Raw genomic sequence first — 54785 nt, 5'->3', positions numbered from 1 at the left:
GGGTGCTGTTGGCGATGGGCGCCGGCGCGGCGCTGGCCCTGTGTGGCGCGGCTTTGCAAGGCGTCTTTTGCAACCCGCTGGTCGATCCGCATATTATCGGCGTGTCTTCCGGCGCGGCGTTTGGCGGCACGCTGGCTATCCTGCTCAGCCTGCCGCTGGCGGCGCTGCTGCTGTCGGCTTTTGTTTTCGGCATGGCGGCGCTGCTGTTGATTTTCACCCTCACCAGCGCCATTGCACGGCGCAATATTCTCTCGTTGGTACTGGCGGGGGTGATCCTCAGCGGTTTTTTCTCCGCCTGCGTTAGCCTGATGCAATATCTGGCGGATACCGAAGAGAAGCTGCCGAGCATCGTGTTTTGGCTGCTCGGCAGCTTTGCCACCGCCGATCGGCAAAAGCTGCTGATGCTGTTTTTGCCTTTACTGTTGGCCGGCGGTCTGCTGCTGGCGCTGCGCTGGCGCATCAATCTGCTGTCGTTAGGCGATGAAGATGCCGGTGCGCTCGGCATCAACGTTGAGCGTACCCGCTGGCTGATACTGACGCTGTGTGCCGCCATCGTGGCCGCTCAGGTGGCGGTCAGCGGCAGCATCGGGTGGGTCGGTCTGGTGATACCGCACGTCGCAAGACGCCTGGTGGGGCCGGATCACCGGCGCCTGTTGCCGGCTTCGCTTTGCCTGGGCGCCCTGTACATGCTGTTGATCGACGATTTGGCACGCACGTTGAGCAGCAGCGAAATCCCGCTGGGTATCCTGACCGCGCTGATTGGCGCGCCGCTGTTCGCGCTGCTGTTGCGCCGCGCGCAAGTAAGAGGCTGGCATGACTGACGCGTTATTGGCTGCCAGGGGCGTGAATTTTGCCTGGCCTGGCGGGCCCCCGCTGTTCCAACACCTGGATATTCAGCTGCGGCGCGGTGAAGTGCTGGCGGTATTGGGCCCGAATGGGCGCGGTAAAAGCACGCTGCTGCAGCTGTTGTTAGGCAGCCTGATGCCGCAATCCGGCGAGATTGAGCGCAGCGGTGAGATAGGCTTTGTCCCGCAGCACTTTTCGCCGCCGTTTGCCTATCGGGTGCTGGATATCGTGTTGATGGGGCGAGCACGCCATGTCGGCCTGTTCCGTTCCCCGTCAGCCAAGGATCATCGGCTGGCCAGAGAAGCGTTGCAGTCGTTGGATTTACAGCACCTGGCAGAGCGTGAGTTTGGCAGCCTATCCGGCGGCCAACGCCAGTTGGTGATGATCGCCCGCGCATTGGCGATGCGCTGCGAGGTGTTGATTCTGGATGAACCGACTTCGGCGCTGGATCTGCATTACCAGGATCGGGTATTGAGCCTGATGGCGCGCCTGGCGCGGGAACAGCAGTTGGCGGTGGTGTTCTCCACGCATCAGCCCAACCATGCTCACGCGGTCGCCGATCGGGCTTTGCTGCTGGGCAAGGAAGGGCGTAGCCGGCTAGGGGCCTGCCGCGAGGTGTTAACGGCGCAATCCCTGTCACCTCTGTTCGAGCTGGCGATCGAACGGGTGCCGCTGACGGTGGCGGGCCGCCGCTACGCGACGCTGGTGCCGCTGTATCGCAGCCAAATGGAGCGACATGATGAGTGATATCCTGCTGTTTGCCGCCGGCAGCCTGCGGCTGGCGTTTGCGCCGCTGCTGTCGGCGTTTCAGCGACACGCCGGGCAAAAAGTCACGGCGGAATTCGGCCCGGCGGGGTTGTTGCGCCAACGGATAGAGAACGGCGAGCGGCCGCAGCTGTTCGCCTCGGCCAACGTGGCGCACCCGCAAAGGTTGGCGGATCTCGGGATGGCGGGGGCGGTGCAGGTTTTTGCGCGCAATCGGCTCTGCGTGACGGTTCGCAACGTGCCGGCATTAACCGAGCGTCCGCTTCCTGAGGTCTTGTGCGATCCGCGCTGGCGGCTGGCCACTTCGACACCGGGAGCGGATCCTTCCGGCGATTATGCACAGCGGCTCTTCGAACGCTGCGAGCAATACTGGCCGGGGCAAGGGGAAGCGCTACGCCGGCGGGCGTTACCGTTAGTCGGCGGGATAGATTCTGCACCGGTGCCGGCAGGCCGACTGGCGGCGGAGTATCTGATAACCCGCGGGCAGGCGGATATTTTTCTCGGTTATGCCAGCTATGCTCCGGCTTTAGCGGCCTACCCGGCGTTGGCGGTGCGGCCGCTGGCGCCGCCGTTGGATATCGAGGCGGATTATGGTTTATGCCTGTTGGATGATGGCGCGCAGCGGCTGGCCGCATTTATCTTGAGCGAACAAGGGCAGGATATACTGAGCCGATACGGATTTATGCGGCGCACGGGGTGACTCGCCGGGCCTGGCGGCCCGGAGAATCTTACCAGAATAGCGGCGTGGTGTTTTCAGCTAAAAACGCCAGCAGCGTTTCATTGACCGCAGCCGGATTTTCCTTGTTGCTGATATGCCCCGCGTTGGGGATCAGCACGTGCCGACAGCCGAGAAGATCGGCCATACGCTGGCCTTCCGCCGGCGGGCGCGGTTTATCCTGCGCACCGGTGATGACGATGCTGGCGGCGGTGATGTTTTCCAGCAGTGGCAGCTTGTCGGGCCGACCGAAGATCATCCGGCCCAGCGGTACGATGCTCTCGCGAAGACGATCGGCGGGCAGGCTTTGCAGATGGGCCAGCAACGGCTGCGACAACGCATCGGGCACCTCGTCGGAATAAAACTGCGCGGCGATATATTCCAGCAGCGGCGACGTGATGGCGCCGGCCTGTTCAACGGCCGCCAGCATGCCCATATAACGCTGCCGCGCTTCTGGGGTTTCGTCGCCCAGGTAGCTGTCCAGCAGCGCCAGCACTTTCACCCGCTCCGGCGCCAACGCCGCCAGTTCGGCGCCCCACATGCCGCCGACGGACAGGCCGACGATGCCGAACTCTTCAATATCCAAATGATCCATCAGCGCCAAATGATCGGCGGCGATATCCGACAGGCTGTTTCGCCCGGGCGGCAGCGCCGGTGAATCGCCGTGGCCCCAGAGATCCGGCACGATCAGGCGGTAGCGTTTAGCCAGCGCTTCGAACTGCGGCGCCCACATGTTCAGATCGAACAAATAGCTGTGGCCCAGCAGCAATGGAAAGCCTGAACCTACGTCGAGATAATGCAGGGATTTGCCCATCGTTGGCATCTTATCGGTTCCTTATAAAAAAGAGTCCCGGCTGCTTATACCACACTCATATTCAACCCACGGTATTAATTTACCTTAAATTACTCAGGTGGAAGCTTATTTTTAATTATCCATTGCTAACAAGACGTCAATGAAAGGTGACATTAAGGATAATATTCTGGTCGACGCCAGAGCCTTGGTTTATGCTGGCGCCCCTTTCGAGATGGAATAGATAAACAGGGTGTTGCGATGAAAAGACTTTTCAGACTATTAATTATTTTGCTTGTCATTTTGCTGCTGGCGGCGGTGCTGTGGTGGTTCTTCGGGCGTGGTAATCCGAATGCGCTGTGGCAAATCGTCAGCCAACAGTGCGTGCCCAATCAGCAGCAGAACAACGATCCGGCGCCCTGCTTAAAGGTAGATTTAACCGAAGGTTATGTGTTGTTTAAGGACAGCAAAGGCCCCTATCACGACCTGGTGATGCCAACCGAAAAGGTCAGCGGCATCGAGAGCCCGGCATTGCAGACGGAGCACGCGCCGCCTTATTTCGCCCAGGCGTGGAATAACCGGGAACATATATCCAGCGAGTTGGGTAAACCGCTAAAAGATGCGTGGCTTTCTCTGGTGGTCAATTCGGAATATGGTCGCTCTCAGAATCAGCTGCATATTCACGTTGCCTGCCTGCGTCAGGATGTCTATAACGCGCTGGGGCAGCAGGCGGAGCAATTAGATCAACAGTGGCGCCCGCTGGCGGTGAAATTGGTCGGCCACCAATATCTGGCCAGAAAATTGGCGGGCACCGATTTAACTCAGGAAGATCCTTTCCGTTTACTGCACAACTATGTGGTCGAGCAGGGCGACAGCATCGGCAATTATGGCCTGGCGCTGGCGGTCAGCCCACAAGGCGAGATGCTGCTGTTGGCGAACCGCTTGAAGTTGACCGATCTGAACCTGGGCTCGGCCGGCGAAATTCAGGACTATCAATGCGCAGTGGCGGGGAACTGAAGGTGATGATAACCCGCCGGCTGTGTTAGCCGGCGGCTGTCGGGCGGTCAGAGCTTCTTCAGCAGTTCCAGCCGCTGCGCTTCGCTTTTTTCCGCCAATCCGTCGATGGCCAGCTTGATGATGTCGGAACGAGTGATGCGCACGATGCCGCTGCGCGCCGCCTGGACGATCACCTCATCGATGGCTTCAATGTGGTTGTCCGTCAGGCTGACGGAAATCGCCTTATAGGTGCGCTTGCGGCCGGCCGGTTTGGCTTCCGGCGCGGGCGCCGCGACCGGCAGCGTGTGCGAGGTGGCGCTGTTGATGAATTCGTCTTCCGACATGCGGTGGGTGGGGGTGCGTTTTTTCACAGGATCACCTCTTTCACCAGGCATTCAATTTCGCTCTGCGCCTTTTCGTTGTTCGCCTCATGCACGGTGATGGCTTCGCCCCAGGCGTCGCGGTAAATCTTGCGGTCGCACAGACGGTTGCTCACCAGGGTGAACTCCGGGTATTCGCTCAGCACCTGCGCCGCTTCGTTGGCTTCATTAATGAAGATATTGGTCGGGCACATGTTCAGCACAATGTAGCCTTTGACCTTCTCGTTGTATTCCTGCGCGGTGGAGAACATCTCCGACAGATAGTCGATGGTGTCGAGATCCATCTGCGAAGGGCGCAGCGGCGAGAGGAACAGGTCGGCGGCCAGCAGCCCGGAGCGCAATTCGGCGCTGTCGCGGCCGGCGGTGTCGACGATCACGTAGTCGTAATGGCGATCCAGCTCCAGCAGCGTTTCCTTGATTTTGCCCGATGCGGCCACCACCGGAATGTGCGGCAACCCTTCGACGTTCTGACGGTCGTTGTACCAGGTCATGATCGATTTCTGGTCGTCGGCATCGACGATGATCGCCGTCTTGCCTTGCTTAAGAATCAAATACCCGGCGATATTCACCGCTTTCGTCGACTTGCCGACGCCGCCTTTTTGCGAGCCAATCAGAACAATCATGCTGCCATCTCTCAAGTTATTAAGCAGGTAACTTATTAAGTTAATGCGCTTATTAGGTTGATAATCAAACAGGTTAACAAGAACAACTCGCGAACAATATGCACCAACTGAGGCGGCTTGCCAAGCCAGTATGTTGTTAACTGCGCAGCTTATTTTGCGGTGAATTGCCCGGGTGGGTAAGTAGGAATTCTCTGGGAAGTGGCGATGCGGAGGTGAGTTCTATTAATTTAATAGCTTAATAAGTTAGTGACCTATTAAGCTGTTGCCGACATTATTTCTTCATCATCGCCTTCAGGTTGGCGAACGGGTTGTGGGTGGCGACGCCGATATCTTTTTGCGCATCTTCACCGGCCACCACCGTCGAACCGTATTGATCGGCCTCGGTGTATTTCGAGTGTTCGTGGTCGTGGCAATACAGACACAGCATTTCCCAGTTGCTGCCGTCTTCCGGGTTGTTGCTGTGATCGTGATCGATATGGTGCACCGTCAGCTCGCGCAGGTTGGAATAAACGAATTCGCGCGAGCAGCGCCCGCACACCCAGGGGAACAGTTTCAGCGCTTTTTCGCGGTAGCCGGTTTCCAGCTTCGCATAGTTTTTGGGGATATAGGCCATGGTGGTTGTCCGTCGTGAATCACTATGCGGTAAATAATACCACACTGCGTGCGGCTCATCCTGCCGCTAGCGAAACGTCTCCACCGCCCAGTCGATAAACGCCCGCAGCTTGCCGCTGAGGTGGCGATTGGACGGGTAGACCACGTACATCTGTTCCGGCGGCGGCTGCCAGTCGTGCAGCAGGCTGACCAGCTCACCGCTGTCGAGGTGCGGCTGCGCCATAAAGCGATAGGTCTGGATGATGCCCAATCCGGCCAGGCTCGCCGCCAGCAGCGCGTTGCCTTCATTGATGCTGACCGGGTAGCGCTGTTGAATGGCGATCTCTTGGCCGTGTTCGGCATAGCGCTGCGGATGGATGCGGTCGTTAAGCGGGTGGCGATAGTGCACCATCGGAAAACCCTGCTCCAGATCGCACGGGTGGCGCGGCGTACCGTGAAGCGCCAGGTAGGCCGGGGTGGCGCAGCTGACCCAGTCCAAATCGAACAGGCGCCGGGCGATCAGGCTGGAGTCGGCCAGCGGGCCGCTGCGGATCACGCAGTCGGCACTGTCGCTGATCAGATCGATCACGCGGTCGCCGACGCTCAGATCGATCTGTATCTGCGGGTAGCGCGCCAGAAAGTCGGGCAGTGCAGGCAGCAGCAGGCGGCGTGCGGTGCCGCCGCCGGTGTCGATGCGCAGCACGCCCTGCGGAGAGCTTTGCGACTCGGTCAGGCAGCCTTCCATCTGTTGCAAATCCGCCAGCCACTTCACCGTATTCTGGTAATAACATTCGCCTTCGCGGGTGACCGACACGCTGCGGGTGGTGCGCTGAAACAGCTTGGTCTGCAGGTGATCCTCCAGATTCTGGATCAGCTTGGTCACCGTGGCTTTCGGCATGCCCAGCGACTCGGCGGCGCGGGTAAAGCCGCCGGTTTCCACCACGCGGTTAAATACCCGGATGGCGAGCAAATGATGGTCCATAGGTTCTCAACGCCATACCCCGGCGACGGCCGGGGCATGTTTCTGCAGATAGATAATGATTAACACTGTTTAGCGCCAATCGCGCCGGAGCGCAAGCTGAGGCCGAACACCAGCGTGGCGGACAGGATCAGCGCGCCGCCGAACAGCATGGCGCTGCTGACGCCCTGCCAGTCCACCACCTCGCCGCCCAGCAGTGCGCCGGAAGCCAGCGCGATCTGAATGACGCACACCAACAGCGCCTGGCCGGCTTCCGGCGCCTGCGGTACGGCGGCGAACATCCAGTTGGTGGCGCATACCGGCACGGCGCCAAAGGCCAGCCCCCATATCAACACCATCAGCGTGGCGCCGCCGAGGCCGCTGAGCAGCGGCGAAACGATTAAAATGCCCGCCAGCATGGCGGCGATCAGAATAAAGGTGGCGCGCAGGCTGTATTCTCCCAGACGCTCGCCGAGGAAGGTGCCCAGCAGGCCGATGGCGCCGTAGGCCAACAGCTGCAGCGAGATAGCCGATGGGCTGAGGACGAACACCTGTTGCAGCAGCGGCCGCAGATAGGTGTAGGCGGCGAAGTGGCCGATGAACAGCAGCACGATGGCGATCAGGCCGATGCGCGCCATCGGCAAGCGCAGCGGCAGCACCAGATCGCGCGGCGTGACTGGCCGGGAAGGCGGTACCGACGTGAGCAAACGCAGCTGCGCCAACAGCACGCCGACCGCCAATGCCGCACCGCCGAAGAAGGCGGCGCGCCAGCCGAACAGATCGCCGATCAGCGCCCCGGCCGGTACGCCGCACACCGCGCCGACCGAGATACCGCTGAGGATCAGCGCGGTGGCGCGCCCCTGGCTGGCTTCCGGCACCAGATGGCGGCCGTAGTTGGCGGCGAACGACCAGAAGCCGCCGACGCAGATGCCCAGCAGCACGCGGCCCAGCAGCATCATCGGGAAGTTGATGGCCAATGCCGCCACCAAATTGGAGACGATCAGCAGCAGCGATAGCCCCAACATCAGTAAACGCCGATCCAGACGGCCGGACATCAGACTCAATGCGGGGGCGGCCACCGCCGCCACGATACCGGGCATGGTGACCATCAGTCCGGCGGTGCCGGTGCTGACGCCGAGCGAGGGGGCGATGTTGGTCAACAGGCCGATCGGCAAAAACTCGGTGGTGACCATGACAAAACAGGCGACCGTCAGCGAGAAGATCGCCGGCCACGGGGATGATGCAGGGTTATCTTTATTATTCAGCATAATGCCGCTCGTCTCAGGTGAATGCGCAGGCCGCGCTCGGGGCACGGTGTGACCGAAGTCACAATCTACGGCAGGTGCAAGTCGCGGATAAATCCATCTGCGGTGGTTACACTGTTTCTGAGGGGGAACAATCGCGGCGGCGAGTGAAAACGCGGCTTGCGCCGCGCCTAAGGGAAAGGAATAAAACGGCATAAGGTTATGACCGAATGCCGCGTGGCGCTTATAGCCCGGGCGCTTTCCACAGCGAGGTGGTCAGGCCGTTGTCCACCAGCGTCAGCTGATCGGCGTAGACCCGTCGCCAGGTTTCTTTCTGTTCCTGATACAGCGCGTGATGGGTCATGTCCGGCTGATGCTCGCGCTCCCAGCGCACCAGGCGCTCACCGGTCTCGGCCAGCGACGCGTACAGCCCGGCGCCGACGCCGGCGGCGATCGCGCAGCCCAGCGCGGTGGCCTCTTTCACCACCGGCACCCGTACCGTCAGCCCGGTGACGTCGCTGAGGATCTGGCTCCACAGTTTACCCTTCGCACCGCCGCCGGCGAACACCAGCGAGCGCGCCTGCACGCCGGAGAAGGCGGCGATCTGTTCCAGGTTGCAGGCGGAGACGATGGCGGCGTTCTCCTCCAGCGCGCGGAACAGCGTCTGTTTGTTGCAGCGCTCCGGGTCGATCGACATATTGATGAACGACGGCGCCGCGTGATACCAGGTTTTGAAATGCATGGCGTCGGAAAAGATCGGCATCACGCCGTAGGCGCCCGGCGGCACTCTGGCCGCCATCTCTTCCAGCAGGCTATAGGCATCGACGCCCAGCCGCTCCGCCAGCAGTTTCTCTTCGGCGCAGAACGCGTCGCGGAACCAGCGCATGGTCAGGCCGGTAAAGAAGCTGATGGATTCCGCCTGCGCCATGCCGGGAATGACGTGAGGGTTGATGCGGATGTTCATCTCCGGATCGATAGCCGGCTCCGGCAGGTTGACGATCTGCTGCCAGAAGGTGCCGCCGAGCACCGCTGTCTGCCCGGCGCGCACGATGCCAAGCCCCAGGCTGCCGAGCTGCACGTCGCCACCGCCCATCACCACCGGGGTGCCGCGCAGCAGCCCGCTCTCCTGCGCCGCCTGTTCGGTGACGCGCCCCAGCACGCTGCCGGTCTCTTTCACCGGCGACAGAATATCGGCGCGCAGCCCGGCCATATCAAGCAGCGCCGGCCGCCAGTCGCGGCTGGTCAGGTCCAGCATGCCGGTGGTGCCGGCGTTGGAGGGATCGACCGCCAGCTCGCCGCTCAGCATGTTGGCCAGCCAGTCGCTGATCATGGTCAGCGTCGCCGCCTGGCGATAGATGTCCGGCCGGTGGTGCGCCAGCCACAGCAGGCGCGGCATGGCGCTCAGCGCCAGCGTTTGGCCGGAGTACTGATACACCTCACGTTCGAAGCCGTGATGATGCAGTTCCTTCAGTTCGCTGACCTCATGGCTGGCGCGCGCATCGACGTTGGCGCAGGCCCAGATCGGCACGCCGTTGCGATCGTACAGAACGATGCCTTCGCGCATCGAGCAGCAGGCCACCGCGCGGATCGCCTGAGCGCTCAATCCAGCGCGTTGCATCGCCTGGCGGATGCACTGGCAGGCCAACTGCCAGTTGCGGTTGAGGTCAAACTCCATCGAGCCTGGCACGCCCGGCACGGCCAGGTGTTGCCACTCCGCCTGGCCGTGTGCGATCTGGTTGCCCGCCAAATCGAAGATCACCGCGCGAATGCTGCCTGTTCCTGCATCCAGCGCCATCAAGTAGTTATCCATAGCCTATGCTCTCAGGGGGAGGAGTGTTAACTATAGATGCCGCCGTCTTCCCTCGCCGGGGGTGAGGCGGGCATCGCCGATGCGATTTGTGAGCCAGGCGGCAAAATTGCCGTTGCGGCAGGGCAATCGACGGGAATAAACCTATGGTTGGAAAGCGCCATACTACGGCGCGCCGTTCAAACAAGGAGCTGTCATGCACGTCACATTGGTAGAGATCAACGTTAAACAGGACAAAATCGACGAATTTATCGACGTTTTCCGCGCCAATCATCTGGGGGCGATCGAAGAGCCGGGCAACCTGCGTTTCGACGTGCTGCAGGATGAGCATATTCCGACGCGGTTTTATATCTACGAAGCCTATCGCGACGAGCAGGCGGTGGCGGCGCATAAGCAGACCCCACACTATCTGCAGTGCGTGGAGAAGCTGGAAGCGCTGATGACCGGCCCGCGCAAGAAGACCACCTTTATCGGCCTGATGCCGGAATAAGCGCCGGCGTTTGCCGGTGTCCATGTCCCCGGTTTGGTTGTAATCTGCAAGGTAAAGCGAATTTTCAATGGGATAAGCGGGGCGAGGATGACATTGCGCGATCGGCTGTTGGCGCTGTTAGTGGTGGTGATTTGGGGCGTGAATTTTGTCGTAATCAAGTTTGGCCTGCAGGGCATGCCGCCGTTTCTGTTGGCCGGGATGCGCTTTTTGCTGGTGGCGTTGCCGGCGATCTTTTTTATCCCGCGCCCGACGATCCCATGGAAATGGCTGTTGCTGTACGGCATGACCATGAGCTTCGCGCAATTTGCCTTTCTGTTCGTCGCCATTAAGCTGGGCATGCCGGCGGGGCTGGCCTCGCTGGTGCTGCAGGCGCAGGTGTTCTTCACCCTGCTGTTGGGGGTCGTGCTGATGGGGGAAAAGCTGCGCGTCAACCATTTCGTCGGCATCGCTATCGCCAGCGGCGGCATGCTGGTGCTGGCGCAGGCCAGCCTGCATAAGCCGGGCAGCGGCGCGGTCCCTCTGGCAGGCCTGCTGCTGACCCTGGCGGCGGCGTTTTCCTGGGCGCTGGGTAACCTGACCAACAAGAAGATCCTGGCCGGTTTCCCACAGCGCAACATTTTGTCGCTGGTGGTGTGGAGTGCGCCGATCCCGGTCGTGCCGTTCCTGGTCTGCAGCTGGCTGTTCGATGGTCCGCAGGCGGTGCTGAGCAGCCTGAGCCATGTGCAGGTCGGCACCTGGCTGGCGATTGCCTATCTGGCGTTCGCCGCTACGCTGTTCGGCTATTCGGTGTGGGGCAGCCTGCTGGGGCGCTACGAAACCTGGCGCGTTGCGCCGCTGACGCTGCTGGTGCCGCTGGTCGGGCTGTTCGCCGCCTGGCTGTTGCTGGACGAAGCGCTGTCGCCGGCGCAGTTCGGCGGCGCATTGCTGGTGCTGGCCGGTATGGCGGTCAACACCTTTGGGCTGCCGCGTCGTCGGGCCGTCGCCGTGCGCTAAACTGAACAGGGTAATTCTGTTCAATACGTTGTTGGCGCGGCTAGGCACTCTGGCACCTGTGAATATTTTCTCAGGTGCCTATCATGAATATCTACCTTTCCATGGCCGCATTTGCGCTGGCGGCCTCCATCACCCCTGGCCCGGTCAACATCGTCGCATTGAGCGCCGGGGCGCAATTCGGCTTTGGCGTGACCCAGCGTCACGTGTTCGGCGCCACGCTGGGGTTTACCCTGTTGCTGTTACTGCTGGGATTGGGCATGCACCAGTTGCTGATCCTGTGGCCGGCGTTGACGCGCTTGATTCAGTGGGCCGGCGTGGCCTTCCTGCTGTTTATGGCCTATCGGCTGGCATTTGACGACGGCAGATTGGGCAACGGCGCGGCGCAGGCGCCTTCCTGTTGGTACGGCGCACTGATGCAATGGCTGAATCCCAAGGCATGGCTGGCGTCGGTGGCCAGTCTCGGCGCCTTTGTCGGCGACGGCGACATCCGGCTGCTGTGGCAGTTCGCCGGGCTCTACTTCGTGATTTGCTATGTCTCGGTGGCCTGCTGGGCCTATGTCGGCGCGATGCTGCGCGGCCTCCTCAGGCAGGCGCGCAACGTGCGGCGTTTCAACCGCGCGATGGCGCTGCTGTTGGCGGTCAGCGCCTGCTATCTGCTGGCGGAAGGTTTTTGATACTGGCCGGGCGTGGCGGCCAGCAGCTGTTTGAAGGTGCGCTGAAAGTGCGCCTGATCGGCAAAGCCGCTTTCGCTGGCGGCCGCGGCGATCGGCAGGCCGCTTTTCAATAGCCGATGGCCGTGCTGCACGCGGCGATTGACCAGATAAGCGTGCGGCGTCATGCCGTAACGCTGGCGGAAGGCGCGGATCAGGTAAGAGGGCGAGAGCGCGGCGGCGCGGCAAATATCGTCCAGCGTCAGCGGCTGGGTGCAGTGCGCGTCGATAAACGCCGCCGCCGCTTCCAGCCGGGTATGCGGCGGTGTCTCCGGCTGGCCGCCGCCGCCCAGCCCGATCTGCAGGGCGCTGAAATACTCCACCATGGCGATCTGTTTTTCCAGCGCGCTGCACAGCGGATCCGTCAGCAGCGCATAAAGCCGGTTCAGGCCTTGGAACAGCGCCGGATCGCGGCTGAGCGGCTGGCTGAACGGAACAAAACGGTCACCGTCGCTGCCGAGCAGCTCCTGCTGCAGCGCGCCGAGCCAGGCGAGATCGAGATAGAACATGATGTACGACCAACGGCGATCGGCGATGGGGTTGCAGGCGTGCGCCTGCTGCGGGTTGATGACAACCAGATCGCCGGCGCTGACCTGCATGCGCCGCTCGCCGTTGACATAGGTGCTGACGCCGCCGGTGATGGCGCCGATGGAAAAGAATTCGTGGCTGTGCAGGCTGTAGCACACCTGGCGGCCATCCGCGATGGCGCGGGCTTCGACGAACGGCAACTGCGGATCGCGCCAGAACTGCGGCGTTTTTTCACTCATACGCTTTCCTTTTCACTGCGGCGGCATCACAGTGTTATAGCCTGAAAGCGACGAGAGGGGGAATGGCGGATGATGATTTTTAACGTGTTCGGCCGTCTGCTGGGCGTGAAGCGCATCGGGGACGAATGGCGGCTGTTCCGCGTGACGCTGCCGGAGCGCAAATATGCCCCCAGCTACGATATCGTGCTGCCGGCCGATCTGCGCGAAGAGGAGATCGCCGGCTATCTGGGGGATATCTATCACGAGGCGGCGACGCCGCAGCGACCGGACGCGTTTCGCGTCGAATAGCGCGGCGCGTTACTCTTCCGCGTTGCGCGCCATGATGCGGCGCTGGTGTTCCTCGCTGGCGGCCTGGATCTCTTCCAGCACCGAGCCGACGTCGGCGCGCTTCTGGATTTCGCTGAACCGGCCGCTGAGGGCGCTGTCCGGCGTCAGATTGCCTTCCTGATACAGCGCCCAAATCTCTTTGGCGTATTGGCTGTCGCGCAGTTCTGGCGCGAATTGGCCATAATATTCCGCCAGATTGCCGATATCGCGCTCGAACATGCTTTTGGCGTGGTTGTTGGCGGCGGCGTCCACCACCTGCGGCAGATCGATGATCACCGGCCCGTCTTTATCCATCAGCACATTGAATTCCGACAGATCGCCGTGCACCAGCCCGGCGCACAGCATGCGCACCGCGTAGTTCCATCATCAGGGCGTGATCGGCCCGCGCCTGTTCCGGCGTCAGGATGACATCGCTCAGGCGCGGCGCCACCAGGCCTTCTTCGTCGGTGATCAGCTCCATCAGCAGCACGCCGTCCAGGCAGATATCCGGCTGCGGCACCCGCACACCGGCCTTGGCCAGCAGATACAGCGCGTCCACTTCGGTGTTTTGCCAGGCTTCTTCCTGCTGCTGGCGGCCGAATTTGGAGCCTTTGCTCATGGCGCGCGCGTCGCGGCTGTTGCGCACCTTGCGCCCTTCCTGATAGTGAACGGCCTGCTTGAAGTTGCGCTTCTCGGCCTCTTTGTACACTTTGGCGCAGCGGATCTCATCGCCGCAGCGCACGATAAACACGTCGGCTTCTTTGCCGCTTTTCAACCGGCGGATGACGTCGTCGATTAACCCGTCATCAACCAGCGGCTGGAGTCGTTTTGGAATTTTCATGCAGCCTTGTACCCTATTTAGGCTCCGGTGTGAATGGCTTGCGCAGTTGATAGCGTAAGTTAGACCCGAAAGGCAAACATTAGTTTTGCCGCCGCGTCATCATTGCGCGGCGGCGGGGCCTCACAGGCTGGCGGCCGGCACCCAGACGCTGACGCTGCCGGCGTTGACCGGGAAATGGGCGCTGCCCTGGTCGTCGGTGGTGATTTCCTCCTGACGGTTGCCGAGGAAATCGCGCCAGGCGGTGTGCGCCAAATCGGCGCCCAGTGCGACGGTCTTGCCGCTCTCGCCGCCGTTGGTCAGCACCACCACGCAGCCGGGGGCCTCGGCGGTGCCGGCGCGGCTGAAGGCCACGCAGTGGCTGTCATCGAAGTAGTCGGTTTGCGGGCCGTTGGCGAAACGCTGACGGGCGGCGATCAGCTTCTCCAGCTCCGGGATCGCCGGCATGTCAATCTGGTACTCGCCGCCGTCGCGCCCCTTGTCGCGGTAGCTGGCGCCATACAGGTCGGGGTAAAACACGCAGGGCACGCCCTGTTCGCGCAGCAGGATCAGCGCGTAGGCCAGCGGTTTGAACCAGGGTTCCACCGGCGCCTCCAGCGATTGCAGCGGCTGGGTATCGTGGTTGGCGACCAGCGTCACCGCGTGGGCCGGATCGGCGGCGGTCAGGGTATCGGTGAAGATCTGCGCCATGTCGAAGCCGTCGCCCTGTTTCGACGCCTGATGAAACTTCAGGTGCAGCGCTACGTCGAACAGCATCACCTTGCCGTCCACCAACTCGATGTATTGTTGCAGCGCGCCGAGATCGTGCGACCAGTATTCGGCAACGATAAACAGGTCGCGCTGCGCGCTGTCGCGCACGTGATCCGCCCACTCTTTGAAGAACCAGGCGGGAATGTGTTTGGCGGCGTCCAGACGGAAGCCGTCGCACGGCAGGCTTTCCAACAGCCAGCGCGCCCAGTATTTGAGCTCCTCCGTCACGGCGGCATTGCGGAACTCCACGTCGGCGCCCATCAGATAGTCGTAGTTGCCTTTTTCGTCGTCGACCTGATCGTTCCAGCCGTCGTCGCCATAGTCGTTGGCGATTTTGAACACCCCTTTGTCGTCCGGCTGCTCAACGTAGTCGACGCCGCTGAAGCATGTGTAATCCCAGATAAACTCGGAATGCACGCCCTGGCGGCCGGGAAAGGTGAAGCGGGTGTAGGCCAGCGCGTCGAAGCCCTGGTCGTCGATGTCGTTGCGGTTGTTGGCGTCCACCTTGAACACGTGTACCTGTTCTTTTTCGTCCGCGCCGAGCTTGTGGTTGAACACCACGTCGTAGAGTACCCCCACGCCGTGTTCGCGTAGTGTCGTGGCGGCGTGTTCGAGCGCCGCTTTGTCGCCGTATTTGGTGGCCACGCTGCCTTTCTGGTCAAATTCGCCCAGATCGAACAGATCGTAAGTGTCGTAGCCGACGGAGTAACCGCCGGAAGCGCCCTTGCAGGCAGGGGGCAGCCACAGGTCGGTGATGCCCAGTTCGGCCAGGTGCGGGGCGCGCTCGGCGGCCTCCTGCCACAGTTTGCCGCCGTCGGGGTAGTACCAGTGGAAGAATTGCAGCAGGGTGGTTTTTTTCGTCATGAGCCAGCGTCCCGGTTAGCCAGAAGGAGAGGAGCAGTTAAAGCATGGGCTACTTTTGGCAAAAGGGACAATGGCGCAGGGAGGCGCGCGAAGGCAGGCGTAAATATGTAACCGATATTGACGGGATAGCGATTAAGTTGCTGCTATCAAGTTTTCACGTTTTAGTTTTTATTAACTATTTTTCAAATAGATATTTGCTTTATTTTTTGTTCTGTCAAATTTTGATGTTTTTACTCCCATTTTCATTGGTTTTTTATTTTAATTTTAAATGTTAATTTGGATTTAAGTTTTTAAAATAATAAATTAAATGGTTTTAAATTCTGGTTAATGAAATGTTTTGACATATTCAGATGCCCCGTTGGTTATTCATTCGCAATTGTTTATGCGTTATCGTTATGTTCTAAATTAGGTAACACTATCAACCAATAATCCATCCAACGCAGCGTGAAGGTGGAAGTACAGGGGAGCATAACGCCGTGAACATCAGGGATTTCAGAGCATTGGCGCGCAGTTTGGTCAGAGAATTCGGCATGTTGAACAAGCAGAGCAACGGCTCTCGCTTTTCGCCGCTGCAGATCCATCTGATGATCGAAGTCAGCGAGCAGCCGCTGGGCGTCACCGAGCTGGCGGCCCGGCTTTGCATCGACAAGGCCAGCGCCAGCCGGGCGCTGCGCAGCCTGGTGGCCGCCGGCGTGATAGAAACGGTGGATCATCCGGATGACAAGCGGCACAACCTGCATCGGCTGAGTAAAAAGGGCGGTAAGGCGCTGGCCGGCATCGAGAGCGACGCCGACGGTTTTATGCAGGCGGCGCTGGCGCAGTTGGACGACGATGAGCTGGCGAGTACCACTGCGGCGATGAAAAAGATGACCGCGGCGCTGCGCAGCGCGCGCAAACAGCGCGACGCCAACCTGCGGGTGCGGCCGATTGCCGCGCGCGACGATGCGGCGATGGCGGCGATCATTCGCGACGTGTTTCGCGAGTATGGCATGGACAAGATGGAAGGGGTCAGCCTGCACGATCCGGATCTCGATCGGCTGACCGGCCTGTATCGGGACAACGGTGGCCGCTACTGGGTGTTGGAGCGGGACGGGCAGGTGGTGGGGGGCGTCGGCATGGCGCCGCTGGCCGGCGAAGAGCCCGGCTATTGCGAACTGCAAAAACTGTTCTTCAAACCCGGTGTGCGTGGGTTGGGCATGGCGCGCTATATGGTGGTGCAGGCGCTGAAGGCGGCGCGGGCGGCAGGGTATCGCTACTGCTATCTGGAAACCACCGAACAGTTGAAAGAGGCGATTGGGCTGTATTACGCGCTGGGTTTCACGCTGCTGACGGAACGGCGCGGCAATACCGGCCACCACGGCTGTAATGTGTGCATGCTGAAAAATTTGCAGAACGACGATATGTGAGCGGTTTCAAGGTTAGCGCCCGCGCCTTGTGTCACCCTGTTAACCGTTTGATAACAATCACAACGTTTTATCAGGGAGGAAAACTATGTTGGCGGATCCGATGGCGCTGTCTGCGCTGGTCACGCTGGTGGTCATTGCGCTATGGGCCAGCGCCCGCTTACCAGAGTATTTGGTCGCGCTGCTGTTCTTTGCGGCGGTGATGGTGTTGCAGCTGGCGCCCGCTGCGGTGACCTTTTCCGGTTTCGCGTCTTCCGCATTCTGGCTGGTGCTCAGCGGCTTCGTGCTGGGCACCGCCATCCGCAGCACCGGCTTGGCGGATCGCCTGGCCAACCGGCTCTTGCCGCACCTGGCCGGTTCCTGGCCCCGTCTGGTGGGCGGCGTGGTGGCGATAAGCTACGCGCTGGCGTTTGTCATGCCCTCCAACATGGGGCGCATTACGCTGCTGATGCCGATCGTCATGGCATTGGCCGATCGCGCCGGTCTGGCGGAAGGCACGCGCGGCCGCATCGGTTTGGCGCTGGCGGTGGGGTTCGGCACCTTCCAGCTCTCCGCCAGCATTTTGCCGGCCAACGTGCCCAACCTGGTGATGAGCGGCGCGGCGGAAAGCGCCTACGGCAGCCACTTCGCTTATCTCTCTTATCTGCTGTTGCATGCCCCGGTGCTCGGGTTGGCCAAAGGCGCGTTGTTGACGCTATGCATCTGCGGCCTGTTCCGTGCGCGGCCGCAACCGGTGGTGGCCGAGGCGGGGCAAACGCCGCTCAGCGCCGCCGAGTGGCGGCTGATTGCGCTGTTGGGCATTACGGTGTTGCTGTGGATGTCCGACAGCTGGCACGGCATTGCTCCCGCCTGGATCGGGTTGGCGGCGGCCTGCGTCTGCCTGCTGCCGCGCATCGGTTTTCTCAACGGTGAGCAGTTCGCCGCCGGGGTTAACGTGCGCACCTGCATTTACGTGGCGGGGATCCTGGGGCTGACCGCGCTGGTCAGCCACTCCGGTCTTGGCGATCGGCTGGGCGGTGCGCTGCTGGCGATGATGCCGGATCTGCACGGCAAGCCGTTCACCGCATTCGGTTCGCTGGTGGGGATCACCGCGTTGCTGAATTTCGTGGTGACCGCCAACGGCGTGCCGGCGCTGTTTACCCCGCTGGCACAGGCGCTGTCCGCAGGCAGCGGCCTGCCGTTGCTGACGGTGTTGATGACCCAGGTGATCGGTTATGCCACGCCGTTGCTGCCGTATCAGGCCTCGCCGATCGTGGTGGCAATGGGGATGGGCAAAGTACCGGCGCGAGAAGGGCTGAAGCTGTGCCTGCTGTTGGCCGCGCTCAGCTTCGCACTGCTGGTGCCGTTGGATTATCTGTGGTTCAGGCTGCTGGGGTGGATCCCGTAAACAGCCCCGCGCCGCCGGCAAAACAATCTTCGTCCAGCGTCAGGGTGGCGATTTTATGCACCGGTCCGCGCATGCTGACCTGAAAATCGCCGCTGAAGGCGATCTGCAGTTCGCCGCCCGGCATCCGTACGCTAACCCGATCGCCGACTCGTCCCAACTTGCGCATCACGCTGGCGGCGGCGCAGCTGCTGCTGCCGGAGGCGAGGGTAAAGCCGGCGCCGCGCTCCCAGATGCCGATACGCAGCGTCTGGCGATCGACCACTTCCACCAGTTGTACATTGGTGCGTTTCGGGAACAGCGGATGGCGCTCAATCTGCGGTCCGAGCCGATGCACCTGCGCCAGATCCAGTTTTTCCACCGGCACTACGCAGTGCGGGTTGCCCATCGACACCAGCGAAACGCATAACGTCTCTTCCATCAGGGGCAGCGGATAGTTCAGCGCCTCCGGCAGATCGATCAAGGCCGGCAGCGCCGCCGGGCTGAAATTGGCGCGCCCCATCTCCACGGTTATCTGATGCGCGTCTTCCGCCACTTGGCAACGCACGTCGCCGCCGGCGGTGTGCACCAGAAACGGCTGATGCCCCACGCGCTCGCTGTCGAACAGATACCGCGCGTAGATACGCAGGCCGTTGCCGCTTTTCTCCGCTTCGGAGCCGTCCGGGTTGATGATGCGCAGGGTGGGATTGACGGCGTCGCCGCTGTCGATCAGCAGGCCGTCGGAACCGATGCCGTAATGCGGGTGGCACAGCAGGCGGATCTGTTCCTGGCTCAGACGATCGGCGACCGAACGCTGGCATATCAGGTAGTCGTTGCCCAGGCCGTGATATTTATGAAACAGCAGGGGAGTCATGGCGTTGCTCGGCTCAGCAAGAAAAGGTGGCTACAGCTTACAACAGAATGTTGGCGTCAAAACAAATAAAAGGCGGCCTGAGCCGCCCTTTTGCACGATTGCCTATCTGGCCATTAATTGTAGATGATCGCGGTACCGTGCAGTTTATTGTCACCGGTGGTGGCGATGATCTGGAAGGATTTTGCGCCCGCCGCGTCGGCTTTGGCTGCCAGTTTGTTTTCCAGGCTGCTCAGGTCAGACGCACCGCTGACGGTAACGACGCCGGCCTTTTGCAGGTCGGCGGGTTGTGCGTTCACCAGTTCGGCGGCGAAGCTGCCGAAGGAGACGGAAGCCAGTGCGATGGCAGCGATGGTCATTTTCAGGTTTTTCATGGTCTTATTTCCTATCTGTGTTCTTTACAATGTCTGTTTGGTAAGGTCGTTAAATTAATTAACGATCGATAATTTAATGTTAGAGGCCGGTTTGACAGATTGCAAGTATTTTTTAATGCTCGTTAATTAATTTTTTTTACGCCCTGGCGTTGTGAGCAAAAGGACAGGCAATCAGTTGGCCTAATACGTTGTTATTGATAGATTTCTGCAGTGCCGTGCAGCTGGTTGTTACCGCCGGCGCTGGTGATGCGGAAGGATTTGGCACCGGCCTGATCGGCTTTGGCAGCCAGGCTGCTTTCCAGTGAGGTCAAGTCGGATGCGCCGCTGACGGTAATGACGCCGACTTTCTGCTGGTCTGCCGGTTGATGCTGGACTAAATCAGCGGCGAAGCTGCCGAAGGAAACGCTGGCCAGAGTGAGGGATGCTAAGGTTAATTTTAAGCTTTTCATAATGTTAATTCCTTTCCGATAACGGTGAATAGAGGGTTTTAATCCGGTTCGCTAATTTATCTTAACGATCGATAACTAAATGCTAATCGGTTCTCGACGAGCGCGCAATATTTTTTTATAATGATCGTTAAGTTATTTGTGCTAAGCCTGCCGTGGAGCGGGATAGGAGAGGAACGATGAGCATCAATGAAGCGGTCTGCGGCAAGAAAAGCCGTGGCAGACCAAAACAATTTGATCGCGACCGGGCGCTGGAAAGCGCGCTCGATCTGTTCTGGCGGCACGGTTATGAAGCCACCTCGTTGGCCGATCTGGTGGAAGTGACCGGCGCCAAGGCACCGACGCTGTATGCGGAGTTCGGCAACAAGGAAGGGATGTTCCGCGCGGCGGTGGAGCGTTATCTGCAGAAATACACCACCTGCACCAACCAGCTGTTGGAACAGGATGTGCCGGTGGCCGAGATCGTCGAGGCCTACGTGCGTTCTTCCGTTCAGGTCTTCACCGATCCCGATACCCCCTCCGGCTGCTTTATGGTGTGCGCCTCCGCGGCACTGTCGTCTGCTTCCGACGACGTCGCCCAGATGCTGCGCAAAAAACATCATGCCCAGGAAGCGGCGCTGAAAGTCTGCTTCGACCGCAAGGTGCAGCAGGGCGAATTGCTGGCGAAAACCGACACCGCGTTGCTGGCGAAATACGTGATTTGCACCATTGAAGGCATGTCGGTACAGGCGCGAGAAGGGGCAAGCCGGGACGATTTGTTGCGGTTGCTGGAGGCGCTGATGCTGGTGTGGCCGCGGCTCAGCCAGATTGGCAATAAGGTGTAACAACAGGCCCGGTTTTTACCGGGCCGTGTAACCCATTACTGGTTGACCGGGATCACCGCGCCCTGGTATTTCTCGCGGATAAAGTCCTGAATCGGCTTGGAGTGCAGCACCTTCACCAGCGCCACGATCTCCGGCTTGTTCACGTCGGCTTTGTGCACGGTGATGATGTTGGCGTACGGGTTGTTTTCGCCGCTTTCGACCGCGATCGGATCTTTGGTCGGATTCAGCCCGGCGTCGATGGCGTAGTTGGCGTTGATCACCACCGCGTCGCCTTCGTCGTTGTTGTACATCTGCGGCAGCAGCGCGCCTTCAACGTTGGCCTGGAACTTCAGGTGTTTCGGGTTTTCCACCACGTCGGCGATGCGCGCGTCCACCTTGCTCACCCCTGGTTTCAGCTTGATCACGCCTTGCTGTTCAAAAATTGACAGGATACGGCCTTCTTCCGCCACCGCGTCGCGCATGATGATTTTGCCGTTTTCCGGCAGGTCTTTCAGGCTCTTGTACTTTTTCGAATAAATGCCAATAGGCTCAATATGGATCGCGCCGGCGCTGACGAAGTCGTAGCTCTTGTCGTCGGCGTGGTCTTTCAGCACCGAGTTCAGGTAAGGCACGTGCTGGAAGTAGTTGGCGTCGATGTCGTGGCTGGCCAAGGCGGTGTTCGGCAGGATGTAATCCTGGAAGCGCTTGATCTGCAGATCGATGCCTTCCTTTGCCAGTATCGGCTTGGCCTGTTCGAGGATCTCGGCGTGCGGCACGTTGGAGGCGCCGACCACCAGCTTGGTCGCCGCGGCGGCACCGTAGGAGGCGAGGGTAGCGACGGAGGCGAAAGCCAACATCAGTAAGTGCTTTTTCATCATCGTTTTCCTTGGTTAATTAACGTTTATCGAGCGTTCTTGTCAGGGTGTCGCCAATGAACTGAATGACGAAAACGATCAGCAGAATCGTCAGCGTCGCCACCAGCGTCACGTCACTGTGGTTGCGTTGGAACCCTTCCAGATAGGCCAGGTTGCCCAGGCCACCGGCGCCGATCACCCCGGCCATCGCGGTGTAGCTCACCAGCGCGATCAGGGTGACGGTGATGCCGGAAACCAGCGCCGGCGAGCTCTCCGGCAGCAATACGCGGAAAATCAGGGTGCGGTTTTTGGCGCCCATCGAGCGCGCCGCCTCGATCACCCCTTTGTCGACCCGCGCAGCGCGATCTCTACCAGCCGGGCGTAGAACGGCGCCGCGCCGACGATCAACGCCGGCAGGGCGGCATCCGCGCCGAGAATGGTGCCGATCAGCGACTTGGTGAACGGGATCAGCAGCACGATCAGAATGATGAACGGGATAGAGCGGAAGACGTTGACCAGTACCGAGATCAGCGAGTAGACCGCCCGGTTCTGCAGCAGCTGGCCCTTCGAGGTTAAAAACAGCAGCACGCCGAGCACGATGCCCAGCACCAGCGTGGCCAAACCGGCGATGCCGGTCATGTACAGCGTTTCCCAGGTGGCGTCCCACAGTTGGTCCAGACGCAGGTGGGGGAACAGGGATTCAATCATGTTGGATAACCTCGACGGCGATATCTCTTTCGTGCAGCAGGCTGAGCATGTCGGCGACTTGTTGTTCGTTGCCTTCGGCGTGAATGTACAGTTCGCCGAACGAACCGTTGAGGGTGTGGCTGATCTTGCCGTGCAGAATGTTGACGGTCAGGGCGTAGCGCCGGATCACTTCGGAGATCACCGCCTGATGGGTTTGCACGCCCACGAAGGTCAGCTTGAAAATCGCCCCCGGCAGATGAGCGGTGAGCAGCGGATTGAAGCTCTCTTCCGTGTCCGCATACTGCGACACCTGCTTGACGAACTGCCGGGTGATCGGCTGCTGTGGCCGGGTGAACACGTCGAGCACCGGGCCTTCTTCGACGATGCGGCCGTTTTCCATTACCGCCACGCGGTGGCAGATTTTGCGCACCACGTGCATCTCGTGGGTGATCAGCACGATGGTCAATTTCAGCTGACGATTGATGTCCAGCAGCAGGTCGAGAATGGCGTCGGTGGTTTGCGGATCGAGCGCCGAGGTGGCCTCGTCGCACAGCAGCACGCTCGGGTTATTGGCCAGCGCGCGGGCGATGCCGACGCGCTGTTTCTGGCCGCCGCTGAGTTGCGACGGATAGGCGTTTTCGCGCCCCTGCAGGCCGACCAGCGCGATCAGTTCCGCCACGCGCGGCGCAATCTGTGCCTTGGGCACGCCGGCAATCTGCATGGAAAAAGCGATGTTTTGGCTGACGGTGCGCGACCACAGCAGGTTGAAGTGCTGAAACACCATGCTGATTTTCAGGCGCGCCTGGCGCAGATGGCTGCCTTTGGCGCGGGCGATATCGAAGCCGCCTACGTCAATGCGGCCGCTGGTGGGCGTTTCCAGGCCGTTAAGCAGGCGGATGAGCGTGCTTTTGCCGGCGCCGCTGTAGCCGATGATGCCGTAAATTTGCCCGGCGTCCACCGCCAGACTGACGTTGTCTACCGCCACGACGCGGCCCTGTGTGCTGTCAAAAGTTTTGCAAACGTTCGAAAGAACGATCATAGCGAAGCGGATCCTTATCGATACATCACAGCATTCCGTCCAGAGCGCGGTGCGCCGGACAGGGATCGTTCGGCTTTTCTGCGGGGCACAACCCGGCGGGGAGTGGCGGACGGAACCTCTGTTGCGGGTGAATACCGGGCAATCCTACCGAGGGTTTATAGTGACAGGAAGAATGTAAAATCTATTACTTATTCTGATTTGATATATAAAGCGGCGGGTGAAACAGGGGGAGAAAAACCGGCCGCAGGGCGGCCGGCGGGAGGGCTAGCGTTTGTCCAGCTTCATGTGCAGCAGCGGGAACGGGTTGCCCTGGCCGTCGAGCGGCGAACGGCCGGTGATGACAAATCCGTAGTGGCGATAGAAACCGCTGGCCTGCGGGTTTTGCTCGTTCACGTCCAGCTGCAGTTCATCGTGCAGCGTTTCCGCGTGGGTCAGCAGCGCTTTGCCCACCCCTTTGCCGCGCTGATCGGCGTCGATAAACAGCATCTCTACCTTGTTGCCGTTCAGGCCGATAAAGCCGCAGGGATGCCCCGGACGCTCTTCGGCTACCCAGACATTAACCGCCGGCAGGTAATCGTTCAGCACCAGCGGGAACAGCTGTGCGATGTTGTCTTCGGTTAAAAAATGGTGAGTGGCGCGCACCGAACGCAGCCAGATATCTGCCAATTGCGCGTTGTCTTCCGCCGCGCGTGCTCTGATGATAATCATCGAACTCTCTGCTATCTAAGTTGAAGGAAAAAAACTAGATAGAGGTTTTGTGGGGTTAGTGCCGAATTAACGTGGGTTAACGCCCTGCAAAGCGCCTCTGCAGTGGATCGAATAGGCCCGCTTTGTTGCAAGCGGTATAACAACTGTAATTCAGTAAGTTAATGCTTTCAACCGCCGCAGGGCGTATTGAGGTGCCCGCCGCGTGATACACTGGCCGCTGAATGAGCGAGAGGGCAGCAGGATGGAAGCGGTACGCGCAGCGATAGAAAAACAGGTGCTCAGTTTGACCGGGCTGGCGCTCGGCGGCGTCGATTTTGAGAATCCGCCCGGCGATCCGGGGCTGTTCGGCCCGCAGTCTGTCATCTGGCAGGTACACCGCGATTTCACCCCGATGCTGTGCGGCGGCGTCAGCGCCTTGCTGCTGCAAATGCTGCACCCGCTGGCGCTGGCCGGCGTATGGGATCACTCCAACTTCCGCGAAGATATGATTGGCCGCCTGCGCCGCACCAGCCAGTTCGTGTCGGTCACCACCTTCGGCCCGACCGCCGAGGCGGAGCGGCTGATTGCCAAAGTCAAAGCCATCCATCTGCGGGTGACCGGCATCGGCAGCGACGGCACGCCCTATGCTGCCAGCGATCCGGCGCTGCTGACCTGGGTGCACGTGGCGGAGAGCAGCCGTTTTCTGGCCAGCCACCTGCGCTACCGCAACCCGCATCTTTCCCGCGAGTTACAGGATCAATACTACCGCGAAGCGGCGCGCGTGGCCGCCGCGCTGGGGGCGACCGCCATTCCTCAGTCCTGCGCGGAGGTAGACGACTATCTGCAGGCGATGCGGCCGCAGTTGGTCTGTGATGAACGCACGCAAGAGGTGGCGCGCATTCTGCTGAAGGCGCCGGCGCCGAGCGCATTGGCGCGCCCGCTCGGCGGGGTGGTGATGCAGGCGGGCATCGATCTGTTGCCCGATTGGGCGCAGCGGCAGTTCGGCTTTCATCCGGGCGCGCTGCGGCGGCGGCTGGTGCGAACGGGAGCCGCAGGCATCGGCAAAGTGCTGGGCGCGTCGATGCGCAACGGTTCCTATCAGCGCGCGGTGCGGCGCATCACTCAGCCGTCATGAGCCGCAGCCGCTATAATTAGTCTTTGTTTATCTTCGTTTACGGCCGTTTTTGAGACTTTTACGGGTGATCCGGCCAGTAATGCGTTTTACACTTGAGGGCAAAGCCACATTCCATTTTTTGCGCGCAGCCGATTCTGCCGCGCCCTGACCCTATTGAGGTGATATGAACGAGTCATACGTACTTGCTGAAGTCAGCAATGAGAACCAGACGCTGGTCGCGGTGGTTCAGCAAGATCACCGGGCAGCCTATTTTTACATCTATCCCGCCGAAGCCTACAGCGATCGCTATCAGGTGCGCGCCTGCTGGCTGCGTAACCTGGCCGCCGCGCCGCTGCAGGAAGATCGCGCCGCGCTGGAACAAGGGCAACCGCCGATGCTGGCGGCGGAATTTTGCCGCAACCTGGAAGGGGAAGCGCCGCTGAACCCGGAAGGGTTGATGGTGGTGTGGAGCGAAAGCGACGACGGCGCGGCCCTGTGGTATTACGGCCAACTGCTGGCGGTGATCCCCGGCTGGAGCCTGTATATCGACCATTCGGTGTGCTATTCGGCCAGCTGCATCAAGGAGAGCCCACTGGCTTATCCGCTCGGCTCGGCCTCGACCAACACCCAGTATGCGCAGGCGGAGAGCACCCGCCAATTCTGGCGCAGCTGGCAGCGTGAAGAGGGCAATCCGTGGCCGAAGATGCAGCGCGATTTTCAGGCGCGCTATGAGCCGCATTTCGGCCCGTCGGTGAAGTACTACGCCATCGATCAGGGCAAGTGGCCGCCGATGGCCATCACCCAGCACGAGCGTGACGGCATCTATTACTTCCTCACCATGGGCGTCAGCATTCGGCCGATGCCGTGGGTGGAGATCCTGTTCAACGACGAGGCTTCGCGCTATCGCCGCATGGAGATGGCGATCGCCATCGACAGCCAATACATGACCGAAGACAACGCGGTGCAGATGGCCAGCGCGCTGGCCGGTTTCGCGCATGCGCCGTGGGCGCGGCTGACCTGGATCGGCGAAGGGCATACGCTGGAGTCGGACGTGGCGCCGCTGGGCTACGAGGGCTATATTTTATCGTCGTCCTTCTACCCGCATAGCGCGCACCTGACTCTGCCGCAGCAGTACGGCGATCCGGTGAACCTGTTTTGGGCCAGCCCGGTGTTTACCGCCGAACGGCAGCTGGCGCACGCCACGCCGAACGGCGGGCACGATCTGGTGAACCGGCTGCGTGAGCAGGGCGTCGATCATATTTTCCGCCCGCGCCAGCCGGTGTGCTGACGCGGCTTAATCTTCGGGAGCCGCCATGACCACCGCGTTGTTGATTATCGATGTGCAGGAAGGATTGTTTACGCCGCCGCCGGCGGATGCCACGGGCACCGTTACGCGCATTAATCAGCTGAGCGAGCGCGCCCGCCGGGCGGGCGTGCCGGTGGTCGTCATTCAGCATCATACGCCGGACGACGAGCTGCGGCACGGTAGCGCCGCCTGGCAAGTGCTCGCGGCGCTGAAGGTGGCGCCGGGCGACCATCGGGTGGATAAAACCACGCCGGACTCGTTCCTGCGCACTTCGCTTGGCGCGTTGCTGATCGCCAACGGCGTATCGCAGTTGGTGGTTTGCGGTTACTCCACGCCGTTTTGCATCGATACCACGGTGCGCAGCGCGGCGGCGCACGGCTATCCGGTGACGCTGGCGGCGGATGCCCACACCTGCCACGACAAATCCTATGCCGACGGTCTGCTGATCCGTACCCACCATAACGAGACGCTGTCGAATATCGAAAGCTTCGGCGTGCCGATCCGCGCCGTGCCCGCGGCGGATATTGTGTTCTGAGAAAGGGAAAACGGGGCCTAAGCCCCCGTTCGTTATTTCAGGCCCGCCCGCCGCGCCGCCACCTTGGCCAGCGCGGCCCAGTCCAGATCCGCATCCCCTTGCGCCATCGCGTCGAGGAAGTTGTCCTTCAGCACCCCGGCGAACGGCATCGGCGTATGGCTGTCGGCGCCGGCGGTCAGCGCCAGCCCGACGTCCTTCAGCCCCAGCGCCAGCCGAAATCCGGCGGGTGAATACTTCTCGGCGGCGATCAGCGCACCATAGCCCTGGTAAGCCGGGGCGGCGAAGACGGTGCTGCTCAGCATCTGCAGGTAGTCGGCGCCGGAAACGCCGTAGTTGCGTACCAGTGCGCTGCCTTCCGCCATCGCTTCAATGGCGCTGGCCAGGGTAAAGTTGGTGGCGATTTTGACCACGTTGGCCTGCGCCGGGTCGGCGCCGAAGTGCCAGGTTTTCTGGCCGAGGGCATCGAACAGCGGCTGCGCTTGCTTCAGCCGTTCGCTATCGCCGGCCGCCAGAATATTCAGCTTGCCGGCGGCGGCCACGTCGACCCGCCCCAGCACCGGCGCGGCGAGATAGCCGATGCCGTGTTCCGCATGCAGCGTCGTCAAACGCTTGGCGAGTTCGACCGAGATGGTCGCCATATTGATATGCAGCGCGCCCGGTTTCATCCGCTGCAGCAACCCGCTGTCCACCACCACCTGTTGCGTGGCGGCATCGTCGGCCAGCATGGTGATCAGCACGTCGGCATCGGCCAACTGCTCCGGCCGTTCGGCCTGCCGCGCGCCGGCGTTTACCAGCGGCTGCGCCGCCTGCGGCGAGCGGTTCCATACCGTTAAGGTGAAGCCCGCCTGCAACAGGTTGGCCGCCATGGCGCTGCCCATCCCACCCAGTCCGGCAAATCCGATCTTCATCATGCGCTCCTTTTTCAGGTTGAAGGTTTTACCCTAGTGCGCCGTGCCAGGAACGCAAATGCCGGAGTGTAACGCCGTCTTACGCGCCGGCGGCGGGCTATTGACGCGCTGCCGCTGCGGGTATACCTTGATGGCATGAATATATCGATGCACTCCACCCACAATCAGTCATGGTGGCGCCTCTTCTGAGGCGGCACGAGTATTCACATCTCTTTTTAATGCCGCCGGTTTGGCGGCATTATTTTTTGTGGCGTTGATCCGGCGGTCTACAGACCTTCAGGAGCACTGTCATGAGCTACACCATTCTTACCGGCGATCGCGCCACCGGCCCACTGCATTTAGGTCACTTCGTCGGCTCGCTGCGCCAACGCGTCGAACTGCAGCACCAGCATAACCAAACGGTGATGGTGGCGGATCTGCAGGGCCTGACCGACAACGGTAACAACCCGCAAAAAATCAGCGCCAACGTGCTCAACGTCGTGGCCGACTATCTGGCGGTCGGCATCGATCCGCACAAGACTACGATCTGCCTGCAGTCGGCGCTGCCGGCGTTGGCCGAGTTGACGATGTACTACCTCAATCTGGTCAGCGTGGCGCGGCTGGAACGCAACCCGACGGTGAAAAACGAAATCGCCGAGAAGGATTTCGCCCGCAGCCTGCCGGCCGGTTTTCTGATCTATCCGGTCAGCCAGGCGGCGGACATCACCGCCTTCGGCGCCACCCACGTGCCGGTCGGCGAGGATCAGCTGCCGATGCTGGAGCAAACCAACGAGATCGTGCGGCGCTTCAACCACATCGTTGGCCAACCGATATTAACGGAGTGTCAGCCGCTGTTGAGCAACGTCGGGCGTCTGCCGGGGCTGGACGGGCAGGGCAAGATGTCGAAATCGCGCGGCAACGCCATCCAGCTTGGCGCCGGCGCCGACGAGGTTCACAAGGCGGTGATGAGCATGTTCACCGATCCCGGCCATCTCAACGTCAGCGATCCCGGCCGGGTGGAGGGCAACATGGTGTTCACCTATCTGGACGCCTTCTGCGAAGACGCCGCGCTGGTGGCGGACCTGAAGGCGCACTATCGGCGCGGCGGGTTGGGGGACGTGAAAATCAAACGGCTGCTGGAGGATTGCCTGCAGAGCCTGCTCGAGCCGATCCGCACCCGCCGCGCCGAATTCATCGCCGATAAAGGCGAGCTGACGCGCATCCTGCAGCACGGCACCCGCCGCGCGCATCAGGTCAGCCAACAGACGCTGCGGCAGGTCAAGACGGCGCTGGGGCTGGACTTCTTTAGCCTGGAATGATGCGCACGCCGGGGCGGCACGCGTCACGCCCCGGCCATAAAACGATCATCCCACTGTCATAAACTTATCCGTTAATAGGTGCCCATAATGATTAGCCACTGAAACCAGAGAAATCATATGGCTCAGGCACTGTTAAAATTGGCACAGCACGACTTACCAGGGCAGCACGCCGCCGCATCCCGCAAAGTATTATCGGTAAAGGGACTCGGCAAGGCCTACAAAGCGCAGCAGCGCGTGCTGGATGACATCAATTTCGACCTGCACGCCGGCGAATTCGTGGCGGTGATCGGCCGCTCCGGCGCGGGCAAGTCGACGCTGCTGCACACCCTCAACGGCACCATTCCTTCCAGCTGCGGCGAGATGCTGCACTTCGAAGACGATGGCGTGGCGCAGGATATCGCCCAGCTTGCCGGCCGCCAGATGCGCCAGTGGCGCGCACGCTGCGGCATGATCTTCCAGGACTTCTGCCTGGTGCCGCGCTTGGACGTGATGACCAACGTGCTGCTGGGCCGCCTGAGCCACACCTCCACCCTGAAATCCTTCTTCAAACTGTTCGATGACGCCGACCGCGCTCGCGCTATCGAACTGTTGCAGTGGCTTAACATGCTGCCGCACGCGCTGCAGCGCGCCGAGCACCTCTCCGGCGGCCAAATGCAGCGCGTCGCCATCTGCCGCGCGCTGATGCAAAACCCGCAAATCCTGCTGGCCGATGAGCCGGTCGCGTCGCTCGATCCGAAGAACACCCGCCGCATCATGGACGCGCTGCAGAAAATCAGCGAAGACGGCATCGCGGTGATGGTGAACCTGCACTCGGTCGAACTGGTGAAAGAGTATTGCTCGCGGGTGATCGGCATCGCCCACGGGAAGATCGTGTTTGACGGGCATCCTTCGCAACTGAACGAACGGATCCTGCACCAGCTGTATGGCGAAGAAGCCAATCAGATCCATTGAAGCACTTTTGACCTTTACCCTTTACACACAAGGCACACCTAATGAAAAAAGTATTGAGTCTGACCACCCTGATGGCCGGCGCGATGATGGTATTTAATGCTGCCGCAGCGGATGCGCCGAAAGAGCTGAACCTGGGCATTCTCGGTGGCCAGAACGCCACCCAGCAGATCGGCGATAACCAGTGCGTGAAGCAGTTCCTGGACAAGGAGCTGAACGTCGATACCAAGCTGCGCAACTCGTCCGACTATTCCGGTGTGATCCAGGGCCTGCTGGGCGGCAAGATTGACCTGGTGCTGAGCATGTCGCCGTCGTCGTTCGCTTCGGTCTACATCAAGGATCCGAAAGCGGTGGACATCGTCGGCATCGCGGTCGACGACGTCGACCAGTCGCGCGGCTACCACTCGGTGGTGGTGGTGAAGGCCGGCAGTCCGTACCAGAAACTGGAAGATCTGAAGGGCAAGGCCATCGGCTTCGCCGATCCGGATTCCACCTCCGGCTTCCTGATCCCGAACCAGGCGTTTAAAAAGCTGTTCGGCGGCACGGTCGACAACAAATACAACAACACCTTCTCCAGCGTCACCTTCTCCGGCGGCCACGAGCAGGACATCCTCGGCGTGCTGAACGGCCAGTTTGAAGGCGCGGTGACCTGGGCGTCGATGATCGGCGACTACAATACCGGTTACACCAGCGGCGCGTTCACCCGCATGATCCGCATGGATCACCCGGACCTGATGAAGCAGATCCGCATCATCTGGCAGTCGCCGCTGATCCCGAACGGCCCGATCCTGGTGAGCAACTCGCTGCCGGCCGACTTTAAGGCCAAAGTGGTCACCGCCATCAAGAAGCTGGATAAAGACGATCACCAGTGCTTTATCAAAGCAATGGGCGGCAAACAGCACATCGGCGACACCACCCTGGCGGAATACCAGAACATCATCGATATGAAGCGCGAGCTGACCAAAGGCGACCGTTAATTCCCGGCTGCCTAGGCCGTCCGAATGAAGGGGTTCAGCGTGCTGAACCCCTTGTTCCATAAAGATGGAAGACCTCTTTTGAATACCGATTTCGCACACTATTACCAACGGATCCGCAGCAAGCAAAAGCGCGAAGCACTGTTGTGGTCGCTCGGGCTGGTGGTGCTGTACCTGGGCGCCGGCAACCTCGCCGAGTTCAACCTGCACACCGTCTGGGTGTCTATTCCGCATTTCTTCGACTACCTGGCCGAAACCATTCCGACGCTGCATTGGCCTCTGTTGTTCGCCGACGGGCGCACCGAAGGCTCACTGGCCTACTGGGGTTACCGCCTGAATATCCAGCTGCCGCTGATCTGGGAGACCCTGCAGCTGGCGCTGGCGGCGACCATTTTCTCGGTGCTGGTGGCGACCGTGCTGGCGTTTCTGGCGGCCGGCAACACCTATACCCCGGCCTCGGTGCGGCTGGCGATCCGCACGCTGGTGGCGTTTTTGCGCACCATGCCTGAGCTGGCGTGGGCGGTGATGTTCGTGATGGCGTTCGGCATCGGCGCCATTCCCGGCTTCCTGGCGCTGGCGCTGCACACCATCGGCAGCCTGACCAAGCTGTTCTACGAGTCGATCGAAACCGCCTCCAACAAACCGGTGCGCGGGCTGGCGGCCTGCGGCGCCACGCCGCTGCAGCGCATGCGCTTCGGCCTGTGGCCGCAGGTGAAGCCGGTGTTTCTCTCCTACAGCTTCATGCGGCTGGAGATCAACTTCCGTCAGTCGACCATTTTGGGGCTGGTGGGGGCGGGCGGCATCGGCCAGGAGCTGATGACCAACATTAAACTCGACCGCTACGATCAGGTCAGCATGACGCTGCTACTGATCATCGTGGTGGTTTCCGTGCTCGACTATGTGTCGGGCGAGCTGCGCAAGCGCGTGGTGGAGGGGGCAAAATGATAGCGGGCACTCCGGCATCGGCGGAAACGCTGCACCAGTTGAAACAGCAGCATCCGGCGATCTTCGCGCAGCAGGGGCGCTACCTGCGCACCGTCGGCCTGATCGCACTGGCGATCGTGCTGTATTACGTGTTCTTCTTCCTGGTCTTCGGCATTAGCTGGCCGCAGTTTATCAACGGCTGCCAGCAGCTGGGGCGCTATTTCCTGCGCATGTTCGTCTGGCACGACTTCGCCAACTGGCCGTTCATGTACTACTTCCAGCAGATCGGCATTACTATCGCCATCGTGTTCGCCGGCACCATCACCGCGTCGCTGATCGCGCTGCCGCTGTCGTTTTTCGCCGCGCGCAACGTGATGTCGACGCCGCTGCTGCGGCCGATCTCCGTGCTGGTGCGCCGCTTGCTGGACGTGCTGCGCGGTATCGATATGGCGATCTGGGGGCTAATCTTCGTGCGCGCCGTCGGCATGGGGCCGCTGGCCGGGGTGTTGGCTATCGTGATGCAGGACGTCGGGCTGCTGGGCAAACTGTACGCCGAAGGGCACGAGGCGGTGGACAAGTCCCCCAGCCGCGGCCTGACGGCGGTGGGCGCCAACGGGTTGCAGAAGCACCGCTACGGCATCTTCACCCAATCGTTCCCCACCTTCCTGGCGCTCAGCCTGTACCAGATCGAGTCCAACACTCGCTCTGCGGCGGTGCTGGGCTTCGTCGGCGCCGGCGGCATCGGCCTGGTGTACGCGGAGAATATGCGGCTGTGGAACTGGGACGTGGTGATGTTCATCACCCTGATCCTGGTGGTGGTGGTGATGATCATGGACAAGGTCTCGTCGATGCTGCGCAACAAGTACATCATCGGCGAAGACATCCCGCTGTATCAGCAAAAAAGCCAAATCGATTGAGAAACCCCTTGCCGATCCCTATACTGCCGCACATTCAAGGTGTGCGGCCATACCCGTCATACTTGGAGCTGCCTCTTTGTTGGCTGCATTTGCGCGCCCCGGTCACATAGTTAACTATGCTCCGGGGGCTTACAAATTTGCCGTCGCGATGCAACTCCAACTATTTTGGGTATGGGGCATTTTTTTACAATGCGCACGTCCCCGTTAGACAAGTAAAGGCAATGCAATCCCATGATGAACAACGACGTGCTGCGCAGCGTGCGCTATATGCTGAGCATTAACAACGCCAAAATGGTCGAGATTATCAAACTGGACGATTTCGAGGTGGCGGTGTCGGCGATGGACGCTTACGTGATCAAAGAAGGCGAGCCGGGCTACGAGAAGTGCCCGGACGAAGTGATGGCGCACTTCCTCAACGGCCTGGTGTTCTTCAAGCGCGGCAAGGACGACAAGTTCCCGGCGCCGGCGGTTGAGCTGCCGATCACCAATAACCTGGTGCTGAAAAAGCTGCGCGTGGCGTTCGAGCTGAAAGACACCGACATGCACCAGATCTTCACCGCGGTGGACTTCCGCATCTCCAAGCCGGAGCTGAGCGCGCTGTTCCGCAAAGAAGGCACCAAGAACTACCGCCTATGCGGCGATCAGATGCTGCGCTACTTCCTCAAAGGGCTGGCGCAGCGCGTTCGCGGCGAGTAACGCGCTGCGTTCACCGAGCCTCAGGCGCAATCGCAAGGTTGCGCCTTTTTTATTGCCACTCTCCCGCCCGCCGTTGTTGTACTGGCCCTCAGCCATCCGCCATCGATGGAGGGCGGGCCGCCCCTCCGGTTACTTTCTCATGGTCAATTCAATCACCCAAACCATGAGGAAAGCAGGATGCCAACCATCACGAAAACCCAATCACTTTACACGTTGACCCGGCCGGTCTGGCTGGATGCGGCAGGCATGAGCAAAGGTATCGATCACGATCGCCAGCACCTGGGCATCATTCTCGCCGCCGGGCAGGTGCTGCGAGTGCGGCAGACCAACGCGGCGTTTACCGGCAAGCTCATGCTGCGCTTGCTGAATGACGACAGCAAAACGGAGGCTGAATTCAGCGTCGGCGCGAGCTGGGTCGAGGCCCAGGTCAATGCCGTCTCGGTGCCGTTTATCGATACGCCGTACGGGCAGGGCGAACCGGCGCTGGAGTTCGAGTATCCGGACACGGCGAAAGCGCTGCCGGTTTATCGCCGTGGCGAAAACGAAGCCACATTCTTCGCCCGCTGGGACGATCGGGACGCCGAGTTTGCCCTGATCGATGCGGAATACGCCGTGTTGCTGGTGCCGAAAATCAGTAAACCGGCGCTGAAGTCGCTGGGCGAAGCGAAAAACATCGACGGGCTGATCGCCTACTACGACCGCATTTTCACCTTCTACAATGCGCTGACCGGCGTCTCGTTCGAGGCTGAACATGAGTCCGATCGCAATATTCGCAACCGCTACTTTATGAAGGCCGATAAACACGGCGCCGGCGCCGCGTATTATGGCGGCCGCTGGACGGCGGAAACCAGCAGCTCGGTCAGCAGCTTCTGGCTGACGCCGAAAGACAGCAACTGGGGCAGCCTGCATGAGATCGCGCACGGCTATCAGGGGCACTTTATGGGCGACAAATATTTCTCCACCGGTGAGATGTGGAACAATATTTACGCCGCTTGCTATCAGGACGTGATGCTGGGAGAGCGCAAATACCAGGAAGGGTGGCTGTATAACTACGGCAACGCGGCCGGCGTCGAGAAGAAAATCGTCGATCTGATCGCTCAGGGCACGCCGCTCAACCAGTGGGATCTGCGCTCCAAGCTGTTCTTCGCGATGCTGATGGTCGACAAGGCAGGCAAGAACGCCTTCACGCACTTTAATCAGCAGTATCGTCAAAGCTGCAACACGGCGGGCTTCGTGCCGTCCGAACATGCCTTGCTGGATCTGCTGTCGGCAAGCTTCGCCGCGGCCGGCGAGCAAATCGACGTGACGCCGTTCGTCGAGCTGACCGGCGGCGTGATCACCCAAACGCAGCGCGACCTCAACGCGTTCAGCCACGCCAAGGCGGTGTACCCGCTGTATCAACTGGTGGATGCGCAGAGTTTGCCGGCGGTGCAGGCACAGCTGAAGCTGGATTCCTCCCTGCGCCTGGTCGATTCCTGTCAGCTCAAGGCGAGCGGCCTGAAAGGCGATGTCACCCTGAGTCTGGATATCGATGACTTTGCGCAGATCTACGGTGAGGATTTGATCCTGATGGAAGGGGCGCGCTATGCCCACAAGATCCGTATCGACGCGCCGACCCTGGCCCTGACTGCGCTGCCGATCGGCGTCTACACCCTGCGGTTGCCGACCGGCAAAGATCGCAAATATCGGCCGACGGCGGGTTACCTGACGGTGAAACAGGGGAAAAACGCGGTGACGCTTCGCTTCGTGCGTAAAGTTGCTTCGCCGATCGTTTCACAGGAGATCAATCTGTTGGGCCTGAGCGATGCGGTCTTCGCCACCGTGGTCGTCGATCGTGCCAAAGGGGCGGTGGTGGTTGACGTGACCAGCACCACGCCGCACGCCTACTTCCCGGGTGAAACCTATGCCCGGGTGACGCTGCGCGATCGGCAGGGCGCGGTGCGCTTCGCTAAGGAGATTCAGGGCACTCAGGCTACGTTGAGTCATGACGAACTGCCGTTTGCCGAAGGCGACGACATCGAGATTTATCATGTGGAGCCGAGCCGGGTGCGTTTGAATCCGGCGGCGGCCGGCGTCATCGATAACAAAAACAAAACCAACGTGCTGCGTATCGAAACCAGCGGGCTGAAAAACCCGGCGCTGTCCGGCGATCCCGAGCAAGCGCTGCTGACGCGCCTAGAGCAGGCGGCGCAGCGATTACGCCGTCTGCTGCCGGCTTACTATGCGCCGTCGTCGTCGTTCAAGGATGATATCTATCTGGCGATCGGCGCCTTCGCTGAGCCGCAACGTGAGCCACTGTTGGCGACCTATCGGGATTGCCTGCCGGCTGACAATACGCCGCCGGGCGCTAACGTCGGCAATGCGTTTACCGTGGCGTGCAAAGGGATCGGCGATCGCCAGTTTCTGACCTGCGCCGTCGATCTGGTGAAGAAAACCGTGACCGTGACGCTGGCGGCGGGGATTGCTCACCACTACTTTACCGACAGCTACGCCTTCCTCAGCGTGACGGATGCGGACGGCAACACCTTGCTCAGCTACGACGTCATCGGCAGCCAAAATCAATCGGCTAAAACCTGGGTGCTGCCGCTGTCAGGCTACGGCGGTGAGGTGATTCATCTGCGGCATGAAGAGCCGGACAACCGCCTGGCGATCGTCAACGAAATGCAGCATGTGCGGCTGGCGGAGAAGGGCAAGCAGCAGACCTACTGCATTACGCCGGTCGGTTTGAAACGCATCAACGACTGATCCCCATCGGCCTCCGGGGCGGCGAGTGTCGTCGCCCCGATTTTCCTCTGCATCATCCCCTTATTGCACTCTTTTTGTTCTTCCGCTGCGCGCCGCTGGTGCAGCCCGTTCGTCGTCGCTGTCATAAGTTTTAATTATAATTTATTGAAATCATGAGATTAAAAATTGGCACGCCGGTTGCTCTGTTGAATCCCATCTTGTGTACCAGATGGAATTCAGCCGATGAGCGAACCTGTTGTAGCGTGCGGTTTTACCCTCAGTGAATGGCAGCACCATTATCAAACCCGTCCGGCGGGCGAGCGCCTCGCCTGCGTCAGCGCGACGATCGAAACCCTGGCCGCCGGGCTGAACCCGAACGATAATGCCTGGCTGTATCTCGCCACGCCAGCGCAGCGCGAGCAGCAGTATCGGCAGCTGGCGCAGTTGCTGGCGGCGGTTGACGGCGATCTCAGCCGCCTGCCGCTGTTCGGCGTGCCCTTTGCCATCAAAGACAATATCGACGTCGGCGGTTGGCCGACCAGCGCCGCCTGCCCGGCGTTCACCTATCAGGCCGCGGCGGACGCCACCGTGGTCGCCCACCTGCGCGCCGCCGGGGCGATCGCCCTCGGTAAAACCAACCTCGACCAGTTCGCTACCGGGTTGGTTGGCACCCGCTCACCTTATGGCGCGGTGGTCAACAGCTTCGACAGCCGCTACGTCAGCGGCGGTTCCAGCTCCGGCTCCGCCTCGGTGGTGGCGCGCGGCCTGGTGCCGTTCGCGCTGGGCACCGACACCGCCGGTTCGGGGCGCGTGCCCGCCGGGTTCAACAACATCGTCGGGCTGAAGCCGACCAAAGGGCGGTTGTCCAACCGCGGCGTGGTGCCGGCCTGCCGGTTGAACGATACGGTGTCGGTCTTCGCGCTGACCGTGGCCGATGCGGCGCAGGTGGCGGAACTGGCGAGCGGCTTTGACGAAGCAGATCCGTATTCCCGCCCCGATCCGCATACCGCGCCGGCGGATATCTCCGCCGCGCCGCGTTTCGCCATCCCCGCCCAGCTGGAGTTTTTCGGCGACGTTCAGGCCGAACGGGCGTTTCACCGCGCGCTGGCGCAGCTGCAGGCGGGCGGCGCCACGCTGGAGCCCCTCGATTTCGCGCCGTTTCGCACCCTGGCGGAGCAGCTGTATTACGGCCCTTGGGTGGCGGAGCGCACCGTGGCGATTGAGCAGGTGCTGGACGCGAGCCCGCAGGCTATCGACCCGGTGGTGCGCGGCATCGTCGGCAACGGCCTCGGCTACAGCGCCTGCGACGCCTACAAGGCGGAATACCTGCGCGCCGAGCTGGCGCGGCAGATCGCCCAGCGGCTGGCGCCGTTCGACGCGCTGGTGGTGCCGACCGCGCCCACTATCCGCACCCTGGCGGAGATGGCGCAGGAGCCGGTGCTGTTCAATTCGCAATTCGGCACTTACACCAATTTCACCAACCTGGCCGATCTGAGCGCGCTGGCGCTGCCGGGGCCGCTGCGCGGAGACGGGCTGCCGGCGGGTATCACCCTGATTGCGCCTGCCTGGCATGACCGGGCGCTGGCGGCGTTTGGCCTGCGCTGGCAACGGCAAAACGCCTTGCCGCTCGGGGCCATCGGGCGGGCACTGCCGCCGCAGCCCACGCCGGCGCCGTCGGCGGGGCACGTGCGTCTGGCGGTAGTGGGCGCTCACCTCAGCGGTATGCCGCTCAACGTCCAGCTGACGCAGCGCGACGCGATGCGGGTGGAGCAAACCGTCACCGCCCCCTGTTACCGCCTCTACGCGCTGGCCGATACCGAACCGCCGAAGCCGGGGCTGGCGCGCGCGGCGCAGGGGGCGGCGATCCGCCTTGAGCTGTGGGACATCCCGCTGGCCCGTTTCGGCGAGTTTGTGGCGGAAATCCCGGCGCCATTGGGCATCGGCACGCTGCTGCTGGCGGACGGCAGGCGGGTGAAGGGGTTTATCTGCGAAGCCTGGGCGCTGGAAGGCGCCACGGATATCACTGAGTTTGGCGGCTGGCGCGACTATCTCGCCAGCCTTAAGGGGCATGAACATGTTTAATACCGTACTGATCGCTAACCGCGGCGAAATCGCCTGCCGCGCCATTCGCACCCTGAAACGCCTGGGCGTCACCAGCGTGGCGGTTTATTCCGACGCCGACCGCAATGCGCCGCACGTCACCGAAGCCGATAAGGCGGTGGCGCTCGGCGGCGACAAGGCCGCCGACAGCTACCTGCGCATCGACAAGATCCTCGCGGCGGCAGCGGCCACCGGCGCACAGGCGATCTACCCCGGCTACGGCTTTTTGTCCGAGAGCGCCGAGTTTGCCGACGCCTGCGAGGCGGCGGGCATCGCCTTTATCGGCCCGACGGCGGCGCAGATCCGCGAGTTCGGCCTCAAGCACCGGGCGCGCGAGCTGGCGACGTTGGCCGGGGTGCCGATGACGCCGGGCACCGGCTTGCTGGAGAGCGTTGAGCAGGCGGTGACCGCCGCCGCGCGCATCGGCTACCCGGTGATGCTGAAAAGCACCGCCGGCGGTGGCGGCATCGGCCTGACGCGCTGTGACGACGAGGCGGCGCTGCGCGACGCGTACGACAGCGTCAAACGGCTGGGAGAGCAGTTCTTCCGCGACGCCGGCGCCTTTATCGAACGCTTCGTCGATCGGGCGCGCCACGTCGAGGTGCAGATTTTCGGCGACGGCCAAGGGCGGGTGGCGGCGCTCGGTGAGCGCGACTGCTCGCTGCAGCGCCGCAACCAAAAGGTGGTGGAAGAAACCCCGGCGCCGCACCTGCCGGCGGCGACCCGCCAGGCGCTGCATCGGGCGGCGGTGGCGCTGGGCGAGTCGGTGAATTACCGCAGCGCCGGCACCGTGGAATTCATTTACGACGCCGCGCGCGACGAGTTTTACTTCCTGGAAGTGAACACCCGCTTACAGGTCGAGCACCCGATCACCGAGATGGTCACCGGCCTGGATCTGATCGCATGCATGCTGCAGGTGGCGGCGGGCGACGCGCTGGATTGGGCGGCGTTGCAGCGCGCGCCGCAGGGCGCGGCGATCGAAGTGCGCCTCTACGCCGAAGATCCGCTGAAAAACTTCCAGCCCAGCCCCGGCGTGCTGACCGAGGTGCATTTCCCTGACGACGTGCGCCTCGACGGGTGGGTGGCGACCGGCAGCGAAGTGTCGGTGTTTTACGACCCGATGATCGCCAAGCTGATTGTGCACGGCGCGGATCGGGCGCAGGCGCTGGAAAAACTGCGCGTGGCGTTGGCGGCGACCCGTTTGCACGGCATTGCCACTAACCTCGACTATCTGCGGCAGGTGATCGCCACGCCGCAATTTCAGCGCGGCGACGTCTGGACGCGCCTGCTGGACGATGTACGTTTCCAGCCGCACTGCCTTGAAGTGCTGCAACCCGGCACCTACAGCAGCGTGCAGGATTATCCCGGCCGCCTCGGCTATTGGGACATCGGCGTGCCGCCGTCCGGCCCGATGGACGACTTCGCGTTTCGGCTGGCCAACCGCATCGTCGGCAACCACCCGGCGGCGGCCGGGCTGGAGTTTACCCTGCAGGGGCCGACGCTGCGCTTTCATTGCGACGCCACCCTCGCGCTGACGGGCGCTAGCTGCCCGGCCGATTTGGACGGCGAAGCGGTCGCTTACTGGCGGCCGATCGCGGTGCGGGCCGGGCAGGTGCTGACGCTGGGGCGCGCCACGCATGGCTGCCGCACCTATCTGGCGGTACGCAACGGCTTCGACGTGCCGGTGTATCTCGGCAGCCGCTCCACCTTTGCGCTCGGGCAGTTTGGCGGCCACGCCGGGCGCACCTTGCGGGTGGCGGACATGCTGGCGATCGCTCAACCGGCGCTGGCGGCCAGCACCACCCCGGCGCCGATCGCTGCGCCGCAGGCGATGGACGACAGCCTGATCCCGCACTACGGCGATCAATGGCACATCGGCGTGCTGTACGGGCCGCACGGCGCGCCGGACTTTTTCACCGCCGAATCGATAGAGGCCTTCTTCGCCACCGACTGGCAGGTGCATTACAACTCCAACCGCCTCGGCGTGCGCCTGGCGGGGCCGAAGCCCGAGTGGGCGCGGGAGGACGGCGGCGAAGCCGGTTTGCATCCTTCCAACGTGCACGACTGCGAGTACGCCATCGGCGCGATCAATTTCACCGGCGACTTCCCGGTGATCCTGACCCGTGACGGGCCGAGCCTCGGCGGCTTCGTCTGTCCGGTGACCATCGCCAAGGCCGAGCTGTGGAAAGTGGGGCAGGTGAAGCCGGGCGACCGCATCCGGTTCCATCCGATCGGCTTTCGCCAGGCGCAGTCGCTGGAGCAGGCGCAGCTTGGCAGCATCGAAGCGCTGGCGGCGGTGAAGGCCATCACCCTGCCGCCGCCGGATCTGGCCCCGGCGGAGACCGTTTCCGCCGCGGTACTGGCGGCGCTGCCGGCGGCGGAAGGGCGCCCGGCGGTGGCGTATCGCCAGGCGGGGGACGGTTACATCCTGATGGAGTACGGCGACAACGTGCTCGATCTGGCGCTGCGGCTGCGCATTCATCTGCTGATGCAGTCGCTGCGAGAGGAGGCGATACCGGGCGTGGCGGAGCTGGCGCCGGGCGTGCGTTCGCTGCAGATCCGCTACGACAGCCGGCGGATAAGCCAGGCCGATCTGCTAGAGCGCCTGCTGGCGCGTGAACGGGCGCTGGGGGACGTCAGCCGCCTGAAGGTGCCGACGCGCACCGTGTGGCTACCGATGGCGTTCGAAGATTCGGCCACGCTGGGGGCGGTGGATCGTTATCAACAGACGGTGCGCGCCTCGGCGCCCTGGCTGCCGAACAACGTCGATTTCATTCAGCGTATCAACGGCCTGAGCCGACGCGAGCAGGTGCGCGACATTCTGTTCGACGCCAGCTACCTGATCCTCGGATTGGGAGACGTCTACCTCGGCGCGCCCTGCGCGGTGCCGCTCGATCCGCGCCATCGCCTGCTGAGCTCCAAATATAACCCGGCGCGCACCCACACCGCCGAAGGGACGGTCGGCATCGGCGGCATGTACATGTGCATCTACGGCATGGACTCGCCGGGCGGTTACCAGCTGGTGGGGCGCACGCTGCCGATCTGGAACAAATTCCTCAAAAACCCGCAGTTCACCGCCGGTGAGCCCTGGCTGCTGCGCTTCTTCGATCAGGTACGCTTCTACCCGGTCAGCGAGCAAGAACTGGACGAGCAGCGCGAAGCGTTCCGCGAAGGGCGCATGCAGGTGCGCATCGAAGAGAGCGAATTCGACTTCGCTGCCTACACCGATTTCCTGGCCGACAACGCCGAGGCGATCGCCGACTTCCAGCATCGCCAGCAGCAGGCGTTCAGCGCCGAAGTGGCGCGCTGGCGCAGCGATGACGACGAGGCCGAGGCGCAGCTGTTGCCGCCGGAGGAAGAAGACGCGATCGACGGCGATCGGGTCAGCGCGGATCTGAACGGCAGCGTGTGGAAGATCCTGGTGGAGCCGGGGCAGGCGGTGGCGGCCGGGCAGCCGCTGATCGTGGTCGAGGCGATGAAGATGGAATTGGCGGTCACCGCGCCGCGCGCCGGGATCGTTAAACGCATCAGCTGCCGGCAGGGGCGGCCGGTCGGGCCGGGCGACGCCCTGCTGTGGCTGGAAAAGGCGGTCTGAACGGAGGGGCGATGATGCAAATCACCAACGGGGAGCACAAGGCGCGGCCGGAGGGGCTGGCGGAGCGCATTTATCTGCAGCTCAAGGCCGACATCTTCGAGTTTCGCCTGCTGCCGGGCGATCGCTTCAGCGAAAGCGACGTGGCGCAGCGCATGGCGGCCAGCCGCACGCCGGTGCGCCAGGCGCTGTTTCGGCTGGAACGCGAAGGCTATGTCGAGGTGCTGTTTCGCAGTGGCTGGCAGGTACGGCCGTTCGACTTCGCCTACTTCGAAGAGCTGTACGACCTGCGCATCGTGCTGGAGCAAGAGGCGGTGAAACGGCTGTGCGAACGTCCGGCTGGGGAAACGCCGGACGCGCTGGCGGCGTTGAGCCATTTTTGGACCGCAGCGCCGCGCCTGGCGGACGGCAAGGCGGTGTCGCAGCACGATGAACAGTTTCATCAGGCGTTGGTCGCCGCGGCGGGCAACGGCGAAATGGCGCGCATTCACCGCGAACTGACCGAAAAGATCCGCATCATTCGCCGGCTGGATTTCACCCAGCAGGCGCGGGTGGACGCCACCTACCGCGAACACGCCGCCATTTTGCAGGCGATCCTGCAGCGGCAAAGCGGGGCGGCGCAAACGCTGCTCGGCGAGCACATCGCCGTCAGCAAGGCAGAGGTACGAAAAATAACGCTGCACATGTTGCATCAGGCGCGGGCCCAGCAGCCTGCGCGCTCGGCGCAACGATTTTGATTTCACACACATCAGGAGTTTGAACTATGCAACGTCGTCGTTTTATCAAAGCTTTTGCGCTGTCCGCCGCCGCTGTCGGCCTGGGCCTGGCCTGGAGCGCGCAGGCCGCCGACACCATCAAGGTCGGCATTCTGAGTTCACTCTCCGGCACCATGGCGATTTCCGAAACGCCGCTGAAGGATGTGGCGCTGATGACCATCGACGAGATCAACGCCAAAGGCGGAGTGCTCGGCAAAAAGCTGGAGCCGGTAGTGGTGGATCCGGCCTCCAACTGGCCGCTGTTCGCCGAGAAGGCGCGCCAGCTGCTGAGCCAGGACAAGGTGGCGGCGGTGTTCGGCTGCTGGACCTCGGTGTCGCGCAAGTCGGTGCTGCCGGTGTTTGAGGAGCTGAATGGGCTGCTGTTCTACCCGGTGCAATACGAAGGCGAAGAGATGTCGCCGAACGTGTTCTACACCGGTGCGGCGCCGAACCAGCAGGCGATCCCGGCGGTGGAATACCTGCTGAGCGAGGACGGTGGCGGCGCCAAGCGCTTCTTCCTGTTGGGCACCGATTACGTCTATCCGCGCACCACCAACAAGATCCTGCGCGCCTTCCTGCACAGCAAAGGCGTGCAGGACAAGGATATCGAAGAGGTCTACACGCCGTTCGGCTACAGCGATTACCAGACCATCGTCGCCAACATCAAGAAGTTTGCCGCCGGCGGCAACACGGCGGTGATCTCCACCATCAACGGCGATTCCAACGTACCGTTCTACAAAGAGCTGGCCAACCAGGGCGTCAAGGCCACCGACGTGCCGGTGATCGCCTTCTCGGTCGGCGAGGAAGAGCTGCGTGGCATCGACACCCAACCGCTGGTGGGCAACCTGGCGGCCTGGAACTACTTCGAATCGCTGGATAACCCGACCAATAAACAATTCGTCAGTCAGTGGAAGGCCTACGCCAAGGCACACAACCTGCCGAATTACGCCACCGCGGTGACCAACGATCCGATGGAGGCCACCTACGTTGGCCTCCACATGTGGGCGCAGGCGGTGGAAAAGGCCGGCACCACCGACGTCGATAAGGTGCGCGCGGCGATGGCCGGGCAAACCTTCGCCGCGCCGTCGGGCTTCACGCTGACCATGGACCAGACCAACCACCATCTGCACAAGCCGGTGATGATCGGCGAGATCGAGGGCAACGGCCAGTTCAACGTGGTGTGGCAGACCGAAGCACCGGTGCGCGCGCAGCCGTGGAGCCCGTATATCGCCGGCAACGACAAGAAGCCGGATTACCCGGTGAAGGGCGGCAAGTAACGTCACTCAGCGCCGGCGCGGCCCAACGCCCGCCGGCCCAACAGAAGAGGCAGCTGATGCAATCTCCGTTTTTATCTTCTCTGCGCGTCGGGCTGTGGCTGCTGTGCGCCTGGCCCCTGCTGGCGCAGGCCGGGCCGGCCGATGAGTTTGCGGCGGCCAACCGTGCGCAGCAGGCCAAACTGCTGCAGGCGTGGGCGGCCGAGCCGGATGCCGCGCGCCTGCCGCTGCTGCAGGGGCTGCAGCAGGAAACCGTGGCGATCGACGGGGCGAAGCGCGCCTTTATCCGCCAGGGCGATCGCTATCTGCCGCTCGAGGGCGAGGTGGCCCCGGTTGGCGAACCGAAGAAGGTGTGGCTGAACAACCGGCTGCGCATTCTGATCGCCAATGCGCTGTCGGCGCAGCGGTTGGTCAGCGCGGACGCGGCGGTGCGGCTGCAGGCGGCGAGCGCGCTGCAGCGCGAAGCGAACGGCGAGCAGCTGCCGCTGTTGGCCCGGCAGCTGGCGCGGGAAACAGACTCGCAGGTGCATCAGGCGCTGAGCCTGGCGCTGGCTAACCTGCAGCTGGCCGACGGCAATCCGCAGGTGCGTTTCAAGGCGGTGCGGCTGTTGGGTGAATCGGGCGAGCCGGAAACCCGCGCCCGGCTGCAAGCGTTGACCGACGCCGCCCACGAGCCGGACGCCGCGGTGCGCGCCGAGGCGCAACGCAGCCTGCAACGCGTGCAGCACCGCCTGATGATCGGCGATCTGCTCGGCCAGGCGTTCAGCGGCCTGTCGCTCGGTTCGATCCTGCTGCTGGCGGCGCTCGGCCTGGCGATCACCTACGGCCTGCTCGGCGTCATCAATATGGCGCACGGCGAAATGCTGATGCTCGGCGCCTATTCGGCCTACCTGGTGCAGGGGCTGTTTCAGCAGTTTGCGCCGCAGTGGCTGGCGCTCTACCCGCTGGCGGCGCTGCCGGTGGCGTTCGCCATCACCGCCGGGATCGGCATGCTGCTTGAGCGCACGGTGATCCGCCACCTGTACGGCCGGCCGCTGGAAACCCTGCTGGCCACCTGGGGCATCAGCCTGGTGCTGATCCAGCTGGTGCGGGTGCTGTTCGGCGCGCAGAACGTCGAGGTCGCCAACCCGGCGTGGCTGTCGGGCGGTGTGCAGCTGCTGCCGAACCTGGTGCTGCCGTGGAACCGCATCGCGGTGATCGCGTTCGTGCTCTTGGTGCTGGCGATGACCTGGCTGCTGCTGAACAAGACCCGGCTCGGCATGAACGTGCGCGCGGTGACGCAAAACCGCGCGATGGCAGCCTGCTGCGGCGTGCCCACCGGGCGGGTGGACATGCTGGCCTTCGGGCTGGGATCCGGCATCGCCGGGCTCGGCGGGGTGGCGCTGTCGCAGTTGGGCAACGTCGGGCCGGAGCTGGGGCAAGGCTACATCATCGATTCGTTCCTGGTGGTGGTGCTCGGCGGCGTCGGCCAGTTGGCGGGGACGGTGGCGGCGGCCTTCGGTCTCGGCATCGTCAACAAGATCCTCGAGCCACAGATCGGCGCCGTGTTGGGCAAGATCCTGATCCTGGTGCTGATCGTTCTGTTTATTCAAAAGCGTCCGCAGGGGCTGTTCGCCCTTAAGGGCAGGGTGATTGACTGATGAGCCAACCATTGACCGTAACCGGCGTGCAGAAAGCGCCCCGGCTGGCGTTGAGCATCGGCGGGCTGGCGTTGCTGGCGCTGCTGGTGATGCCGTTCATGACGCTGTTGCCGGCGGATCATCCGCTGGCGGTGTCCACCTATACCCTGACGCTGGCGGGCAAGATCCTGTGCTACGCGGTGGTGGCGGTGGCGCTCGATCTGGTGTGGGGCTATGCCGGGCTGCTGTCGCTCGGCCACGGGCTATTCTTCGCGCTCGGCGGCTACGCCATGGGCATGTACCTGATGCGGCAGGCGGCGGGCGACGGGCTGCCGGCGTTTATGGCGTTCCTCTCCTGGAATGAGCTGCCGTGGTTCTGGAGCGGCACCCAGCATTTCGCCTGGGCGCTGTGCCTGATCGTGCTGGTGCCGGGTCTGCTGGCCTTCCTGTTCGGATACTTCGCCTTTCGCTCGAAAATCAAAGGGGTGTATTTCTCGATCATGACCCAGGCGCTGACCTATGCCGGCATGCTGCTGTTCTATCGCAACGAAACCGGCTTCGGCGGCAATAACGGCTTTACCGGTTTCACCACGCTGCTTGGCTTTCCCATCACCGCCGCCGGCACGCGGGTGGCGCTGTTCCTGGCGACGGTGCTGCTGCTGGCCGCCAGCCTGGCCATCGGCTTTGCGCTGGCGCGCAGCAAGTTCGGCCGGGTGCTGACTGCGGTGCGCGATGCGGAAAACCGGCTGACCTTCTGCGGCTACGATCCGAAGGGCTTCAAGCTGTTCGTCTGGACGCTGTCGGCGGTGCTGTGCGGGCTGGCCGGCGCGCTCTATGTGCCGCAGGTCGGCATCATCAACCCCGGCGAAATGTCGCCGACCAACTCGATCGAGGCCGCCATCTGGGTGGCGCTCGGCGGGCGCGGCACGCTGGTGGGGCCGCTGCTCGGCGCCGGCATCGTCAACGGCGCCAAGAGCTGGTTCACCATGGCCATTCCCGAATACTGGCAGTTCTTCCTCGGCCTGATGTTTATCGTCGTCACGCTGTTTCTGCCCAAAGGGGTGATCGGTCTGCTGCGCCGGAGGAAAACCTCATGAAAGCGATGCAAGTGACCGACGAGCTGTTTACCCACCCGCTGCCGGCGGATAAATACCGGCAGCAAACCGATCCGGTGCTACAGCTCGACAACGTCAACGTCAGCTTCGACGGTTTTCGCGCGCTGACCGATCTGTCGCTGCGCATTGGCGTCGGCGAATTGCGCTGCGTGATCGGCCCCAACGGCGCCGGCAAGACCACGCTGATGGATGTGATCACCGGCAAGACCCGGCCGGACAGCGGCAGGGTGTTTTACGATCAGACCGTCGATCTGACCCGGCTGGCGCCGATGCAGATCGCCCACGCCGGCATCGGCCGCAAGTTTCAAAAACCGACGGTGTTCGAGGCGCTGACGGTGTTCGAAAATCTGGAGATCGCGCAGAAAACCCGCAAATCGGTGTGGGCCTGCCTGCGCGCCCGCCTGAGCAGCGAACAGCGCGACCGCATCGACGAGATGCTGAAAACCCTGCGGCTGGGGCATGAACGCCACCGGCCCGCCGGGTTGCTGTCCCACGGGCAGAAACAGTTTCTCGAGATCGGCATGCTGCTGGTGCAGGAGCCGCACCTGCTGCTGCTCGACGAGCCGGCGGCCGGCATGACCGACGCCGAAACCGACTACACCGCCGAACTGTTCCGCGAGCTGGCGGGCAAGCATTCGCTGATGGTGGTGGAACACGATATGGGGTTTGTGGAAACCATCGCCGATCGCGTGACGGTGCTGCACCAGGGACAGGTGCTGGCGGAAGGATCGCTGGCGCAGGTGCAGGCCGATGAACGGGTGATTGAGGTATATCTGGGGCGCTGAGGAGGCGTAACGATGCTGCAGGTAGAGGAATTGAATCAGTATTACGGCGGCAGCCACATCCTGCGCGGCCTGTCGTTCGAGGCGCGCATCGGCGAGGTGACCTGCCTGCTGGGGCGCAACGGCGTGGGCAAGACCACGTTGCTGAAATGCCTGATGGGGCTGGTCCCGGCGCGCAGCGGCAGCGTCCGTTGGCAGGGCGAAACCATCACCGGTAAAAAGCCGCATCAGCGGGTGCAGGCGGGCATCGCCTATGTACCGCAGGGGCGGGAGATTTTCCCGCGTCTGACGGTGGAGGAAAATCTGCTGATGGGGCTGGCGCGCTTTTCCGGCGCCGACGCGCGCGCGGTGCCGGATCCGATCTATGACTTGTTTCCGGTGCTGCGGCAAATGAAGGATCGGCGCGGCGGCGATCTCTCCGGCGGGCAACAGCAGCAGCTGGCGATCGGCCGGGCGCTGGCCTGCCGGCCGCAGCTGTTGATCCTCGACGAGCCGACGGAAGGGATCCAGCCTTCGGTGATCAAGGAGATCGGCGCGGTGATCAAACAACTGGCGGCGAAGGGCGATATGGCGATCCTGCTGGTGGAACAGTTCTATGACTTTGCCGCCGATCTGGCGGACAGCTATCTGGTGATGTCGCGCGGCAGCATCGTGCAGCGCGGCGCCGGCAGCGCCATGGAACAGGACGGCGTACGCGGGCTGGTGGCGATTTGACGTTGGGTCAGCTTAAAAAGGATTGGCTGAGCGGATCGCGGGAATGATGCAGCACTCTGATGATATTCACCTCCCGCCTCTGCTGTCGAAAATAAATCAGGTGGTTGGCGACGGGCAATACCCATAGGCCGGGGCCGATTGCATCGATGTTTCTGCCGAGTTGGTGGTGGCTAAGGTTATCGAAAGCCTGATGCAGGCGGCGCAGATAATCTTCGGCCACCTGTAAGCCAAAGTGCGCCAACCCGTAAAAATAGATCTCTTCCATATCGTCCAATGCTTTTGGACGAACGGTTACTTTTCTGCGCATCCTTTTGCTTTGCTCCGTATTCTTTCCATGAACACATCACGATCCCATTCAACGGCCTCACCGCTGTTTTCTCCTTCGGCGATCAGGCGCCTAAGCTCTTCCAGCTTTGAGGTGGCGGTACGTTCGCGCAAAGTGCGCACCGATTCGCGGATGACTTCACTGGGCGTGCGGTAATCGCCGCTGGCCACCAGGTCTTCGACGAAGCTACGCAGTTCGTCACCCAGATCTACCGTTAATGTTCTGCCCATTGTTCCTCCTCACTTTCGGCTATGCTGCGTCATTGTAAGATTAGTTCTTACATTGTGCACGTCAAACTATCAGGATCTCAATAGCGGTCCCGTCATGAGGGCGGGAATCACCTAAGGATAACCATGAACGAAATCACTGTGTCACGCCTCGGTTGCATCGTCCTGTCCCTGTTTCCGGCCCTGTGGGGGCTGTTCAGCCTGTTGAACAATACGGCGGATTTCGCCGGTACCGCGCGCAATGCGGTGGGGCCATTGCTTGCCATGCAGGATACCTATCAGACGCCGGGGCTGATGTGGCGCGCGATCAGCGCCGACTGGGCCTGCATGTTGGGGTTGGCGGTCATCACCACGCTGGAAACGCTGGCCGGTCTATTCGCGGCGGCAGGCGTGGTGCTGATGATCGGGCGATTGAAAGGCCCTTACGCCGCCTTCGCCAAGGGCAAAGCCTGGGCGATGCTGGGGGCGCTTTGCGCAATTGCGGTGTGGGGCGTCGGCTTTATGGTGGTCGCCGGCGACTGGTTTATGGCCTGGCAGGCCAAGAAGGATCCGCTGGCGGTGCAGCTGGGGGCGCTGATCTACCTGGCGCCCAATGCGTTTGCCTTGCTGTTCCTGATGCTGCAGAGGGAGCCGCGCTAAACGACGGCGGAGCGGGGCGCGGTTACAGCGCCTTGCTCATATACCAGATGCCTATCGAGCCCTGGGCGCTGGTGTAGCAGGTCTCGCCACAAATGCTCAATCCCTGGCGCTGATAAAAGCGTTGGGCGCCGGTGTTGCGTTGCAGCACCTCCAGCCACAGCGTCTTTTGCCGGCGCTCGATGGCCCGCTGTTGCACCTGTTCGAACAGGCGCTGGCCATAGCCATTGCCGGCATGGCCCGGCAGGAAATAGATTTTCTGCAGCTCTGCGCCACGGGTTTGCGTTGGCGCCAGCAGGCTGTCGACGTTGAGCCGCGCATAGCCGACGAGGGCGTCATTCTCATAGGCCAACAGCCAGCACACGTCGGGATCGCGCAGCGTCTGTTCCAGCGCGGAGACGGAAAAATCCTCGGCCAAAAAGGCCTCCAGCTCGTGCGGGTAGTGCCACAGCTCACCGAAGTGGGCGCGGTAGGTGCGGATGCCGATATCGCGCACCAGGGTTAAATCTTCCAGCAATGCCTGACGAACGGTGAACATCAGTGCCCCTTTGAGTAAGAAAAATTACAGCCGTTGTTCCAGATGCCGGTGAGGCACCATCGCCTGATGCAGAATGGCGAGAACGGTGATGCCGGCAGGGCGGTTGCGGTAGTAGATCCTATGGCTGGCGTAAGGAAAACTGCGTATCTCTTCGCCCAGATCGTGGAAGTGAGCTTTACCCGCTTCCGGCATATCTGCCAAATGATGCATGACCTCTCTCAACTGCTCAAGATAGCGGCGAGATTGCGCTTGGCCCCAGTGCTCGATGGTGAAATGACGAATAGCCAGCAGATCTTGTTGGGCCTGCGGGGTGAGGCGAAACGCGGGCATCTCAGTCTGTTTCATCGGTGAGCAGACGGTTGAAGAAGGCATCGCCGTCTACCGCCTTACCGGCGTCTTCCTCGGCGGTAGCCTGCGCGATTTTTTGCTGCAGTGCGCTTAATTTGAGATCTTCCAGCGCCTGGTAATCTTCTACAGACATGACGACGGCGACCGGTTTGCCGTTGCGATTGATTTGCACCGGTTCACGCTGCGCCTTGAGCAGCAAATCGCCGAATTGGGTTTTGGCCTCGTTCGCGGTGAGTGCGTACATTTAATCGCTCCAGTTAATTAAATCGTTCGATTTAACCATTATACGGCGCGATGAAAAAATCACCAATGTTATTCCGGCGGGCAGGTTTCGTTGGACAGATGCCGCGGCGTTTCACGGCGAAAACCCAGGCCGATGATGCGGCCGAACAGGCGCGGCAGCCAGCGGCTGTTGCCGACGCGGGCGATCAGGCGCGAACCGCCCGCCGCGCGGCGTTCGCCCGGCTTGCGCTGGCTCATTTTTATCTGCAAAAACTGGATGGCCCGGGTGGGGAATTCGCGCCGGCGCTGCACGCTCAGCAGATGCTTCAGCTGCAGCCGATGCTGGCGCAGCGGCGGGATCAGGGCATTGGCGGCGGCCACCGCGTCCTGAATCGCCAGGTTGACGCCCACGCCGCCGATCGGTGACATGGCGTGCGCGGCGTCGCCGATGCATAGCACCCCCGGTTTGGCCCAGCGATCCAGACGATCGATGCGGATGCTCAGCAGCTTCACCTGATCCCACTCGACGATCTCCTGCAGACGATCGTCCTGGAATGGCGCCACCTCGGCGAGGTGCAGCAAAAATTTCTCCAGGCCGATACCGCGGATCGCGTCGAAGCTGCCTTTATCGATCGAGTAGCCGCACTGCCAGTAGTCGCCGCGATCGATCATGATGAAGTTCTGCTTCGGCCCGGTGTGGCCCATCGACCAGGCCGGATCGCCCGGCTGCTTGCTGAGCTTCATCCACACAACGTCGCGCTGCGCGCCGAAGGAACGGCTGCTGAGCGCCGCCTGCTCGCGCACCACCGAGTTGCGGCCGTCGGTGCCGATCACCAGCTGGCTGCGCACGCGGATCGGGCCTTCCGGCGTGTCGGCCAGCACGCCGCATACCTGGCCGCGGTCGTACAGCAGCTCATGAACCTGCGCCGAGGTCAGCAGCCTGAAGTTGGGGAAGGCGGCGGCCTGCTGGGCCAAAAAGTTGAGGAACTCCCACTGCGGCATAAAGGCGATAAATTTGCAGCGCGTCGGCAGGCGGGTGAAATCCGCCAGCTTGATGTCGCGCCCGGCGACTTCGGCGTGCAGGGACTCCGCACGCTGGTGCGGCAACGTCAGCAGTTCGTCGAGCAGGCCCAGTTGGTGCATGACTTCCAGCGTCGACGGGTGAATGGTGTCACCGCGAAAATCGCGCAGGAAGTCGGCGTGCTTCTCCAGCACCGTCACGTCGATCCCCGCCCGCGCCAGCAGATAGCCGAGCATCAGCCCGGCGGGGCCGCCCCCCACGATGCAGCAGGTGGTGGCGTAAGGTGTGATCGGTGATGACGGCATGGCGGTTGACCCCGAAGAGCGGCCGCATCCCGCGAGCCGCAAGTGAATGTTCAATATTGATAATGATTATCAATATCAAGTTTGGCTGTCAACCCGCAGCGCAGTGTGGTCAAAGGGGCGGACAGAGGATCGAAACCGACGGGCAGGGTGAAACGGTATTGCATCGCGAGCATAAGGATTCTCCGTAAAGACATTGACCCGGAGAGCGTGACACGCCATCTTTATCAGTAAAATCGGTATTATTTTTATCGATGGTTCAGAAAATCAGGATGGTCAGCATGGGACGAATAACGTTCGATCTCGAAGATTTGCGCAGCTTTGTCACCGGCGTCGAGCTGGGCAGCTTCGCCAAGGCGGCTGAACGGCTGGGGCGTTCGACGTCGGCGGTCAGCGCCCACCTGAAAAAGCTGGAACAGCAGGTCGGCGCGCCGATCCTGCGCAAGGCCGGGCGCGGCATGGTGATGACCGAGGCGGGGGAAACCCTGCTTGGCTACGCGCGCCGTCTGCTGGAGCTCAATGACGAAGCCGCCGCCGCGGTGCGCGGGTTGGATCTGCAGGGCACGGTGCGGCTGGGGTTGCAGGAGGATTTCGGCGAGACGTTTCTGCCGCAGGTGTTGGGCAGCTTCGCGCGCGCCAATCCGAAGGTGCGCATCGAGGCGCGCATCGCGCGTAATGCCGAGCTGATCGACTGGGTGCTGAAAGGCCAGCTGGATCTGTCGCTGGCGTGGGATGGCGGTTTGAGCACGCCGTTTCATCAGGCGCTGGGGCAGCGGCAGCTGCACTGGATAGCCTCGCCCGGCTTCGCGCTGGCGCCGTGGCGAGAAGGGGATGAGCCCTTGCCGTTGGTGATGTTCGACGCGCCCTGTCTGATGCGCAGCGCGGCGACGCAGGCGCTGGATCGCGCCGGCATTCCCTGGCGCATCGCCTTTACCAGCCGCAGCCTGAATGGCGTGTGGGCGGCGGTGAGCGCCGGGTTGGGCGTCACGGTGCGCACGGCGGCGGGGTTGCCGCCCGGCCTGTCACCGCTGGCCCCCGATCTGCTGCCCGCTCTCGGCCAACTCGGCGTAGTGCTGCACCGCGCCGAGGATCAGCCCTCGGCGGCCGTGCAGCGGCTGGCGCAGATTGTGGTCGAGCGGATCGAAACTTAATCTTGGGCGATCGGCTGCTTGCCGCTCAGCTGGCCCCATTCGCTCCAGGCGCCGTCATACAGTTTGACCTGCGGTGCGCCGAGCGACAGCAGGCCAAACGCCAGCACCGCCGCCGTCACGCCGGAGCCACAGCTGGTGATGATCGGGCCGTTAATGTCCACGCCCTTGTCGCTGAAGGTTTGGCGCAGCGCGTCCAGCGATTTGAAGCGGCCGTTTTCCAGCAGCTCGCCGTACGGAATGTTGATGCTGCCGGGAATATGACCGCGGTGCAGGCCGGGGCGCGGCTCCGGTGCTTCGGCATAAAAGCGCGGTGCGGCGCGCGCGTCGAGAATTTGCACCGGCGTGCCTAATGCTTGCTCCACTTGCCGCATATCCACCACCGCGTCGGCGTTGAACCGGGCGTTGAACGTCTGCGGTTCAGGCTGCGCCGGGCCGGTTGCCAGCGCTTGCCCCAGCGCGGTCCAGCCGTTCAGCCCTTCGTCCAGCACGTAAACGCGCTCGGCGCCGAAATTGCGGAAGGTCCACCAGCCGCGCGGTGCGGAGAACTGGTTGCCCTCATCGTAAATCACCAGGGTATCGCGCTCGCTGATGCCCAGCTTGCCCACCGCCGCGCCAAACTCCGCCGCCGTCGGCAGCATGTGCGGCAGCGCGGTGTTTTTGTCCGCCACCTCGTCGATATCGAAATAGACCGCGCCGGGGATATGGCCGCGTTCGAACTCGGCAAGCATGTCCTTTTTCGGCGTCAGCCCCACCGGCGACATCCGAACGTCGATCACCACCAGATTTTCATCGTTGATATGTTGCGCAAGCCATTGAGGGGTCACCAGAAACGGAGAGTTCATCGTTATTGTTCGCCTGTTGTGAAAACGGATTTTCACTATACACCAGGCCGCGCGGGGATGAAGTATGATGTTCAGTCAAAGGGGACGGGCGGGGAGCGGAGAAAACATGACGGACCAGGCGTTTGGCGGAGCCAAGATAGCGTTGCTGTGCGACGATCGCTTACTGGTTTACCTACGGGACGACAAACCGGGCATTCCGTGGCCCGGCCTGTGGGATCTGCCCGGCGGCGGGCGGGAAAACGGCGAAACGCCGCTGCAGTGCGTGCAGCGGGAAACGCAGGAAGAGTTTGGCGTGACGATCGCCGCACGTCAGGTTGTCTGGCGGCGGCGCTACGACGGCGTTCTGCCCGGCTCCCCGCCGACCTGGTTTATGGCCGGCGAGATAACGCCGGCGCAGATCGCCGCCATCCGCTTTGGCAACGAGGGCCAGCGTTGGCTGATGATGCCGGTAGCGCAGTTCATTGATCATCCGCAGGGCATCGAACATCTGCGCCGCCGGGTGGCGGAGTTTCTGCACCGTTAGGACTAAAGTTCCCGGTGCTTTCAACCCTGGCGATCAGCGCCGGAAGTTGTTGGTCAGAGAAGACTTCGATGCCGTGTTGGCGCAGCAGCTCGGCGGTAACGCCGCGGCCGGGTTTGGTGCGGCCGTTGAAGGCACCGTCGTAAATCCGTTGACTGCCGCAAGAAGGGCTGCCGTCGGTCAGCAAGGCGAAACGGCAGCCGTGGCGGCGAGCGATTTCCAGCGCCAGTTGGGCACCGAGCAAGTATTGTGCGGTGACATCATCGCCGCTGGATTCCATCACCTGCGCCCGCTGCGCGATTACTGCCGCGCCGTCGGCATGCGGCGAGATTTCCGCTGAGGGGCGAGGCGTGGAAAAACCGGCGGCCAGCTCAGGGCAGCAGACGATCAGACGGCCT

The 54785-nt window shown here is 62.1% G+C and carries 57 protein-coding genes and 2 pseudogenes (2 of these 59 only partly in view); 32 read left to right on the top strand and 27 right to left on the bottom strand.

The window, feature by feature from the left end; all coding sequences use genetic code 11:
• The 3 genes in view from FUU19_RS08155 to FUU19_RS08145 are tightly spaced (each overlapping or abutting the next) and all read left to right on the top strand, a layout consistent with a single transcriptional unit that may run on beyond the window.
• On the top strand, nucleotides 1–821 hold the 3' portion of the coding sequence (locus FUU19_RS08155) for a FecCD family ABC transporter permease (protein WP_230490171.1). The gene continues 181 nt to the left of window position 1, outside the view; only the last 821 of its 1002 coding nucleotides appear in the window; its start codon lies beyond the left edge, outside the window; the stop codon is at nucleotides 819–821.
• Nucleotides 814–1593 carry an ABC transporter ATP-binding protein gene (locus FUU19_RS08150; RefSeq protein ID WP_141970185.1) on the top strand — a complete coding sequence of 260 codons (780 nt, stop codon included), beginning with the start codon at nucleotides 814–816 and terminating at the stop codon, nucleotides 1591–1593. The genes FUU19_RS08155 and FUU19_RS08150 overlap by 8 nt, the downstream gene beginning before the upstream one ends.
• Nucleotides 1586–2311: a substrate-binding domain-containing protein gene (locus tag FUU19_RS08145; RefSeq protein ID WP_230490349.1), complete on the top strand. Its 726-nt coding sequence runs from the start codon at nucleotides 1586–1588 to the stop codon at nucleotides 2309–2311. The genes FUU19_RS08150 and FUU19_RS08145 overlap by 8 nt, the downstream gene beginning before the upstream one ends.
• 28 nt (nucleotides 2312–2339) lie before the next feature.
• Here the strand turns inward: FUU19_RS08145 and FUU19_RS08140 are convergent, their stop codons facing one another.
• Nucleotides 2340–3140 carry an alpha/beta fold hydrolase gene (locus FUU19_RS08140; RefSeq protein WP_141973002.1) on the bottom strand — a complete coding sequence of 267 codons (801 nt, stop codon included), beginning with the start codon at nucleotides 3138–3140 and terminating at the stop codon, nucleotides 2340–2342.
• Between the two features lie 237 nt (nucleotides 3141–3377).
• On the opposite strand from FUU19_RS08140, the gene FUU19_RS08135 reads away from it, so the two are divergent.
• Complete coding sequence (locus tag FUU19_RS08135) at nucleotides 3378–4133, top strand: CDP-diacylglycerol diphosphatase (RefSeq protein ID WP_230490172.1); 756 nt, start codon at nucleotides 3378–3380, stop codon at nucleotides 4131–4133.
• A 47-nt stretch (nucleotides 4134–4180) separates the two neighbouring features.
• Here FUU19_RS08135 and FUU19_RS08130 read toward each other — a convergent pair whose 3' ends face one another.
• From FUU19_RS08130 to lsrK, 6 genes are all read right to left on the bottom strand, one after another.
• Complete coding sequence (locus FUU19_RS08130; RefSeq protein WP_141970184.1) at nucleotides 4181–4483, bottom strand: hypothetical protein; 303 nt, start codon at nucleotides 4481–4483, stop codon at nucleotides 4181–4183.
• Nucleotides 4480–5115, bottom strand: a complete 636-nt coding sequence (locus FUU19_RS08125) for an AAA family ATPase (protein WP_230490173.1) — start codon at nucleotides 5113–5115, stop codon at nucleotides 4480–4482. The genes FUU19_RS08130 and FUU19_RS08125 overlap by 4 nt, the downstream gene beginning before the upstream one ends.
• Before the next feature lie 271 nt (nucleotides 5116–5386).
• Entirely contained in the window at nucleotides 5387–5728 is a 342-nt protein-coding gene (gene yajD, locus FUU19_RS08120) for an HNH nuclease YajD (RefSeq protein ID WP_004939576.1), read from the bottom strand.
• A gap of 66 nt (nucleotides 5729–5794) precedes the next feature.
• Nucleotides 5795–6688, bottom strand: a complete 894-nt coding sequence (locus FUU19_RS08115) for a LysR family transcriptional regulator (RefSeq protein WP_141970180.1) — start codon at nucleotides 6686–6688, stop codon at nucleotides 5795–5797.
• A 59-nt stretch (nucleotides 6689–6747) separates the two neighbouring features.
• Nucleotides 6748–7932: an MFS transporter gene (locus FUU19_RS08110; RefSeq protein WP_230490174.1), complete on the bottom strand. Its 1185-nt coding sequence runs from the start codon at nucleotides 7930–7932 to the stop codon at nucleotides 6748–6750.
• A 220-nt stretch (nucleotides 7933–8152) separates the two neighbouring features.
• Nucleotides 8153–9718 carry an autoinducer-2 kinase gene (gene lsrK, locus FUU19_RS08105; protein WP_230490175.1) on the bottom strand — a complete coding sequence of 522 codons (1566 nt, stop codon included), beginning with the start codon at nucleotides 9716–9718 and terminating at the stop codon, nucleotides 8153–8155.
• A gap of 193 nt (nucleotides 9719–9911) precedes the next feature.
• Here lsrK and lsrG point away from each other — a divergent pair, with 193 nt between their 5' ends.
• The 3 genes from lsrG to FUU19_RS08090 all read left to right on the top strand — a co-directional run bounded on the left by lsrG (nucleotide 9912) and on the right by FUU19_RS08090 (nucleotide 11872).
• Entirely contained in the window at nucleotides 9912–10205 is a 294-nt protein-coding gene (gene lsrG / locus FUU19_RS08100; RefSeq protein ID WP_033642299.1) for a (4S)-4-hydroxy-5-phosphonooxypentane-2,3-dione isomerase, read from the top strand.
• 87 nt (nucleotides 10206–10292) lie between these two features.
• Nucleotides 10293–11198, top strand: a complete 906-nt coding sequence (locus tag FUU19_RS08095; protein ID WP_141970173.1) for an EamA family transporter — start codon at nucleotides 10293–10295, stop codon at nucleotides 11196–11198.
• Nucleotides 11199–11281: 83 nt separating this feature from the next.
• Nucleotides 11282–11872, top strand: coding sequence for a LysE family translocator (locus FUU19_RS08090; RefSeq protein WP_230490176.1), 591 nt, complete (start codon nucleotides 11282–11284; stop codon nucleotides 11870–11872).
• Here FUU19_RS08090 and FUU19_RS08085 read toward each other — a convergent pair.
• Nucleotides 11848–12675: an AraC family transcriptional regulator gene (locus FUU19_RS08085; protein WP_141970168.1), complete on the bottom strand. Its 828-nt coding sequence runs from the start codon at nucleotides 12673–12675 to the stop codon at nucleotides 11848–11850. The genes FUU19_RS08090 and FUU19_RS08085 overlap by 25 nt on opposite strands.
• A gap of 69 nt (nucleotides 12676–12744) precedes the next feature.
• On the opposite strand from FUU19_RS08085, the gene FUU19_RS08080 reads away from it, so the two are divergent.
• Nucleotides 12745–12963 (top strand): DUF7661 family protein, encoded by a 219-nt coding sequence (locus tag FUU19_RS08080; RefSeq protein ID WP_230490177.1) that lies wholly within the window; start codon nucleotides 12745–12747, stop codon nucleotides 12961–12963.
• Between the two features lie 9 nt (nucleotides 12964–12972).
• Here FUU19_RS08080 and FUU19_RS08075 read toward each other — a convergent pair.
• A pseudogene (locus tag FUU19_RS08075) lies at nucleotides 12973–13822 on the bottom strand (PA4780 family RIO1-like protein kinase).
• A 120-nt stretch (nucleotides 13823–13942) separates the two neighbouring features.
• On the bottom strand, nucleotides 13943–15433 hold the full coding sequence (amyA, locus tag FUU19_RS08070) for an alpha-amylase (protein WP_099816738.1): 1491 nt from the start codon (nucleotides 15431–15433) through the stop codon (nucleotides 13943–13945).
• Nucleotides 15434–15933: 500 nt separating this feature from the next.
• On the opposite strand from amyA, the gene FUU19_RS08065 reads away from it, so the two are divergent.
• Both FUU19_RS08065 and FUU19_RS08060 read left to right on the top strand, forming a co-directional pair.
• Nucleotides 15934–16839 carry a bifunctional helix-turn-helix transcriptional regulator/GNAT family N-acetyltransferase gene (locus FUU19_RS08065; RefSeq protein WP_033640995.1) on the top strand — a complete coding sequence of 302 codons (906 nt, stop codon included), beginning with the start codon at nucleotides 15934–15936 and terminating at the stop codon, nucleotides 16837–16839.
• Nucleotides 16840–16924: 85 nt separating this feature from the next.
• Entirely contained in the window at nucleotides 16925–18223 is a 1299-nt protein-coding gene (locus FUU19_RS08060; RefSeq protein ID WP_141970164.1) for an SLC13 family permease, read from the top strand.
• Here FUU19_RS08060 and dapF read toward each other — a convergent pair.
• From dapF to bhsA (FUU19_RS08045), 3 genes are all read right to left on the bottom strand, one after another.
• Nucleotides 18198–19073, bottom strand: a complete 876-nt coding sequence (dapF, locus tag FUU19_RS08055) for a diaminopimelate epimerase (protein WP_141970162.1) — start codon at nucleotides 19071–19073, stop codon at nucleotides 18198–18200. The two genes, FUU19_RS08060 and dapF, sit on opposite strands and share 26 nt — an antisense overlap.
• Nucleotides 19074–19186: 113 nt before the next feature.
• Nucleotides 19187–19444, bottom strand: a complete 258-nt coding sequence (gene bhsA, locus FUU19_RS08050) for a multiple stress resistance protein BhsA (protein ID WP_004939517.1) — start codon at nucleotides 19442–19444, stop codon at nucleotides 19187–19189.
• Nucleotides 19445–19635: 191 nt separating this feature from the next.
• Nucleotides 19636–19893 carry a multiple stress resistance protein BhsA gene (gene bhsA / locus FUU19_RS08045; protein ID WP_230490179.1) on the bottom strand — a complete coding sequence of 86 codons (258 nt, stop codon included), beginning with the start codon at nucleotides 19891–19893 and terminating at the stop codon, nucleotides 19636–19638.
• Between the two features lie 176 nt (nucleotides 19894–20069).
• Between bhsA (FUU19_RS08045) and FUU19_RS08040 the strand changes: the two genes are divergently transcribed.
• Complete coding sequence (locus tag FUU19_RS08040) at nucleotides 20070–20714, top strand: TetR/AcrR family transcriptional regulator (RefSeq protein ID WP_141970158.1); 645 nt, start codon at nucleotides 20070–20072, stop codon at nucleotides 20712–20714.
• A gap of 35 nt (nucleotides 20715–20749) precedes the next feature.
• Here FUU19_RS08040 and FUU19_RS08035 read toward each other — a convergent pair whose 3' ends face one another.
• From FUU19_RS08035 to FUU19_RS08020, 4 genes and pseudogenes are all read right to left on the bottom strand, one after another.
• Entirely contained in the window at nucleotides 20750–21568 is an 819-nt protein-coding gene (locus FUU19_RS08035; RefSeq protein WP_141970156.1) for a MetQ/NlpA family ABC transporter substrate-binding protein, read from the bottom strand.
• Nucleotides 21569–21587: 19 nt separating this feature from the next.
• Nucleotides 21588–22255: pseudogene (locus FUU19_RS08030) on the bottom strand (methionine ABC transporter permease).
• Complete coding sequence (locus FUU19_RS08025) at nucleotides 22248–23273, bottom strand: methionine ABC transporter ATP-binding protein (RefSeq protein WP_141970154.1); 1026 nt, start codon at nucleotides 23271–23273, stop codon at nucleotides 22248–22250. The pseudogene FUU19_RS08030 and the gene FUU19_RS08025 overlap by 8 nt, the downstream one beginning before the upstream one ends.
• 264 nt (nucleotides 23274–23537) lie before the next feature.
• Entirely contained in the window at nucleotides 23538–23981 is a 444-nt protein-coding gene (locus FUU19_RS08020; protein WP_167324931.1) for an acetyltransferase, read from the bottom strand.
• A 241-nt stretch (nucleotides 23982–24222) separates the two neighbouring features.
• Between FUU19_RS08020 and FUU19_RS08015 the strand changes: the two genes are divergently transcribed.
• The 3 genes from FUU19_RS08015 (at nucleotide 24223) to FUU19_RS08005 (ending at nucleotide 26915) form a co-directional block, all read left to right on the top strand.
• Complete coding sequence (locus tag FUU19_RS08015) at nucleotides 24223–25095, top strand: oxygenase MpaB family protein (protein WP_230490181.1); 873 nt, start codon at nucleotides 24223–24225, stop codon at nucleotides 25093–25095.
• Between the two features lie 163 nt (nucleotides 25096–25258).
• Complete coding sequence (locus FUU19_RS08010) at nucleotides 25259–26362, top strand: suppressor of fused domain protein (RefSeq protein ID WP_049203883.1); 1104 nt, start codon at nucleotides 25259–25261, stop codon at nucleotides 26360–26362.
• A gap of 25 nt (nucleotides 26363–26387) precedes the next feature.
• Complete coding sequence (locus FUU19_RS08005) at nucleotides 26388–26915, top strand: cysteine hydrolase family protein (RefSeq protein ID WP_141970146.1); 528 nt, start codon at nucleotides 26388–26390, stop codon at nucleotides 26913–26915.
• 32 nt (nucleotides 26916–26947) lie between these two features.
• On the opposite strand, the gene FUU19_RS08000 is transcribed toward FUU19_RS08005, so the two are convergent.
• Entirely contained in the window at nucleotides 26948–27823 is an 876-nt protein-coding gene (locus FUU19_RS08000) for an NAD(P)-dependent oxidoreductase (RefSeq protein WP_230490350.1), read from the bottom strand.
• A 290-nt stretch (nucleotides 27824–28113) separates the two neighbouring features.
• Between FUU19_RS08000 and trpS the strand changes: the two genes are divergently transcribed.
• The 15 genes from trpS to urtE all read left to right on the top strand — a co-directional run bounded on the left by trpS (nucleotide 28114) and on the right by urtE (nucleotide 48255).
• Nucleotides 28114–29121, top strand: a complete 1008-nt coding sequence (trpS, locus tag FUU19_RS07995) for a tryptophan--tRNA ligase (protein ID WP_099816744.1) — start codon at nucleotides 28114–28116, stop codon at nucleotides 29119–29121.
• A gap of 117 nt (nucleotides 29122–29238) precedes the next feature.
• On the top strand, nucleotides 29239–30072 hold the full coding sequence (phnC, locus tag FUU19_RS07990; RefSeq protein WP_099816745.1) for a phosphonate ABC transporter ATP-binding protein: 834 nt from the start codon (nucleotides 29239–29241) through the stop codon (nucleotides 30070–30072).
• Nucleotides 30073–30113: 41 nt separating this feature from the next.
• A complete protein-coding gene (phnD, locus tag FUU19_RS07985) occupies nucleotides 30114–31046 on the top strand; it encodes a phosphonate ABC transporter substrate-binding protein (RefSeq protein WP_019454696.1) in 933 nt (310 codons plus the stop codon).
• A 78-nt stretch (nucleotides 31047–31124) separates the two neighbouring features.
• Nucleotides 31125–31988 carry a phosphonate ABC transporter, permease protein PhnE gene (gene phnE / locus FUU19_RS07980; RefSeq protein WP_047728296.1) on the top strand — a complete coding sequence of 288 codons (864 nt, stop codon included), beginning with the start codon at nucleotides 31125–31127 and terminating at the stop codon, nucleotides 31986–31988.
• On the top strand, nucleotides 31985–32884 hold the full coding sequence (phnE, locus tag FUU19_RS07975; RefSeq protein WP_169540383.1) for a phosphonate ABC transporter, permease protein PhnE: 900 nt from the start codon (nucleotides 31985–31987) through the stop codon (nucleotides 32882–32884). The genes phnE (FUU19_RS07980) and phnE (FUU19_RS07975) overlap by 4 nt, the downstream gene beginning before the upstream one ends.
• Nucleotides 32885–33115: 231 nt before the next feature.
• On the top strand, nucleotides 33116–33580 hold the full coding sequence (locus FUU19_RS07970; RefSeq protein ID WP_230490182.1) for a YehS family protein: 465 nt from the start codon (nucleotides 33116–33118) through the stop codon (nucleotides 33578–33580).
• Nucleotides 33581–33757: 177 nt separating this feature from the next.
• Nucleotides 33758–36325 (top strand): putative mucin/carbohydrate-binding domain-containing protein, encoded by a 2568-nt coding sequence (locus tag FUU19_RS07965; RefSeq protein WP_230490183.1) that lies wholly within the window; start codon nucleotides 33758–33760, stop codon nucleotides 36323–36325.
• A gap of 222 nt (nucleotides 36326–36547) precedes the next feature.
• Nucleotides 36548–38386 carry an allophanate hydrolase gene (gene atzF / locus FUU19_RS07960; protein ID WP_230490184.1) on the top strand — a complete coding sequence of 613 codons (1839 nt, stop codon included), beginning with the start codon at nucleotides 36548–36550 and terminating at the stop codon, nucleotides 38384–38386.
• Complete coding sequence (gene uca / locus FUU19_RS07955) at nucleotides 38379–41999, top strand: urea carboxylase (RefSeq protein WP_230490185.1); 3621 nt, start codon at nucleotides 38379–38381, stop codon at nucleotides 41997–41999. Before atzF ends, uca begins: the two co-directional genes overlap by 8 nt.
• 14 nt (nucleotides 42000–42013) lie before the next feature.
• Nucleotides 42014–42733: a GntR family transcriptional regulator gene (locus FUU19_RS07950; RefSeq protein WP_230490186.1), complete on the top strand. Its 720-nt coding sequence runs from the start codon at nucleotides 42014–42016 to the stop codon at nucleotides 42731–42733.
• 26 nt (nucleotides 42734–42759) lie between these two features.
• Nucleotides 42760–44028, top strand: a complete 1269-nt coding sequence (gene urtA, locus FUU19_RS07945; RefSeq protein ID WP_063991257.1) for an urea ABC transporter substrate-binding protein — start codon at nucleotides 42760–42762, stop codon at nucleotides 44026–44028.
• Nucleotides 44029–44084: 56 nt separating this feature from the next.
• Nucleotides 44085–45665 (top strand): urea ABC transporter permease subunit UrtB, encoded by a 1581-nt coding sequence (gene urtB / locus FUU19_RS07940; RefSeq protein ID WP_230490187.1) that lies wholly within the window; start codon nucleotides 44085–44087, stop codon nucleotides 45663–45665.
• Entirely contained in the window at nucleotides 45665–46741 is a 1077-nt protein-coding gene (gene urtC, locus FUU19_RS07935) for an urea ABC transporter permease subunit UrtC (protein ID WP_230490188.1), read from the top strand. The genes urtB and urtC overlap by 1 nt, the downstream gene beginning before the upstream one ends.
• Complete coding sequence (gene urtD, locus FUU19_RS07930) at nucleotides 46738–47544, top strand: urea ABC transporter ATP-binding protein UrtD (protein ID WP_015377102.1); 807 nt, start codon at nucleotides 46738–46740, stop codon at nucleotides 47542–47544. Before urtC ends, urtD begins: the two co-directional genes overlap by 4 nt.
• A 12-nt stretch (nucleotides 47545–47556) precedes the next feature.
• On the top strand, nucleotides 47557–48255 hold the full coding sequence (gene urtE / locus FUU19_RS07925; protein ID WP_230490189.1) for an urea ABC transporter ATP-binding subunit UrtE: 699 nt from the start codon (nucleotides 47557–47559) through the stop codon (nucleotides 48253–48255).
• A 7-nt stretch (nucleotides 48256–48262) separates the two neighbouring features.
• Here the strand turns inward: urtE and FUU19_RS07920 are convergent, their stop codons facing one another.
• Together FUU19_RS07920 and FUU19_RS07915 are read right to left on the bottom strand one after the other, a co-directional pair.
• The gene (locus FUU19_RS07920) at nucleotides 48263–48562 is read right to left on the bottom strand and encodes a type II toxin-antitoxin system RelE/ParE family toxin (RefSeq protein WP_230490190.1); all 300 of its coding nucleotides are present in this window, start codon (nucleotides 48560–48562) and stop codon (nucleotides 48263–48265) included.
• Nucleotides 48547–48810: a type II toxin-antitoxin system ParD family antitoxin gene (locus FUU19_RS07915; RefSeq protein WP_123894195.1), complete on the bottom strand. Its 264-nt coding sequence runs from the start codon at nucleotides 48808–48810 to the stop codon at nucleotides 48547–48549. Before FUU19_RS07915 ends, FUU19_RS07920 begins: the two co-directional genes overlap by 16 nt.
• A 123-nt stretch (nucleotides 48811–48933) precedes the next feature.
• On the opposite strand from FUU19_RS07915, the gene FUU19_RS07910 reads away from it, so the two are divergent.
• Nucleotides 48934–49446, top strand: coding sequence for a DUF2165 family protein (locus FUU19_RS07910; RefSeq protein WP_043136947.1), 513 nt, complete (start codon nucleotides 48934–48936; stop codon nucleotides 49444–49446).
• A 22-nt stretch (nucleotides 49447–49468) separates the two neighbouring features.
• On the opposite strand, the gene FUU19_RS07905 is transcribed toward FUU19_RS07910, so the two are convergent.
• The 5 genes from FUU19_RS07905 to FUU19_RS07885 form a co-directional block, all read right to left on the bottom strand.
• Nucleotides 49469–49981 (bottom strand): GNAT family N-acetyltransferase, encoded by a 513-nt coding sequence (locus FUU19_RS07905; protein ID WP_060447575.1) that lies wholly within the window; start codon nucleotides 49979–49981, stop codon nucleotides 49469–49471.
• A 24-nt stretch (nucleotides 49982–50005) separates the two neighbouring features.
• Complete coding sequence (locus FUU19_RS07900; protein WP_028127915.1) at nucleotides 50006–50311, bottom strand: type II toxin-antitoxin system RelE/ParE family toxin; 306 nt, start codon at nucleotides 50309–50311, stop codon at nucleotides 50006–50008.
• 1 nt (nucleotide 50312) lies between these two features.
• Nucleotides 50313–50573, bottom strand: a complete 261-nt coding sequence (locus FUU19_RS07895) for a type II toxin-antitoxin system Phd/YefM family antitoxin (protein WP_016928576.1) — start codon at nucleotides 50571–50573, stop codon at nucleotides 50313–50315.
• A gap of 68 nt (nucleotides 50574–50641) precedes the next feature.
• Nucleotides 50642–51877, bottom strand: coding sequence for an FAD-dependent oxidoreductase (locus FUU19_RS07890; RefSeq protein ID WP_230507106.1), 1236 nt, complete (start codon nucleotides 51875–51877; stop codon nucleotides 50642–50644).
• A 50-nt stretch (nucleotides 51878–51927) separates the two neighbouring features.
• Complete coding sequence (locus FUU19_RS07885) at nucleotides 51928–52050, bottom strand: DUF4865 family protein (RefSeq protein WP_221627851.1); 123 nt, start codon at nucleotides 52048–52050, stop codon at nucleotides 51928–51930.
• Nucleotides 52051–52155: 105 nt separating this feature from the next.
• Here FUU19_RS07885 and FUU19_RS07880 point away from each other — a divergent pair, with 105 nt between their 5' ends.
• The gene (locus FUU19_RS07880; RefSeq protein ID WP_025302028.1) at nucleotides 52156–53025 is read left to right on the top strand and encodes a LysR substrate-binding domain-containing protein; all 870 of its coding nucleotides are present in this window, start codon (nucleotides 52156–52158) and stop codon (nucleotides 53023–53025) included.
• Here the strand turns inward: FUU19_RS07880 and sseA are convergent.
• The gene (gene sseA, locus FUU19_RS07875) at nucleotides 53022–53867 is read right to left on the bottom strand and encodes a 3-mercaptopyruvate sulfurtransferase (RefSeq protein ID WP_096242052.1); all 846 of its coding nucleotides are present in this window, start codon (nucleotides 53865–53867) and stop codon (nucleotides 53022–53024) included. The genes FUU19_RS07880 and sseA overlap by 4 nt on opposite strands.
• Nucleotides 53868–53973: 106 nt before the next feature.
• Between sseA and FUU19_RS07870 the strand changes: the two genes are divergently transcribed.
• Nucleotides 53974–54390 carry an NUDIX hydrolase gene (locus FUU19_RS07870; RefSeq protein ID WP_141970129.1) on the top strand — a complete coding sequence of 139 codons (417 nt, stop codon included), beginning with the start codon at nucleotides 53974–53976 and terminating at the stop codon, nucleotides 54388–54390.
• On the opposite strand, the gene FUU19_RS07865 is transcribed toward FUU19_RS07870, so the two are convergent.
• On the bottom strand, nucleotides 54326–54785 hold the 3' portion of the coding sequence (locus FUU19_RS07865) for a 2-thiouracil desulfurase family protein (protein ID WP_141970127.1). Its footprint extends 107 nt past the window's final position; only the last 460 of its 567 coding nucleotides appear in the window; its start codon lies off the right edge, out of view — the gene reads right to left on this strand; it ends in the stop codon at nucleotides 54326–54328. The two genes, FUU19_RS07870 and FUU19_RS07865, sit on opposite strands and share 65 nt — an antisense overlap.

Origin of the sequence: Serratia montpellierensis (genome assembly GCF_020858655.1) — a bacterium.
Classification (GTDB): domain Bacteria; phylum Pseudomonadota; class Gammaproteobacteria; order Enterobacterales; family Enterobacteriaceae; genus Serratia; species Serratia montpellierensis.
The sequence above is the reverse complement of the archived record's forward strand: the minus strand, read 5'-3'. Positions and strand labels throughout refer to the sequence as shown.

Bases quoted from the DNA above. Each gene is read 5' to 3' on its own strand.
- amyA (WP_099816738.1), bottom strand. From the start codon at position 15,433: ATGACGAAAAAAACCACCCTGCTGCAATTCTTCCACTGGTACTACCCC.
- FUU19_RS08125 (WP_230490173.1), bottom strand. From the start codon at position 5,115: ATGATTGTTCTGATTGGCTCGCAAAAAGGCGGCGTCGGCAAGTCGACG.
- FUU19_RS08060 (WP_141970164.1), top strand. From the start codon at position 16,925: ATGTTGGCGGATCCGATGGCGCTGTCTGCGCTGGTCACGCTGGTGGTC.
- FUU19_RS08150 (WP_141970185.1), top strand. From the start codon at position 814: ATGACTGACGCGTTATTGGCTGCCAGGGGCGTGAATTTTGCCTGGCCT.
- FUU19_RS08035 (WP_141970156.1), bottom strand. From the start codon at position 21,568: ATGAAAAAGCACTTACTGATGTTGGCTTTCGCCTCCGTCGCTACCCTC.
- urtB (WP_230490187.1), top strand. From the start codon at position 44,085: ATGCAATCTCCGTTTTTATCTTCTCTGCGCGTCGGGCTGTGGCTGCTG.
- phnC (WP_099816745.1), top strand. From the start codon at position 29,239: ATGGCTCAGGCACTGTTAAAATTGGCACAGCACGACTTACCAGGGCAG.
- FUU19_RS08115 (WP_141970180.1), bottom strand. From the start codon at position 6,688: ATGGACCATCATTTGCTCGCCATCCGGGTATTTAACCGCGTGGTGGAA.
- FUU19_RS07895 (WP_016928576.1), bottom strand. From the start codon at position 50,573: ATGTACGCACTCACCGCGAACGAGGCCAAAACCCAATTCGGCGATTTG.
- FUU19_RS08085 (WP_141970168.1), bottom strand. From the start codon at position 12,675: ATGAGTGAAAAAACGCCGCAGTTCTGGCGCGATCCGCAGTTGCCGTTC.
- FUU19_RS08095 (WP_141970173.1), top strand. From the start codon at position 10,293: ATGACATTGCGCGATCGGCTGTTGGCGCTGTTAGTGGTGGTGATTTGG.
- trpS (WP_099816744.1), top strand. From the start codon at position 28,114: ATGAGCTACACCATTCTTACCGGCGATCGCGCCACCGGCCCACTGCAT.
- FUU19_RS08005 (WP_141970146.1), top strand. From the start codon at position 26,388: ATGACCACCGCGTTGTTGATTATCGATGTGCAGGAAGGATTGTTTACG.
- FUU19_RS07870 (WP_141970129.1), top strand. From the start codon at position 53,974: ATGACGGACCAGGCGTTTGGCGGAGCCAAGATAGCGTTGCTGTGCGAC.
- FUU19_RS08080 (WP_230490177.1), top strand. From the start codon at position 12,745: ATGATGATTTTTAACGTGTTCGGCCGTCTGCTGGGCGTGAAGCGCATC.
- FUU19_RS07905 (WP_060447575.1), bottom strand. From the start codon at position 49,981: ATGTTCACCGTTCGTCAGGCATTGCTGGAAGATTTAACCCTGGTGCGC.
- bhsA (WP_230490179.1), bottom strand. From the start codon at position 19,893: ATGAAAAGCTTAAAATTAACCTTAGCATCCCTCACTCTGGCCAGCGTT.
- urtE (WP_230490189.1), top strand. From the start codon at position 47,557: ATGCTGCAGGTAGAGGAATTGAATCAGTATTACGGCGGCAGCCACATC.
- FUU19_RS08090 (WP_230490176.1), top strand. From the start codon at position 11,282: ATGAATATCTACCTTTCCATGGCCGCATTTGCGCTGGCGGCCTCCATC.
- FUU19_RS08040 (WP_141970158.1), top strand. From the start codon at position 20,070: ATGAGCATCAATGAAGCGGTCTGCGGCAAGAAAAGCCGTGGCAGACCA.
- FUU19_RS08145 (WP_230490349.1), top strand. From the start codon at position 1,586: ATGAGTGATATCCTGCTGTTTGCCGCCGGCAGCCTGCGGCTGGCGTTT.
- FUU19_RS07920 (WP_230490190.1), bottom strand. From the start codon at position 48,562: ATGCGCAGAAAAGTAACCGTTCGTCCAAAAGCATTGGACGATATGGAA.
- FUU19_RS08015 (WP_230490181.1), top strand. From the start codon at position 24,223: ATGGAAGCGGTACGCGCAGCGATAGAAAAACAGGTGCTCAGTTTGACC.
- uca (WP_230490185.1), top strand. From the start codon at position 38,379: ATGTTTAATACCGTACTGATCGCTAACCGCGGCGAAATCGCCTGCCGC.
- bhsA (WP_004939517.1), bottom strand. From the start codon at position 19,444: ATGAAAAACCTGAAAATGACCATCGCTGCCATCGCACTGGCTTCCGTC.
- FUU19_RS07915 (WP_123894195.1), bottom strand. From the start codon at position 48,810: ATGGGCAGAACATTAACGGTAGATCTGGGTGACGAACTGCGTAGCTTC.
- FUU19_RS08110 (WP_230490174.1), bottom strand. From the start codon at position 7,932: ATGCTGAATAATAAAGATAACCCTGCATCATCCCCGTGGCCGGCGATC.
- FUU19_RS07900 (WP_028127915.1), bottom strand. From the start codon at position 50,311: ATGCCCGCGTTTCGCCTCACCCCGCAGGCCCAACAAGATCTGCTGGCT.
- FUU19_RS08025 (WP_141970154.1), bottom strand. From the start codon at position 23,273: ATGATCGTTCTTTCGAACGTTTGCAAAACTTTTGACAGCACACAGGGC.
- dapF (WP_141970162.1), bottom strand. From the start codon at position 19,073: ATGACTCCCCTGCTGTTTCATAAATATCACGGCCTGGGCAACGACTAC.
- urtD (WP_015377102.1), top strand. From the start codon at position 46,738: ATGAAAGCGATGCAAGTGACCGACGAGCTGTTTACCCACCCGCTGCCG.
- FUU19_RS07970 (WP_230490182.1), top strand. From the start codon at position 33,116: ATGATGAACAACGACGTGCTGCGCAGCGTGCGCTATATGCTGAGCATT.
- FUU19_RS08020 (WP_167324931.1), bottom strand. From the start codon at position 23,981: ATGATTATCATCAGAGCACGCGCGGCGGAAGACAACGCGCAATTGGCA.
- FUU19_RS07880 (WP_025302028.1), top strand. From the start codon at position 52,156: ATGGGACGAATAACGTTCGATCTCGAAGATTTGCGCAGCTTTGTCACC.
- atzF (WP_230490184.1), top strand. From the start codon at position 36,548: ATGAGCGAACCTGTTGTAGCGTGCGGTTTTACCCTCAGTGAATGGCAG.
- FUU19_RS08140 (WP_141973002.1), bottom strand. From the start codon at position 3,140: ATGGGCAAATCCCTGCATTATCTCGACGTAGGTTCAGGCTTTCCATTG.
- yajD (WP_004939576.1), bottom strand. From the start codon at position 5,728: ATGGCCTATATCCCCAAAAACTATGCGAAGCTGGAAACCGGCTACCGC.
- lsrK (WP_230490175.1), bottom strand. From the start codon at position 9,718: ATGGATAACTACTTGATGGCGCTGGATGCAGGAACAGGCAGCATTCGC.
- urtC (WP_230490188.1), top strand. From the start codon at position 45,665: ATGAGCCAACCATTGACCGTAACCGGCGTGCAGAAAGCGCCCCGGCTG.
- FUU19_RS08135 (WP_230490172.1), top strand. From the start codon at position 3,378: ATGAAAAGACTTTTCAGACTATTAATTATTTTGCTTGTCATTTTGCTG.
- sseA (WP_096242052.1), bottom strand. From the start codon at position 53,867: ATGAACTCTCCGTTTCTGGTGACCCCTCAATGGCTTGCGCAACATATC.
- FUU19_RS07950 (WP_230490186.1), top strand. From the start codon at position 42,014: ATGCAAATCACCAACGGGGAGCACAAGGCGCGGCCGGAGGGGCTGGCG.
- urtA (WP_063991257.1), top strand. From the start codon at position 42,760: ATGCAACGTCGTCGTTTTATCAAAGCTTTTGCGCTGTCCGCCGCCGCT.
- phnD (WP_019454696.1), top strand. From the start codon at position 30,114: ATGAAAAAAGTATTGAGTCTGACCACCCTGATGGCCGGCGCGATGATG.
- FUU19_RS07890 (WP_230507106.1), bottom strand. From the start codon at position 51,877: ATGCCGTCATCACCGATCACACCTTACGCCACCACCTGCTGCATCGTG.
- FUU19_RS08010 (WP_049203883.1), top strand. From the start codon at position 25,259: ATGAACGAGTCATACGTACTTGCTGAAGTCAGCAATGAGAACCAGACG.
- FUU19_RS07965 (WP_230490183.1), top strand. From the start codon at position 33,758: ATGCCAACCATCACGAAAACCCAATCACTTTACACGTTGACCCGGCCG.
- phnE (WP_169540383.1), top strand. From the start codon at position 31,985: ATGATAGCGGGCACTCCGGCATCGGCGGAAACGCTGCACCAGTTGAAA.
- lsrG (WP_033642299.1), top strand. From the start codon at position 9,912: ATGCACGTCACATTGGTAGAGATCAACGTTAAACAGGACAAAATCGAC.
- FUU19_RS08000 (WP_230490350.1), bottom strand. From the start codon at position 27,823: ATGAAGATCGGATTTGCCGGACTGGGTGGGATGGGCAGCGCCATGGCG.
- FUU19_RS07885 (WP_221627851.1), bottom strand. From the start codon at position 52,050: ATGCTCGCGATGCAATACCGTTTCACCCTGCCCGTCGGTTTCGATCCT.
- FUU19_RS07910 (WP_043136947.1), top strand. From the start codon at position 48,934: ATGAACGAAATCACTGTGTCACGCCTCGGTTGCATCGTCCTGTCCCTG.